This is a genomic window from Acidovorax sp., from assembly GCF_046314175.1.
Classification (GTDB): domain Bacteria; phylum Pseudomonadota; class Gammaproteobacteria; order Burkholderiales; family Burkholderiaceae_C; genus Acidovorax.
In genome coordinates this window covers 1-49,276 of the sequence record NZ_JBKBXG010000038.1, presented here as the reverse complement: position 1 = coordinate 49,276, position 49,276 = coordinate 1, and the positions used below count along the sequence as shown (strand labels likewise).

43 protein-coding genes and 1 pseudogene are annotated in these 49,276 nt (G+C 63.4%); 28 read left to right on the top strand and 16 right to left on the bottom strand.

Features of this window, described 5'->3' with window-relative positions:
- Window positions 1-74 (bottom strand): annotated as a pseudogene (locus ACK4OE_RS12765) (RNA pyrophosphohydrolase); the annotation flags it as partial.
- 89 nt (window positions 75-163) lie between these two features.
- Between ACK4OE_RS12765 and ACK4OE_RS12760 the strand changes: the two are divergent.
- Both ACK4OE_RS12760 and ACK4OE_RS12755 read left to right on the top strand, forming a co-directional pair.
- The gene (locus ACK4OE_RS12760; protein ID WP_409885185.1) at window positions 164-1,906 is read left to right on the top strand and encodes a proline--tRNA ligase; all 1,743 of its coding nucleotides are present in this window, start codon (window positions 164-166) and stop codon (window positions 1,904-1,906) included.
- Complete coding sequence (locus ACK4OE_RS12755; protein WP_409885184.1) at window positions 1,903-2,646, top strand: lytic transglycosylase domain-containing protein; 744 nt, start codon at window positions 1,903-1,905, stop codon at window positions 2,644-2,646. The genes ACK4OE_RS12760 and ACK4OE_RS12755 overlap by 4 nt, the downstream gene beginning before the upstream one ends.
- Here the strand turns inward: ACK4OE_RS12755 and ACK4OE_RS12750 are convergent.
- The 6 genes from ACK4OE_RS12750 to hemA form a co-directional block, all read right to left on the bottom strand.
- Window positions 2,643-3,995 (bottom strand): hemolysin family protein, encoded by a 1,353-nt coding sequence (locus ACK4OE_RS12750; RefSeq protein WP_409885183.1) that lies wholly within the window; start codon window positions 3,993-3,995, stop codon window positions 2,643-2,645. The genes ACK4OE_RS12755 and ACK4OE_RS12750 overlap by 4 nt on opposite strands.
- Window positions 3,996-4,109: 114 nt before the next feature.
- Window positions 4,110-5,117: an AAA family ATPase gene (locus tag ACK4OE_RS12745; RefSeq protein ID WP_409885182.1), complete on the bottom strand. Its 1,008-nt coding sequence runs from the start codon at window positions 5,115-5,117 to the stop codon at window positions 4,110-4,112.
- 181 nt (window positions 5,118-5,298) lie between these two features.
- Entirely contained in the window at window positions 5,299-5,622 is a 324-nt protein-coding gene (grxD, locus tag ACK4OE_RS12740) for a Grx4 family monothiol glutaredoxin (protein WP_409885181.1), read from the bottom strand.
- A gap of 61 nt (window positions 5,623-5,683) precedes the next feature.
- The gene (gene prmC, locus ACK4OE_RS12735) at window positions 5,684-6,535 is read right to left on the bottom strand and encodes a peptide chain release factor N(5)-glutamine methyltransferase (RefSeq protein WP_409885180.1); all 852 of its coding nucleotides are present in this window, start codon (window positions 6,533-6,535) and stop codon (window positions 5,684-5,686) included.
- A 73-nt stretch (window positions 6,536-6,608) separates the two neighbouring features.
- Window positions 6,609-7,697, bottom strand: coding sequence for a peptide chain release factor 1 (gene prfA, locus ACK4OE_RS12730; RefSeq protein ID WP_409885179.1), 1,089 nt, complete (start codon window positions 7,695-7,697; stop codon window positions 6,609-6,611).
- A gap of 112 nt (window positions 7,698-7,809) precedes the next feature.
- Window positions 7,810-9,129 (bottom strand): glutamyl-tRNA reductase, encoded by a 1,320-nt coding sequence (gene hemA / locus ACK4OE_RS12725; protein WP_409885178.1) that lies wholly within the window; start codon window positions 9,127-9,129, stop codon window positions 7,810-7,812.
- Between the two features lie 72 nt (window positions 9,130-9,201).
- On the opposite strand from hemA, the gene ACK4OE_RS12720 reads away from it, so the two are divergent.
- Complete coding sequence (locus ACK4OE_RS12720; protein WP_409885177.1) at window positions 9,202-9,480, top strand: hypothetical protein; 279 nt, start codon at window positions 9,202-9,204, stop codon at window positions 9,478-9,480.
- Window positions 9,481-9,557: 77 nt separating this feature from the next.
- Here ACK4OE_RS12720 and ACK4OE_RS12715 read toward each other — a convergent pair whose 3' ends face one another.
- From ACK4OE_RS12715 to ugpB, 7 genes are all read right to left on the bottom strand, one after another.
- A complete protein-coding gene (locus ACK4OE_RS12715) occupies window positions 9,558-12,104 on the bottom strand; it encodes a DUF3772 domain-containing protein (protein ID WP_409885187.1) in 2,547 nt (848 codons plus the stop codon).
- A gap of 276 nt (window positions 12,105-12,380) precedes the next feature.
- The gene (gene ugpQ / locus ACK4OE_RS12710) at window positions 12,381-13,145 is read right to left on the bottom strand and encodes a glycerophosphodiester phosphodiesterase (protein WP_409885176.1); all 765 of its coding nucleotides are present in this window, start codon (window positions 13,143-13,145) and stop codon (window positions 12,381-12,383) included.
- Entirely contained in the window at window positions 13,142-13,510 is a 369-nt protein-coding gene (locus ACK4OE_RS12705; protein ID WP_409885175.1) for a bleomycin resistance protein, read from the bottom strand. The genes ugpQ and ACK4OE_RS12705 overlap by 4 nt, the downstream gene beginning before the upstream one ends.
- A gap of 4 nt (window positions 13,511-13,514) precedes the next feature.
- The gene (locus ACK4OE_RS12700; protein ID WP_409885174.1) at window positions 13,515-14,525 is read right to left on the bottom strand and encodes a sn-glycerol-3-phosphate import ATP-binding protein UgpC; all 1,011 of its coding nucleotides are present in this window, start codon (window positions 14,523-14,525) and stop codon (window positions 13,515-13,517) included.
- A 61-nt stretch (window positions 14,526-14,586) separates the two neighbouring features.
- Entirely contained in the window at window positions 14,587-15,438 is an 852-nt protein-coding gene (gene ugpE, locus ACK4OE_RS12695; RefSeq protein WP_409885173.1) for a sn-glycerol-3-phosphate ABC transporter permease UgpE, read from the bottom strand.
- 1 nt (window position 15,439) lies between these two features.
- On the bottom strand, window positions 15,440-16,321 hold the full coding sequence (gene ugpA, locus ACK4OE_RS12690) for a sn-glycerol-3-phosphate ABC transporter permease UgpA (protein ID WP_409885172.1): 882 nt from the start codon (window positions 16,319-16,321) through the stop codon (window positions 15,440-15,442).
- A gap of 177 nt (window positions 16,322-16,498) precedes the next feature.
- On the bottom strand, window positions 16,499-17,809 hold the full coding sequence (gene ugpB / locus ACK4OE_RS12685) for a sn-glycerol-3-phosphate ABC transporter substrate-binding protein UgpB (protein ID WP_409885171.1): 1,311 nt from the start codon (window positions 17,807-17,809) through the stop codon (window positions 16,499-16,501).
- Window positions 17,810-18,098: 289 nt separating this feature from the next.
- Between ugpB and serA the strand changes: the two genes are divergently transcribed.
- From serA to nudB, 14 genes are all read left to right on the top strand, one after another.
- Window positions 18,099-19,328, top strand: coding sequence for a phosphoglycerate dehydrogenase (gene serA, locus ACK4OE_RS12680; RefSeq protein ID WP_409885170.1), 1,230 nt, complete (start codon window positions 18,099-18,101; stop codon window positions 19,326-19,328).
- A 189-nt stretch (window positions 19,329-19,517) separates the two neighbouring features.
- Complete coding sequence (locus ACK4OE_RS12675) at window positions 19,518-23,444, top strand: DUF3683 domain-containing protein (RefSeq protein WP_409885169.1); 3,927 nt, start codon at window positions 19,518-19,520, stop codon at window positions 23,442-23,444.
- On the top strand, window positions 23,444-23,887 hold the full coding sequence (locus tag ACK4OE_RS12670) for an HIT family protein (protein ID WP_409885168.1): 444 nt from the start codon (window positions 23,444-23,446) through the stop codon (window positions 23,885-23,887). The genes ACK4OE_RS12675 and ACK4OE_RS12670 overlap by 1 nt, the downstream gene beginning before the upstream one ends.
- 87 nt (window positions 23,888-23,974) lie before the next feature.
- Window positions 23,975-24,397 carry a gamma-butyrobetaine hydroxylase-like domain-containing protein gene (locus ACK4OE_RS12665; protein ID WP_409885167.1) on the top strand — a complete coding sequence of 141 codons (423 nt, stop codon included), beginning with the start codon at window positions 23,975-23,977 and terminating at the stop codon, window positions 24,395-24,397.
- A gap of 205 nt (window positions 24,398-24,602) precedes the next feature.
- Window positions 24,603-25,334, top strand: a complete 732-nt coding sequence (gene ubiE / locus ACK4OE_RS12660; protein WP_409885166.1) for a bifunctional demethylmenaquinone methyltransferase/2-methoxy-6-polyprenyl-1,4-benzoquinol methylase UbiE — start codon at window positions 24,603-24,605, stop codon at window positions 25,332-25,334.
- A gap of 76 nt (window positions 25,335-25,410) precedes the next feature.
- The gene (locus ACK4OE_RS12655) at window positions 25,411-26,427 is read left to right on the top strand and encodes a Tim44 domain-containing protein (RefSeq protein WP_409885165.1); all 1,017 of its coding nucleotides are present in this window, start codon (window positions 25,411-25,413) and stop codon (window positions 26,425-26,427) included.
- 52 nt (window positions 26,428-26,479) lie between these two features.
- Window positions 26,480-27,142, top strand: a complete 663-nt coding sequence (locus ACK4OE_RS12650) for a hypothetical protein (RefSeq protein WP_409885164.1) — start codon at window positions 26,480-26,482, stop codon at window positions 27,140-27,142.
- The gene (ubiB, locus tag ACK4OE_RS12645) at window positions 27,139-28,704 is read left to right on the top strand and encodes a ubiquinone biosynthesis regulatory protein kinase UbiB (protein ID WP_409885163.1); all 1,566 of its coding nucleotides are present in this window, start codon (window positions 27,139-27,141) and stop codon (window positions 28,702-28,704) included. The genes ACK4OE_RS12650 and ubiB overlap by 4 nt, the downstream gene beginning before the upstream one ends.
- Window positions 28,705-28,883: 179 nt before the next feature.
- On the top strand, window positions 28,884-30,335 hold the full coding sequence (locus tag ACK4OE_RS12640) for a sodium:solute symporter family protein (RefSeq protein WP_409885162.1): 1,452 nt from the start codon (window positions 28,884-28,886) through the stop codon (window positions 30,333-30,335).
- A 110-nt stretch (window positions 30,336-30,445) separates the two neighbouring features.
- Window positions 30,446-30,796, top strand: coding sequence for an FmdB family zinc ribbon protein (locus tag ACK4OE_RS12635; protein ID WP_409885161.1), 351 nt, complete (start codon window positions 30,446-30,448; stop codon window positions 30,794-30,796).
- Between the two features lie 7 nt (window positions 30,797-30,803).
- Entirely contained in the window at window positions 30,804-31,427 is a 624-nt protein-coding gene (locus tag ACK4OE_RS12630) for a DUF502 domain-containing protein (RefSeq protein WP_409885160.1), read from the top strand.
- A gap of 40 nt (window positions 31,428-31,467) precedes the next feature.
- Entirely contained in the window at window positions 31,468-33,282 is a 1,815-nt protein-coding gene (aspS, locus tag ACK4OE_RS12625; RefSeq protein WP_409885159.1) for an aspartate--tRNA ligase, read from the top strand.
- A gap of 146 nt (window positions 33,283-33,428) precedes the next feature.
- Entirely contained in the window at window positions 33,429-34,247 is an 819-nt protein-coding gene (locus ACK4OE_RS12620) for a CsgG/HfaB family protein (protein WP_409885186.1), read from the top strand.
- A 12-nt stretch (window positions 34,248-34,259) separates the two neighbouring features.
- On the top strand, window positions 34,260-34,727 hold the full coding sequence (gene nudB, locus ACK4OE_RS12615) for a dihydroneopterin triphosphate diphosphatase (RefSeq protein WP_409885158.1): 468 nt from the start codon (window positions 34,260-34,262) through the stop codon (window positions 34,725-34,727).
- Window positions 34,728-34,774: 47 nt separating this feature from the next.
- On the opposite strand, the gene ACK4OE_RS12610 is transcribed toward nudB, so the two are convergent.
- Entirely contained in the window at window positions 34,775-35,680 is a 906-nt protein-coding gene (locus tag ACK4OE_RS12610) for a LysR family transcriptional regulator (protein ID WP_409885157.1), read from the bottom strand.
- A gap of 187 nt (window positions 35,681-35,867) precedes the next feature.
- On the opposite strand from ACK4OE_RS12610, the gene ACK4OE_RS12605 reads away from it, so the two are divergent.
- The 7 genes from ACK4OE_RS12605 (at window position 35,868) to ACK4OE_RS12575 (ending at window position 43,641) form a co-directional block, all read left to right on the top strand.
- Entirely contained in the window at window positions 35,868-37,352 is a 1,485-nt protein-coding gene (locus tag ACK4OE_RS12605; RefSeq protein ID WP_409885156.1) for an FAD-binding oxidoreductase, read from the top strand.
- A 31-nt stretch (window positions 37,353-37,383) separates the two neighbouring features.
- Complete coding sequence (locus ACK4OE_RS12600) at window positions 37,384-38,859, top strand: aldehyde dehydrogenase family protein (protein ID WP_409885155.1); 1,476 nt, start codon at window positions 37,384-37,386, stop codon at window positions 38,857-38,859.
- Window positions 38,860-38,888: 29 nt separating this feature from the next.
- Window positions 38,889-39,770 carry an extradiol ring-cleavage dioxygenase gene (locus tag ACK4OE_RS12595; protein ID WP_409885154.1) on the top strand — a complete coding sequence of 294 codons (882 nt, stop codon included), beginning with the start codon at window positions 38,889-38,891 and terminating at the stop codon, window positions 39,768-39,770.
- Window positions 39,767-40,726, top strand: coding sequence for a fumarylacetoacetate hydrolase family protein (locus ACK4OE_RS12590; protein ID WP_409885153.1), 960 nt, complete (start codon window positions 39,767-39,769; stop codon window positions 40,724-40,726). The genes ACK4OE_RS12595 and ACK4OE_RS12590 overlap by 4 nt, the downstream gene beginning before the upstream one ends.
- A 58-nt stretch (window positions 40,727-40,784) precedes the next feature.
- Entirely contained in the window at window positions 40,785-41,780 is a 996-nt protein-coding gene (locus ACK4OE_RS12585; RefSeq protein ID WP_409885152.1) for a Bug family tripartite tricarboxylate transporter substrate binding protein, read from the top strand.
- A 180-nt stretch (window positions 41,781-41,960) separates the two neighbouring features.
- Window positions 41,961-42,776 (top strand): 2-oxo-hept-4-ene-1,7-dioate hydratase, encoded by an 816-nt coding sequence (gene hpaH / locus ACK4OE_RS12580; protein WP_409885151.1) that lies wholly within the window; start codon window positions 41,961-41,963, stop codon window positions 42,774-42,776.
- Between the two features lie 19 nt (window positions 42,777-42,795).
- The gene (locus ACK4OE_RS12575; RefSeq protein ID WP_409885150.1) at window positions 42,796-43,641 is read left to right on the top strand and encodes an aldolase/citrate lyase family protein; all 846 of its coding nucleotides are present in this window, start codon (window positions 42,796-42,798) and stop codon (window positions 43,639-43,641) included.
- A gap of 192 nt (window positions 43,642-43,833) precedes the next feature.
- Here the strand turns inward: ACK4OE_RS12575 and ACK4OE_RS12570 are convergent, their stop codons facing one another.
- Window positions 43,834-45,585, bottom strand: a complete 1,752-nt coding sequence (locus ACK4OE_RS12570) for a tetratricopeptide repeat protein (protein WP_409885149.1) — start codon at window positions 45,583-45,585, stop codon at window positions 43,834-43,836.
- Between the two features lie 175 nt (window positions 45,586-45,760).
- Between ACK4OE_RS12570 and ACK4OE_RS12565 the strand changes: the two genes are divergently transcribed.
- From ACK4OE_RS12565 to ACK4OE_RS12550, 4 genes are all read left to right on the top strand, one after another.
- Window positions 45,761-46,498 carry an endonuclease/exonuclease/phosphatase family protein gene (locus tag ACK4OE_RS12565; RefSeq protein WP_409885148.1) on the top strand — a complete coding sequence of 246 codons (738 nt, stop codon included), beginning with the start codon at window positions 45,761-45,763 and terminating at the stop codon, window positions 46,496-46,498.
- 145 nt (window positions 46,499-46,643) lie between these two features.
- Window positions 46,644-47,891 (top strand): cardiolipin synthase ClsB, encoded by a 1,248-nt coding sequence (clsB, locus tag ACK4OE_RS12560; protein WP_409885147.1) that lies wholly within the window; start codon window positions 46,644-46,646, stop codon window positions 47,889-47,891.
- Window positions 47,892-48,016: 125 nt separating this feature from the next.
- Complete coding sequence (gene folE, locus ACK4OE_RS12555; protein WP_409885146.1) at window positions 48,017-48,745, top strand: GTP cyclohydrolase I; 729 nt, start codon at window positions 48,017-48,019, stop codon at window positions 48,743-48,745.
- A gap of 3 nt (window positions 48,746-48,748) precedes the next feature.
- A complete protein-coding gene (locus tag ACK4OE_RS12550) occupies window positions 48,749-49,171 on the top strand; it encodes a BLUF domain-containing protein (RefSeq protein ID WP_409885145.1) in 423 nt (140 codons plus the stop codon).
- Window positions 49,172-49,276: the final 105 nt, after the last annotated feature.

Sequence of the window (49,276 nt, the reverse complement as noted above, 5' to 3'; positions counted from 1 at the left end):
CAGAACACCTGGTTTTTCTGGTTGAGCAGGATGATGCCGACGTTCGGCCGAAAGCCGTCCCGGTCAAGCATAATCAAACCCCAAATTTTTAAACTGTGTCCATTATGCACGGCGCCTAGCGTGCGGCAAGTGGGCTGGTCTGTTCTGCCCGAAATCGAGTCCGATGAAAGCCTCCCAATTCTTTATTTCCACCCTCAAGGAAGCTCCGGCCGATGCCGAAGTGGTCAGTCACAAACTCATGACGCGGGCGGGGCTGATCAAGAAGCTGGGCGCAGGCATCTACAACTACATGCCGATGGGCCTGCGGGTGATCCGCAAGGTGGAAGCCATCGTGCGCGAGGAAATGAACCGTGCGGGTGCTGTGGAGTTGACCATGCCCGTGGTGCAGCCGGCTGAGCTATGGCAGGAAACGGGTCGTTTCGACAAGATGGGCCCCGAGCTGCTGCGCATCCAGGACCGCCACGGCCGTGACTTCGTGGTGCAGCCCACCAGCGAAGAAGTGATCACTGACATCGCGCGCCAGGAGCTCAAGAGCTACAAGCAGCTGCCGAAGAACTTTTACCAGATCCAGACCAAGTTCCGCGACGAGCGCCGTCCACGTTTTGGCCTGATGCGTGGCCGTGAGTTCATCATGAAGGACGCTTACAGCTTTGACCGCGACCAGGCGGCCGCCAAGGCCAGCTACCAGGTCATGGCGCAAGCCTACCGCCGTATTTTTGACCGCTTCGGCCTGACTTACCGCGCGGTAGCGGCCGACAGCGGCGCCATTGGTGGTGACCTCTCGGAAGAGTTCCAGGTGATTGCCGCCACGGGCGAAGACGCCATCGTCTACTGCCCAGAGAGCGAATACGCCGCCAACATGGAAAAGGCCGAGGCGCTGGCTCCCGTCGGCGTGCGGGGCGCTGCCACGCAGCCGATGACCAAGACAGCCACCCCTGGCAAGAGCACCTGCGCCGATGTGGCCGAGTTGCTGGGCGTGCCACTCAACACCACGGTCAAGTCTTTGGTGCTGGCCACGGACGAAACCAACGAAGCGGGCGAAATCGTCAAAAGTCAGGTCTGGCTGCTGTTGCTGCGTGGCGACCATGACATGAACGAGATCAAAGCTGGCAAGGTGCCGGGCTTGGCCGGGTTCCGGTTTGCCACGCTCTCTGAAATCGAAGAACACTTTGGTTGCAAGCCCGGCTACCTGGGCCCCATCGGGCTCAAGAAGCCCCTCAAGATCGTTGCCGACCGCGAAGTTGCGCTGATGGCCGACTGGATCTGCGGCGCCAATGAGGTGGACTTCCACATCACCGGCGTGAACTGGGGCCGCGACCTGCCCGAGCCTGACGCGGTGGCCGACCTGCGCAATGTGGTGGCGGGGGATCGCTCGCCCGACGGCAAGGGGGAACTGGCGATTGAGCGCGGCATCGAAGTGGGCCATGTTTTCTACCTCGGCACCAAGTACAGCAAGGACATGAACGCCACGTTTCTCGGCGACGATGGGCGTCCCGCGTTTTTTGAAATGGGCTGCTACGGCATCGGCGTCACCCGCCTGCCTGCTGCTGCCATTGAGCAAAACCATGACGAGCGCGGCATCATCTGGCCCGACGCGATTGCGCCGTTCACCGTGGTCATCTGCCCCGTGGGCATGGACCGCAGCGAGGCCGTCAAGGCCACGGCCGAATCGCTATATGCCGACCTGCTGGCTGCGGGTGTGGACGTGATCCTGGACGACCGCGGCGAGCGGCCTGGCGCCATGTTTGCCGATTGGGAACTGATCGGCGTGCCGCACCGCGTGACGATAGGCGACAAGAGCCTCAAAGAAGGCGTCGTGGAGTACCAGCACCGTCGTGACTCCGCGGCCACCAAGGTGGCCACCACCGATATCTTGGCCCATGTGAAGGGCCGCATGGCTGTATGAGTTTCCGCGCATCCACTATTGCCTCTGCCGACGTGATCACAACCCGTGGCTTGGGTTTGTCGCGGCGCGCTGCCATTGCGTCGCTCTCGTCACTGGCGGCGCCCGCCGCGTGGCTGGCTGCGCCGCCGGTGGCGCATGCAGGAGGTCAGCTGGAGGAACCCTTGATGGACTCCGTGCGCACCGCGCTCAGTTCCGCGGTGGCCAACCAGGCTCCACCCGAGCCAGAGTTTTTCACCACCGAAGCCCGTCTGCACTACCTGCGCTGGCTGGGCACACAAAGCGACCGGTTGCGTCGGCGCAAGCCCGAATGGGAAGTGCGGCGTGATTTTCTGCAGACCGTGTGGTACGAGTCCAAGCGCGCCGGGCTGGATGTGTCTCTGGTGATGGGCCTGATCCAGGTCGAAAGCGCGTTCCGAAAATTCGCGGTGTCCAGCGTGGGTGCCCGGGGCTACATGCAGGTCATGCCGTTCTGGACGCGGGTGATTGGCGATGGCGACCCGGGCAAGCTGTTTCATATGCAGACCAATCTGCGCTTTGGCTGCGTGATCTTGCGTCACTACATTGACCGTGAGCGGGGCGACCTGTTCATGGCGCTGGGCCGGTACAACGGCAGCCGCGGCAAACCGCCGTACCCGAATGCCGTGTTTGCTGCGCAGCGTAACTGGGCCTTCGCCGAGAAGCCCCAGCTTTTGCCAACGCCCGCTGCCCCCGACCCTCTAGTCGCAACCACCGCGTCTTAGTTCGCAGCGGCAGAGCTCTCGACCTTCGTCAGGGGGGCGTTGATTGCGTCACTGCCGGGCACACTCAGGCGCGACACCATGACCTGGTCGATGCGGTAGCTGTCCACATCCAGCACCTCAAACTTGTAGCCCCCCCAGCTCACACTGTCGGTGCGGCGGGGCACGCGCCGCAGCATTACCATCAAGAAGCCCGCCAGGGTTTCGTATTCGTCGGGGTGCGGCAGTTCGTCCAGTGACAGGGCGTGCAGCACGTCCTGCACCGGCGTCACGCCGTCGATCAGCCATGAGTTCTCATCGCGCCGAACGATCTGTTCTTCATCGGCCGGGCCCATGACCAAGTCGCCCATCACCGTGCTCATCACGTCGTTCAGCGTGACCACGCCGACTACCAGGCTGTACTCGTTGACGATCACTGCGAAATCTTCGTGCACTTGCCGAAACTGCTCCAGCACCTCTGACAGAGTCAGCCGGTCGGGCACGATCAACACCTTGCGCACCAGGCTGTCGTCGGCCAGCGAGATGGGCTGGTTGTTCAGCACGCGCTGGAACAGATCCTTGGCATCCACATAGCCCACCACATGGTCGATGTCGCCCTCGCACACCGGGTACGTTGAAAACGGCTCGGCCGCAATGCGCAGCCGGATGACCGAGTCGGGGTCGTCCCGCAAGAAAAACGCCACGCGGTCACGCGGCGACATGGCGCTGGACACCATGCGGGTGTCCAGCTCAAACACATTGGTAATGACCTGCTGCTCTCGCGCGGCCAGCACACCGGCGCGTGCGCCCGCTTCCATCATCGCCAGGATGTCATCCGAAGTGATGCGGTCATCCCGCAAGGACGAGAGCCCTAGCGCCCTGAAGAGCAGGTCTGCCCCGCGGCTATAAAACCACACCACCGGCCGCAGCACAGCCGTGCACCACGCCATGGGCTGCGCCAGCCGCACCACCAAAAGCTCGGGGTTGGCCATGCCCAGCCGCTTGGGGAACAGGTCTGAGAAAAGAATGAACAGCGACGTGATGATCAGGAACGAGGCCAGAAACCCGGCCGTCTGGGCAGATGATTCTGAAAGCCACAACCCGGCCAGCTCGGTGAAATGCGGGCTCAGCGCCCCTTCCCCCACGATACCGCCCAAAATCGCTACCGCGTTTTGCCCCACCTGCACGACGGTGAAGTAATCGCCCGGTTGCTCCTGCATGCGCAGCGCGATGTCGGCGCGCGCATCGCCCTCGTCGGCCATCTGCCGCAAGCGCAGGCGGCGTGCGGCCGCCAGCGAAATCTCCGCCATGGAGAAAAAAGCGCTGGTTGCGATCAGCAGCGCGATGACAAAGAGGCTTTGGGACAGGGTCATGGAAGGTGTAGCAGAGCACGGGCTGTGCCTCGCGGACCCTCCAAGTGTATCTGTGCGCCCTGGATTAGACACCGGGGCCGCGCCCGTTCAGCGGCTCCGCCTGCCTTGGGTTGGCTACTGCACAAAGCCGATGCGGCCGCGCCCTGATGCCGCCCTGGGCAGGTCTGCAATCTCCACCGTGGAGCGCCGGTCCAGCCGAGCATTGCCAAAACCCGTCATCAGCGCACGTCGCATCTCGCGCGGCGGCATGTGGGCCAGGTGATCCAGTACGTCATCGAGTGGCTCAGGGTCCAGCAGCCGTCCCCAGTCGTGCCCTGCCCGAATGCTCTGGTACAGGTTGCGCGCAATAGTGCGCGCCTGCTCCATCGACGGGGCCTCCACCTCAAACACGTTCATGCGGTTGAGGATGGGGTCTGGAATGCCCCGGCTGTCGTTCGCGGTGGTGATCCAGATGACCTGGCTGGCATCGATCGCCACCTCGGCAAACTCGTCGGTAAAGCACTGTGCCGTGTCGTATTCAAGCAGGCTGTACAGCGCACCCAGCGGGTCGTACTGCGCATCGCTGCTGGCCTTGTCAATTTCGTCTACCACGATGACAGGATTGGCGTATTCCCCCTCCACCAACGCTTCGAACACCTTGCCCGGCCGTGCGCCCTTCCATTGCGCCGACGAGCCCGACAGCAGCCAGCCTGCAGTCATCGAACTCATCGGCAGCAGGTTCATGCCCGTGCCCAGCAGCTCGGCCAGATGGCGCGCAAAGTGGGTCTTGCCAATGCCGGGCGGGCCCAGCAGCAGCATGGGCGTGACCTCCAGGCCATCGCTGCTGTCCTGCGCCAGGGCGACGTGGCGCTTGATGTCGTCCAGCACCTCGGTGAAGTTGGGCAACTGCTCGTACAGGCTGGCCATGTCGGGGATGCCCGACGGCTTGACCTGAAAGCGCTCGGGGCCACGCTCCAGCATGCGTTCGTAGACCGTGCGCAGGGTTTCGTATTCGCGCTGGTTGCCAGACTCCTGCAGCCGTGCGAGCTTGCGCTCGACGTCACCGGGCTGGAACACATTGCGCATCTGGGCCACCGGCAGACGCAGGGCGGGTGGCTGGGGAACAAGGCTATGGCTGATCATTGCATGCTCCTTCGTGATGTGAGGTCACGCAATCATTCAAGCACACAACATGCCCGCTGCAGCATCGGATAAGCCCCTGATTGGTGCCTCTGTTGCGGGCACGCAAAACCTGCCCAAAACCACCAGAAAAACAAAAGCCGCCCGAAGGCGGCCTGTGTGCGATGCGAGAGGGCTCTAAGGATCAGCCCTCGGTGCCCAGAACTTGCTTGAGTTCGCCGGACTCGTACATCTCCATCATGATGTCCGAGCCGCCGATGAACTCGCCCTTCACATACAGTTGTGGAATGGTGGGCCAGTTGCTGTATTCCTTGATGCCCTGGCGAATTTCTTCGTCTTCGAGCACGTTGACGGTGACCACCGCTTTGGGGTCCACGCCGCAGGCCTTCAGGATCTGGATGGCGCGGCCCGAAAAACCGCACATGGGGAAGCTGGCGTTGCCCTTCATGAACAGCAGAACGTCGCTGGACTTGACGAGGGCGTCGATGCGTTGTTGGGGGTCGCTCATGGGATGCTCCTGAAAAGGGGTCTGGGCGGGCAATGCCGCCACCGGGGTGGGATGGGGTGGATTATTTCACTGTCTGCGCCGTCTGCCACTGGCCTCCTGTACAACGCGCAATGCTCGCGAGGTCATTGCGGCTTCGTACCGTGGCAAAACCCTGCGCCAGCAACAAGGCCTGGACCGCCTTGGCCTGGTCGTAGCCATGTTCTAGCAGCAGCCAGCCGCCAGGCTTGAGGTGTGCGGTCGCCTGGGTCACGATGGTGCGGATGTCTTCCAGCCCGTCGGCGCCGCTGGCCAGGGCCTGCAGGGGCTCGTGGGTGAGCGCGGCCAGATGGGGGTCGGTGCTGGCGATGTAGGGTGGGTTGGAGACGATGGCGTCGAACAGTCCTGCTACCCCGGTCAGCCAGCTGGTGTGTTGAAACTTCACCGCCAGTCCCAGCCGCTGGGCGTTGGCTTGCGCCACGCCCAAGGCGTCGGCGCTGGCGTCCACCGCCAGCACTTGGGCGGTGGGGCGTTGATGCTGCAACGCCAGCGCAATGGCGCCGCTGCCTGTGCCGAGGTCAACGACCCGGGGGGATGGCAGCGGTGCCAGCACCTCCAGCGCCCAGTCCACCAGCGTTTCCGTGTCAGGGCGCGGATCCAGCACGCGGTCGTCAATGTGCAGCGGCAGTCCGTAGAACTCCTTGCGCCCGGTGAGGTAGGCCACGGGCTCGCCCGCCGCACGGCGCTGGCACAGGGCGATGAACTGGCTGTGCATGGCTGCATCCAGCGCATCGGTGTCATGCGCCAGCAGCCAGGCGCGGCCCGCATCGGGGCGGGCCAGGGCGTGCAGCAGCAGCATTTGCGCGTCGATGCGTTCCAGGCCCAGGGTGCGGGCCTGGTTCAGTGCCTGGGCCAGGGTGGGGGATGTGTTGGTCACTATAAATTTAATAGCTGCTGGCGCTTGATTGATAAGCGCTAGAGGCCAATTTGATTCATATTCTAGTTGGTGATCAGCCCGTGGTGCCCATCTCCAGCTCTTCCAGCTGCTCGGCCTCGCGGGCATGCGCCAGCGCCTGCAGCACGTCACCCAGGTCGCCTTCCATCACGTACAGCAGTTTGTACAGCGTGAGGTTGATGCGGTGGTCCGTCAGGCGCCCCTGCGGGAAGTTGTAGGTGCGGATGCGGTCGCTGCGGTCGCCGCTGCCGATCAGGCCCTTGCGCAGCGCGGCCTCTTTGGCGGCGCGCTCGCTGCGGTCCTTTTCTTGAATGCGCGCCTGCAGCACTTGCAGGGCCTTGGCCTTGTTGGCGTGCTGGCTGCGGCCGTCCTGGCACTCGGCGACGATGCCGGTGGGCAAGTGCACCACGCGCACGGCCGAATCGGTCTTGTTGATGTGCTGGCCGCCCGCACCCGATGCGCGGAAGGTGTCGATGCGCAGGTCGGCCGGGTTGAGCTTGATGGCCTCGTGCTCGTCGGGTTCGGGCATCACCGCCACGGTGCAGGCGCTGGTGTGGATGCGGCCTTGCGTCTCGGTGGTGGGCACGCGCTGCACACGGTGGCCGCCAGATTCGAATTTGAGATGGCCGTAAACGTTGTCACCTTCCACGCGCAGCACGATTTCCTTGTAACCGCCCAGCTCGGCTGCGTTTTCGCTGACGATCTCCACTTTCCAGCCCACGCGGTCGGCGTAGCGCATGTACATGCGGGCCAGGTCGCCTGCAAACAGGGCCGATTCGTCCCCGCCCGTGCCGGCGCGGATTTCCATGAAGGCATTGCGCGCGTCGTCAGGGTCTTTGGGCAGCAGCAGGCGCTGCAGTTCGTCTTCGAGCTGCAGCAACTCGGCCTCGGCGCCGGTGATTTCTTCCTGCGCCATCTCCGCCATGTCGGGGTCGGCCAGCATCTCGCGCGCACCGGCCAGGTCGGCCTCGCGCTGCTGGTAGCGCGTGTAGCGGCCGGCGATTTGCGTGACCTCAGCATGTTCGACGGAGATGCGCCGGTACTGCGCCATGTCGCTCATGATGTCCTCGCGCGAGAGCAGAAAGTCGAGTTCGCCCAAGCGCTGCGCATAGCGCTCCAGCTGGTTTCTGAGAAAGGGTTTCATGCGAAGAGGTTGGGGTTTTGCTACTGAGTTTGTAGCTGTTAGCGCTTGATGGATAAGCGCTAGGGGCCAATTTGGCTCTAAAAGCCGAGAGGCGGGCTGCCAGTGAGCGCCGCTACAGGCTGTTTTTGCTTTGCGAGCGCAGGAACAAGCGTGACACCGTTTGTGCCGTCTGCGCACGCATGTCGGCATCGCCCGCACGCAGCTCGGCCATCGTGCCGTGCAGCATCTTCTGGGTCAGGCCGCGCGATAGGGCTTCGAGCACCGCGTCCAGGTCTTCGCCCTTGGCCAGCAGCTTCTTGGCGCGGGCGATCTCCAGCGCGCGCCATTCGTCGGTCTGGGCGTTTAGCTGCTGAATCAGCGGAACGACCGCGCCAGACTCACCCACGGGGCTGCGCAGGTCCATCCAGTGCATGAAGCTTTGCACGCCTGCGTCGATGATGGCTTCGGCCTGCGCCACAGCGGCCTGGCGGTTGGCCTGCGCGGTCTGCACCACGCCGGCCAGGTCGTCCACGGTGTACAGGTACACGTCGCGCAGGGCCTTCACTTCGGGCTCGATGTCGCGCGGCACGGCCAGGTCGACCATGAACATGGGGCGGTTGCGGCGCTTCTTCAGCGCACGCTCCACAGCGCCCAGGCCGATGATGGGCAAGCTGCTGGCGGTGCAGCTGATGACGGCGTCGAACTCGTGCAGCCGCTCGGGCAGGTCGGCCAGGCGCATCACCTCGCCGCCAAAGCGGGTGGCGAGTTTTTCGCCGCGCTCCAGTGTGCGGTTGGCAATGGCGATGGCTTTGGGGTTCTTGGCGGCAAAGTGCGTGGCGCACAGCTCGATCATTTCGCCCGCGCCCACAAACAGCACCTTGATCTCGCCGAGGTCTTCAAACAACTGGCTGGCCAGGCGCACTGCGGCCGCTGCCATGCTGATGCTGTGGGCGCCGATCTCGGTGCTGCTGCGAACCTCTTTGGCCACGGCAAAACTGCGCTGGAACAGCTGGTTGAGCGTGGTGCCCAGCACGCCCGCCGTTTCGGCTGCGCGCACCGCGTCTTTCATCTGGCCCAGAATCTGCGCCTCGCCCAGCACCATCGAATCGAGCCCGCTGGCCACGCGGAACGCATGGCGGGCCACAAGGCTGTCTTCCAGGGTGTAGGAGTGCGAGCGCAGCAGCGAGGTGCTGACCCCGCCGCTGTGGGCCAGCCAGCCCAGCGTGTGGTCCATGGCAGCCTGCTCGCCAGCGCAGTAAATTTCGGTGCGGTTGCAGGTGGAGATGATGGCGGTCTCTACCCCGGGATGGCGGCTGGCTCCGCTGCCAGAGTCGCCCAGCGACTGGCGCAAACCGTGCAACGTAGGGGCAATCTGGTCGAGCGCGAACGCGAACCGGCCACGCAGATCGAGCGGAGCGGTGGTGTGGTTGATGCCGAGGGCCCAGACTGCCATAGTCCCGGATTATAAAATTGTTGGACCGGACCGGCAGCGTTGCTTGTTCAAGCCTTGATTTGGGTCAATTCCATGGGTCCTTGGGACGCTTTTAACCACCTGCTCAACTTTGTGGCACCCGCCGCTGCCATGGCGTTGCTGCTGGCGTTGTCGGGACGTATTTTTGGATCAAAAACACCCGTAGCGCTTGCCTGGTGGGCGCGAGCAGCTATTGTTTTTGTAGTCGGTGTTGCCGTGCTGGCCGCGGGCCTGGTGGTGTTGGGGCGTGACGGCAAGATGCTGACATACGCTGCACTGGTGCTGGCCTGCGCCACCTGCCAGTGGGTTTTGGTGCGCGGCTGGCGCAGCTGAGGGCTGTTCGCGCCAGCAAAACGCAAGCCGTGTGGCGCTCCACCGGCCCAGTCGTCATCGGCCGGTGAACAGGTTTCTCAGCCTGCCGCCGGGCGGGTGTCGCCCGAGCTTGCCTGGGGTTGGGGCACGCTGACCGTCGGCAACCCGGTGGCCCCATCGGTTGCCAGCGCAGGCGTGAACGGGGCCACGCTGGTCGACGCTGGTGGCGACAGCGCCAGACCCGCGCTGCGCAGCGATTCGAGGATGGCAAAGAGCAGGTCACTCTTGACCCCGCCTGCATTGCGCGGGTTGCTCACGTAGCCGATGGCCAGGAAGGTAAGCGTGCCGCTCACGATGTCTTCCAGCTGCACGACAGGTGCGGGGGTGTCCAGAATGCCTTCGTGCTCGGTGAAGGCCGCCAGGATCAGGTCGCGCATGCGCTTGGCGTCCACGTCCAGCGGCGCGGGCAGGCGCAGCAGCACGCGCCCGGGGGCTCCGGCCAGCGTCATGTTGCGCACGGTCTTGGTGATGAACTCCGAGTTGGGCACGATGACGGTGGAGCGGTCGCCCAGCTGGATCTCGGTGGCGCGCACGTTCACGCGGCGCACGTCGCCTTCGGTGGTGCCCAGCACCACCCAGTCGCCCACCTTCACGGGCCGCTCTGCCAGCAAGATCAGGCCCGAGATGAAGTTCTGCACGATGGCCTGCAACCCAAAGCCGATACCCACCGACAGCGCACTGGCCACCCAGGCAATGCGCTCCACGCTGATGCCCAGGCCCGCCAGCGCTGCGGCCACCACCATGACGCCGCCCACATAGCCCAGCAGCGTGACGATGGAGCTGCGCATGCCTGGCTCCATCGACGTGTTGGGAAGGTAGCTCTCCACCAGCCAGCGTTTGAGCACGCGGATCAGGAGGAGCCCTGCCACCAGCACCGCCAGCGCCGTGAGCAGCGCCTGCGGGGCCAGCGTGAGGTCGCCGATCTTGAGGCTCTGGTCCATGCTGCTGCCGCGGCGAAAGACCTCGTCCGGGCCCGTGCCAAACGGTGCCAGCAGTGCAATCACCATGTAGAAGAACAGCGCCACCCGCAGCACGCCCGAGCCCAGCACCGAGGCTTGGTCCAGCAGCTTGGCGTCGATGCCCAGCCCCTTGTGCAGGCGTTCGCCAAAGCCGCCGCGCGATGAAATCAGCGCCTCGCACAGGTCATCCACCAGCTGGAACAGCAGGTACGTGGTGGCAAACACCACACCGGTCCACAGCATCTGCCGCGTGAGCGTGCCCGCCAGCGCCACAAAACCGAAGGCGACCATGAGCACGGTGGCCACGATGGCAATGCCCGCGCAGGCCACGAGCAGGCCGACCCAGACGGGGCGTTCGGACAAGCCTGCGGCGTCTGAAGCGGTGCCAGCGTCGTTTTTGCTGTCGTCCGCTGCGCTGTCGGTGGGCGTTTCTTTGACGGGCGTGTCTTTGGTAGGCGCCGCGACGGGCGTGCGCAGCTGGCGCAGCGCGCACGCGACGAGGGTGGCCATCGCCAGTGCGGTGACGGCATGCACAGACACTTCTGCCGCCAGGCTGGCGCCGACGATGCTGTTCACCTCGGTGATCAGCCCGCTCAGCGACGCCAGGATGGCGACCCACCAGGGGTAGGGGCTCAGGCGCTTGGCCAGGTCGTCCGACAGGCCCGGCAAGCGCCACGAGCTGCGTTTGCGTGACAGCAGGGCATGGCCCAGTCCGATCACAAAGGCCGAGAAAACGGCAAGCCGTACGGTGGCCTGGGCGAGTGCCTGGAGGTTGTCGTTGAGCGGGCCGCCCACTTCCAGCCCGCTCCAGGCCAGCTGCGCAGCCAGGCCGATCAGCAGCACATAGATCAGTACCGATGCCGAGGCCAGCAGCGACCTGCGCAACCGCCCTGTCGGCAGCTTGGCGGGCACCAGGCGCACCAGCAGGCGTCCGGCCAGCCAAGTCCCTGCCACTGCCAGCAACAAGGCCGCCACCAGGCTGGTGATGGCCGCGCCGCGGTGGCCCGGTTGCATGGCGGCGCTGGCGGCCCGCTCCAAGTCACGCCCCAGCGCTTGCAGGCGCGCGGTGTCGCCGGGCAAGGCGTTGCGCAGATTTCGCCAGAAACTGCCGCTCAAGGGCGAGTCGATGCGCGTGGTGAGCGCGGTCTGAAATTGCTCGCGGCGCTGGCGAATCAGGTCGGTACCGCGCTGCTCGGCGTCCACCGCGATCAGGCGCGCCAGCTTGAGTTCTGCATCCACCGCCGCGCGCTGCTTGCCGAGGTTGGAGCGTTGCTCGGCAACGTCAGGGGCATCCGGCGCCGTCCCTTTTTCGGGCGCGGGGCCCAGGCCTGCCAGGCGCAAGTCCAGGTCTGCCAGCTCTTCGGTGCGGCGGGCGGCCAGTTGCTCGGCGGCGCTGCCGATGGCATTGACGTCGTTGAGCAGCTTGCGCCCGTCATCGTCTACGCCCAGTTTTTGCGGGATAGCATCGAGCTGTTTGCGCAGATCGTCCACGCCCGGTGGCGGCGCCTCCGGTTTGGGCAGGTTCGCGGTTGCTGCCGCGGTCGATGCTGGGGCTGTGGCGGGCCTGGCTTGCGCCAGCGCTTGCGTGCCCATTGCACCGAGGCAGAAGGCGAAAGCCAGCCACATCACTGTGCGCAGCAGGAATGCGCGGCTGAGGGCCAAGCGTGCGGGGGAGTGAGGGAAATGGGGGAGATGGCTGCGCCGCAGAACGGGTGCGATGCGCATGGGAAGCTGGCTCATGCGCCTATTGTGCTGTGCGCTGCAGACCCGCTGAAGAGGCGCTGCCTCGGCGAGGTGTCTTTGGGGGCCATGCCACTCGGGCTGTGCGGGACCGCTTGGGGTTGATTTTTTGTGGTTATGCCGCGCAGGACCCGGGGCCTGGCGACCCCGCGTCATGGTCTGTCAGGCCGCAGAGGCTGGGCTGAACAAATCCACCCGGTCGGTAATGATCCCGTCCGTGCCCAGGTCGATGAGCCGCTGCGCGGCCCAGTCGTCGTTGACGGTGTAGCTCAGCGTGCGCAGACCGGCGCCATGCACCATCCCCACGGTGTCTGTCGACCAGAGCGCGTGGTTGCACACGACGGCCACGCAGCCCAGTTGCAAGGCCGTGTCTAGCCAGCCCTCGGTCAGCGTGTCGAGCAGCAGGCCGCGCGGCAAATACGGGGCGCTGTCGCGCGCACCGGCCAGTGCGGCGGGCTGGAACGAGGTGAGCAGCGGTGGCACCGGCTGGCCGTGCCACAGCCGCGCCGCATGGGCGGCCACCACACGGCCTGTCTCGGCTTCGGTGCCCGGTGTCGGTTTGATTTCGATGTTCAGAAAGAACCCGTTGGCAATGCAGTAACGCGCCACGTTAGCCAGCGTGGGCAGTGGCTCGCCTGCATAGCTGCGCGAATGCCAGGCGCCAGCGTCCAGCTGGGCAAGGTCGCTCCAGGGCAGGTCGCCGCCCGTGCCACGGCCGTTGGTGGTGCGCTGCAGGGTTGCGTCGTGCATCAGAAACGGTACGCCGTCGGCACTCAGTTTGGCGTCGCATTCGAACATGCGGTAGCCATGTTGCGCGCCCAGGCGAAAGGCGGCCAGGGTGTTTTCAGGGGCCAGCTTGCCTGCGCCACGGTGGGCGATCCAGCGGGGGTAGGGCCAGGGGGCGAGGGTGGGCGAGGGTGCGCTCATGCGGGTTCACCAAATTTCAGCAGGTTGCCATGGGGGTCGATGACAAACATCTCTTTCATGCCCCAGGGCTGGACTATTGGGGGAGCCAGCTGCAGGCCGCGCGCCGTGAAGTCGGCGTGCAGCGCTGCGGTATCGCCGCGCACATAGCACGAGGTGTTTTCGGCAATGTGGCGATCATTGCAAGGCCAGAAATGCAGTTCGCAGCCGTCGCGCTGCAAGATCAGGTAGTTGTCCATCTCCAGCAGCGCGGCAAAGCCCAGGCGTGCGGTGTAGAACCGCAGGGTTTCTGCGAGGTTCAAAGACGCCAGCACCGGGACGGTGGCCTGAACCCCGATCCCGTTGCTGGTGCCCGGCCTTGGCTGCATGGGGTCAGGCAGCGATGCGTTTGCCCGTGGTGGCGTCGAACGCGTGCAGGCGGTCGGGGCGGGGCACCACGTGGATCACGCTGTCCGGTGCCGGTGCGTGGGTGCCTTCTTCGACGCGCACGATGAGTTGTTCGCCGTTGATGCGGCCGTAGATCAGGCGTTCGGCGCCCAGCAGTTCCACGGTTTCAACCTTGACTTCCCAGCCTTCGCTGCGCACGTCCAGATGCTCCGGGCGAATACCCAGAATGGTGCCGGGTGCGGCGCTTGGCGCGTTCTTGAGCAGGTTCATGGGCGGCGAGCCGATGAAGCTGGCCACAAACGTCGTGGCAGGCGTGTGGTAGACCTCTTCGGGCGTGCCGAACTGTTCCATATTGCCCGCGTTCATCACGATCATGCGTTCGGCCAGGGTCATGGCCTCGACCTGGTCGTGCGTCACAAACAGGCTGGTGATGCCCAGTTCGCGGTGCAGCTTCTGGATTTCGAGGCGGGTCTGGGCGCGCAGCTTGGCGTCCAGGTTGGACAGCGGCTCGTCAAACAAAAACACTTGGGGCTGGCGCACGATGGCGCGGCCCATGGCCACGCGCTGGCGCTGGCCGCCGGACAGTTCGCGCGGCTTGCGCTCCAGCAGGTGGCCCAGTTCCAGAATCTTGGCGGCCTTGTCCACGCGCGCCTTGATTTCTTCCTTCGGGACCTTGGCGATCTTCAGGCCATAGGCCATGTTGTCGAAGTTCGACATGTGCGGGTACAGCGCGTAGTTCTGGAACACCATCGCGATGTCGCGCTGGGCGGGTTCCAGGTCGTTCACCACGCGGTCGCCAATGCGCAGTTCACCGCCCGAGATTTCTTCCAGGCCCGCCACCATGCGCAGCAGGGTGGACTTGCCGCAGCCCGAGGGGCCGACGATGACGACGAACTCACCGTCCTTGACCTCGGCATTGACGCCGTGGATGACCTGGTTGGCCTTGGGACCGACGCCGTAGCGCTTGACGATATTGCGAAGAGAGATGGATGCCATGATGCAATTAATTTGATAGCTGCTAGCGCTTATTGGATAAGCGCTAGAAGGGGTTTTGATCTTATTTCTCGGTGTCTACCAGGCCCTTGACGAACCAGCGCTGCATGAGCACCACGACGAGGGCGGGCGGCAGCATGGCCAAGAGGGCCGTGGCCATCACGATGTTCCATTCGTTGCCCGAATCACCACCGGCAATCATGCGTTTGATGCCGATCACCACGGGGTACATGTCTTCCGAGGTGGTCACCAGCAGCGGCCACAGGTACTGGTTCCAGCCGTAGATGAACTGAATCACGAACAGCGCCGCAATGGACGTGCGCGACAGCGGCACCAGAATGTCTTTGAAAAAGCGCATGGGGCCGGCGCCGTCCACGCGGGCCGCTTCCACCAGTTCATCCGGCACCGTCAGAAAGAACTGGCGGAACAGGAAGGTGGCGGTGGCCGATGCGATCAGCGGCACCGTGAGGCCCGCATAGGTGTTGAGCATGCCCAGGTTGGACACCACTTCATACGTGGGCCCGATGCGCACTTCCACCGGCAGCATCAGCGTGATGAAAATCAGCCAAAAGCAGATGCCCTTGAACGGGAAGCGGAAGTACACGATGGCAAACGCCGACAGCAGCGAGATCGCGATCTTGCCCACGGTGATGACGATGGCGGTGACAAAGCTCACCCACATCATGCGAGAGACCGGCGCGGTAGAGCCCGCACCCGCGCCGCCGCCAAACAGCGTGTCGTGGTAGGTCTGCCAGAAGTTGCTGCCCGGCAGCATGGGCATGGGCGCCTGCACGATGTCCTGCGCGGTGTGCGTGGAGGCTACAAACGCGAGGTACAGCGGGAAGCCGACGATGATTACGCCCAGCACCATGATCAGGTGCGAGAACGCGGTGAGATAGGGACTGCGTTCAACCATTTCAGTACTGCACTTTCTTTTCTACGTAGCGGAACTGGATGACCGTGAGAACAACCACGATCGCCATCAGCACCACCGATTGCGCCGCCGACCCGCCCATGTCCATGGCCTTGAAGCCGTCGTGATAGACCTTGTAAACCAGGATCGCCGTGTCGCGGCCCGGGCCGCCCTGGGTGGTGGCGTCCACGATGGCGAAGGTGTCAAAAAACGCATACACCACGTTGATCACCAGCAGGAAGAACGTGGTGGGCGACAGCAGCGGGAACTGGATGCTCCAGAACCGGCGCCAGGGTCCTGCGCCGTCGATAGCCGCAGCTTCGATGAGCGACTTTGGGATGGACTGCAGGCCCGCCAGGAAAAACAGGAAGTTGTAGGAGATCTGCTTCCACACGGCTGCGATCACGATCAGCGCCATAGCGTGGTCGGAGTTGAGCATGTGGTTCCAGTCAAAACCCGACTGCCGCAGCATGTAAGCCACCACTCCAAGGGAGGGCGAAAACATGAACATCCACAGCACACCGGCCACCGCAGGGGCTACGGCATAGGGCAGCAGCAGAGCGGTTTTGTAAACCAGTGCGCCTTTGATGATGCGGTCGGCAAAAATCGCCAGCATCAGCGACAGGCTGATACCGCTGACGGCCACGAGGATCGAGAAAAAGGCGGTCGTCTTGAACGATGCAAGGTAGCCGGGGTCAGAGAAAAGTGCTTTGAAGTTGTCAAAGCCGACCCATTCCTTTGAGAAGCCGAAGGTGTCCTGCATCTGGAACGACTGCACCAGTGCCTGGCCTGCAGGCCAGAAAAAGAAGACGCTGATGATGACCAGCTGGGGTGCGAGAAGCACCCACGGCAGCCATGCAGAGCGAAAAAGAACGCGTTTTTCCATGTCCAGACTCTTAGAGCGTGTTGTGCACTTACATGTGCCCAGGAAAGCCGGGAAAAGGCCCGGCGGCCAAAAAGACAACCCGCCGCCCCAGCAAACCGAATGGTTTACGGGGGCGGCGGGCTTGAGATACCACCAGGCCCGGAGGCCTGAGCAGTATCAACAGACGCTGGTCAGAACTTACTTGTTGGCGCGTGCGAAGCGGGCCAGTTGCTCGTTACCGCGGGTCACTGCGGTGTCCAGGGCTTCCTTGGCAGTCTTCTTGCCGGCCCAGATTTGTTCGGTTTCTTCGTCAATGATGGAACGCACTTGCACGAAGTTGCCCAGACGGATGCCGCGCGACTTGTCGGTGGCCTTCTTGATCATCTGCGTCACAGCGACGTCGGTACCAGGGTTCTTTTCATAGAAGCCCGACGCTTCGGTCAGCTTGTAGGCGCCCATGGTCACAGGCAGGTAGCCAGTGCGCTGGTGGCTGGCGGCCTGAACCTTGGAATCGTTCAGGAAGTTCAGGAAGTCGGCCACGCCCTTGTACTCTTCGGCCTTCTTGCCGGACATCACCCACAGGCTGGCACCACCAATGGCAGTGTTCTGGGGGGCGCCTTGCACGTCAGCGTAGTAGGGCAGGGTGGAGATGCCGTAAGCGAACTTGGCTTCTTTGGACACGCGGGCGTACAGGCCTGACGAGCCCGTGATCATGGCGCATTCACCCGATGGGAACGATGCGTCTGCAGCGTTGCCGCGACCCTTGTAAACAAAGCTGCCTTCCTTGGAAGCCTTGGCCAGGTTGTCGAAGTGGCGCACGTGCAGCGGCGAGTTAACCTGCAGCTGGGCGTCGTTGCCGTCAAAACCGTTGTTCTTGGTCGCGAACAGCGTGTTGTGCCACAGCGAGAAGCTTTCGAGCTGCGTCCAGCTGATCCAGCTGGTGGTGAACGGGCAGCTGTGGCCGCTGGCCTTGAGCTTGGAGGCAGCAGCAAACACTTCAGGCCAGGTCTTTGGTGGCTTGTCAGCGTCGAGGCCCGCCTTCTTGAAGGCGTCCTTGTTGTAGTAGAAGATCGTGGTGGAGCTGTTGAGCGGGTAGCTCAGCATCTGGCCGTTGGGGGCGGTGTAGTAACCGGCCACGGCCGACACGTATTCCGAAGGGGTGAACTTGAAGCCGCCGTCGTTCAGCACCTTGGCTGCCGGCACGATAGCGCCCTTGCTGGCCATCATGGTGGCTGTGCCCACTTCAAACACTTGCAGGATGTGTGGCGCGTTGCCGGCGCGGAAGGCGGCGATGGCGCCTGTCATCGATTCGTCATACGTGCCCTTGTAAGTAGGCACGACCTTGTACTTGGTCTGGCTGGCGTTGTACTGCTTGGCCAGGTCATTGACCCAATCGCCCAGAGCAGAGCTCATGGAATGCCACCACTGAATCTCGACTTGCTGCGCCTGAACCGGCGCAGTGAATGACAGGGCGATGGCAGCGGAAACTGCCAGATGCTTAACTTGCATGAATGTTCCTCCAAGGATGACGAAATGCACAAAGGCCGGATGCTAGGCAGCCCATGTGACAGTAGTGTGTCGTTGTCGCATGGCACCCCGGCTGTAACAACCGGGGAAACCCCGTGGGGTGCCTGCAAGGGGTGCGATTGTGACTCTTTTGTGACAACTGTGCAGCCATTTGCCGAGTGCAGCAAGGTTTTGTGCGATGCACCATGCTTGCGCATACTGCTACGGAGCCAACGGCCCGTGCTGTGCCAGTTGTAACAGCGTTTCATTTTTTCACCAAACTTCGACTGCCATGACCACCAATTCACTGGACAAGAACAAGATCAAATTTTTGTTGCTGGAGGGCATTCACCCCTCTGCCGTGGATGTGATTCGGGGATCGGGTTACACCCAGATCGAGACAGTCTCTGGCGCACTGCCGGACGAAGAACTCAAGCGCAAGATTGCGGACGTGCACTTCGTCGGTATCCGCTCGCGCACGCAGTTGACCGAAGAGGTGTTTGCCCAGGCGCACAAGCTGGCGGCGGTGGGTTGCTTTTGCATCGGCACCAACCAGGTGGACCTGAACGCGGCGCGAGAGCGTGGCATTGCGGTGTTCAACGCGCCGTACTCCAACACCCGCTCCGTGGCCGAACTGGTGCTGGCCGAAGCCATCTTGCTGCTGCGCGGCATCCCCGAAAAGAACGCGGTGGCGCACCGGGGCGGCTGGCTCAAGTCGGCCGACAACGCCTACGAGATCCGTGGCAAGACCCTCGGCATCGTGGGCTATGGCTCCATCGGCACGCAGCTGTCGGTGCTGGCCGAGGCGCTGGGCATGCACGTGGCGTTTTTTGATGTGGTCAACAAGCTGCCGCTGGGCAATGCACGCCAAGTGCAGCACCTGCACGACCTGTTGGGCCAGAGCGACATCGTGAGCCTGCACGTGCCCGAGTTGCAGTCCACCGAGGGAATGATCGGTGCGGCTGAGATTGCCGCCATGAAACCCGGCGGCATCCTTATCAACGCTGCGCGCGGCACGGTGGTGGATATCGACGCCCTGGCAGATGCGCTCAAAGCCAAAAAGCTGCTGGGCGCGGCCATTGACGTTTTTCCGGTGGAGCCACGCACCAACAAAGACGAGTTCCGGTCGCCCCTGCGCGGGTTGGACAACGTCATTCTGACCCCGCACGTTGGCGGCTCCACCATGGAGGCGCAGGCCAATATTGGCCTCGAAGTGGCCGAAAAACTGGTGAAGTACAGCGACAACGGCACCAGCACTTCGTCGGTCAACTTCCCCGAAGTGGCGTTGCCCGCCCACCCCGGCAAGCACCGCCTGCTGCACATCCACCGCAACGTGCCGGGCGTGCTGTCGGAGATCAACCGCATTTTTTCGGACAATCAGATCAACATCTCGGCGCAGTACCTGCAGACCAACGAGAAGATCGGCTACGTCGTGATTGACATCGACGCCGCATCGTCGGACATGGCGCTGGACAAGCTGGCCAAGGTCACTGGCACGCTGCGCAGCCGCGTGCTGTTCTGAGGTTGCTCCTATAAGGATAGCTGGTAGCGCTTTCTGGACAAGCGCTGCGGGCTGTTTTTTCTTAAAATTCTGTGTTTATCGCTGTCCGGGCAGCCGCCTCGCACAGGGCTGGGCGGCGTGCCCGGAGGCGGTGGCATAAAATTCTGACCCCAAGGCACAAGGGCGCCCCCGCCCACCCAGGTTGATCCCATGAATGTTCCGATTGCGTTGGCTGCCCTGCAGACGCAGGCTGCCGAGCCTGTCCGTCTGCGCGAGATTCCCTATAACTACACCTCGTTCTCCGACCGGGAGATCGTGATCCGTCTGCTGGGCTCTGAATCCTGGGACGTGCTGGACCAGTTGCGCAAAGAGCGCCGCACCGGCCGATCTGCCCGCATGTTGTATGAGGTGTTGGGCGACATCTGGGTGGTGCAGCGCAACCCCTACCTGCAGGACGACCTGCTGGACAACCCCAACCGCCGCAAGCTGCTCGTCGATGCCCTGCAGCACCGCCTGGGCGAGATCGAAAAACGCCGCACCCCTGCCGACGACGCCGAGCGCGACCGCCTGGTGGGTGAGCTGGTGGTGGCCGCGCGCCGCGCCGTGGCCGAGTTCAACGCCACCTTCGAGCAGGCCGCGCAGCTGCGCCGCCAGATCCAGAAGACGCTGGGCCGCCTGACGGCCAAGGACAACATCAAGTTCGACGGCCTCTCGCGCGTGAGCCACGTGACCGATGCGACCGACTGGCGCGTCGAGTACCCATTTGTGGTGCTCACGCCCGACACCGAAGTCGAGATGGCAGGCCTGGTCAAAGGCTGTATCGAGCTGGGCCTGACCATCATCCCGCGGGGGGGCGGCACCGGCTACACCGGCGGCGCCATTCCGCTGACATGGAAGAGCGTGGTCATCAACACCGAAAAGCTCGAAGCCATGACCGAGGTGGAAATGCGCCGTCTGCCGGGCATGGACCACGAAGTGGGCACCGTGTGGACCGAAGCCGGTGTGGTAACCCAGCGCGTGGCCGATGCGGCCGAGCGCGCCGGTTTTGTGTTTGCGGTGGACCCGACCAGCGCCGAAGCCAGCTGCATTGGCGGCAACATCGCCATGAATGCGGGGGGAAAAAAGGCCGTGCTGTGGGGCACGGCGCTCGACAACCTGGCCAGCTGGCGCATGGTCACGCCCGACGCCCAGTGGCTGGAAGTGACCCGCCTAGACCACAACATGGGCAAGATCCATGACGTGGAGGTCGCCACTTTCGAGCTGCAGTATTTCGAAGCCGACGGCAAGACGCCCGTGCGCACGGAGCGCCTGGCGATTCCCGGCAAAACCTTCCGCAAGGAAGGCCTGGGCAAGGACGTGACCGATAAGTTCCTGGCGGGTCTGCCGGGCATTCAAAAGGAAGGCTGTGACGGCCTCATCACCAGCTCGCGCTGGGTGGTGCACCGCATGCCCGAGCACACGCGCACGGTGTGCATGGAGTTCTTCGGCAACGCCAAGGACGCCGTGCCTTCCATCGTGGAAATCAAGGACTTCATGTTCGCCGAGCAAAAGCGCAGTGGCGTGTTGCTGGCGGGGCTGGAGCACCTGGACGACCGCTACCTGAAGGCCGTGGGCTACGCCACCAAAAGCAAGAAGGGCAACGGTGGCCTGCCCAAGATGGTGCTGATTGGTGACATTGCGGGCGACAACGCCGACGACGTGGCCCGCGTGACCAGTGAGGTCGTGCGCCTGGCCAACACCCGCAGCGGCGAAGGCTTCATTGCCATCACGGCCGAGGCACGCAAGAAGTTCTGGGCCGACCGCAAGAAGACTGCGGCCATCAGCCGCCACACCAACGCCTTCAAGATCAACGAAGACGTGGTGATCCCGCTGCCGCGCATGGCCGAGTACACCGACGGGATCGAGCGCATCAACATCGAGCTGAGCCTTCGCAACAAGATCAAGCTGTGCGATGCACTGACCGAGTTCTTTGAGCGTGGAAACCTGCCTCTGGGCAAACACGACGCCGATGACGAGGTGCCCTCGCCCGAACTGCTGCAAGAGCGTGTGGATCGCGCCATTGCCCTGGTGGAAGAGGTGCGTGCCCTGTGGCAGGGCTGGCTGCACGATGTGGACACGCTGTTCCCCCAGTTGCAAGACCACACACTGCGTGCCAGCTGGAAGACCCAGTTGCGTGCGCCGCTGCAGGGCATCTTCACCGGCGCGGCGTTCAAGCCCATTCTGGACGAGGCGGTAGCCATCCACAAACGCGTGCTCAAGGGCCGCGTGTGGGTGGCGCTGCACATGCATGCCGGCGACGGCAACGTGCATACCAACCTGCCCGTCAACAGCGACGACTACGAAATGCTGCAGACCGCACACGAGGCGGTGGCGCGGATCATGGTGCTGGCGCGCAGCCTGGACGGCGTGATCTCTGGCGAACACGGCATTGGCATCACCAAGCTGGAGTTTTTGACCGACGAAGAGCTGCGCCCGTTTGCAGAATACAAGCGCAGGGTTGACCCGGAAGGGCGCTTCAACAAGGGCAAGTTGCTCCGAAATCAGGAGCTTCCGGCGCTTGATGGACAAGCGCTAGAGGCCAATTTGGCTTCAAATCTGTCGTCCAAACCCACCTTGCATGCCGACCTTACCAATGCGTACACCCCCAGCTTCGGCCTGATGGGGCATGAGTCGCTCATCATGCAGCAGAGCGACATCGGCGCCATTGCCGATTCGGTCAAGGACTGCCTGCGCTGCGGCAAGTGCAAGCCCGTGTGTGCCACCCATGTGCCGCGCGCCAACCTGCTGTACAGCCCGCGCAACAAGATCCTGGCCACCTCACTGCTGGTCGAGGCATTTTTGTACGAAGAGCAGACCCGCCGGGGCGTGAGCATCAAGCATTGGCAAGAGTTTGAAGACGTTGCCGACCACTGCACGGTGTGCCACAAGTGCGAGAGCCCCTGCCCGGTGAAGATCGACTTCGGCGACGTCACCATGAACATGCGCAACCTGTTGCGCAAGATGGGTAAGAAGACCTTCCGCCCCGGCAACGCGCTGGCCATGACCATGCTCAACGCCACCAACCCGGACACCATCAAGTTCATGCGTTCGGCCATGGTGGACGTGGGCTTCAAGGCCCAGCGCCTCGCCGTGGACCTGTTGCGCAAGGTGGGCCGCAAGCAGACGACCAAGCCGCCAGCCACGGTGGGCACGGCGCCCATCAAGGAGCAGGTGATCCACTTCATCAACAAGAAGCTTCCCGGTGGCCTGCCCAAGAAGACGGCGCGTGCGCTGCTCGACATCGAGGACAAGGACTACGTCCCGATCATCCGCAACCCCAAGGCCACCACGGCCGAGACGGAGGCGGTGTTTTACTTCCCCGGTTGTGGGTCGGAGCGCCTGTTCAGCCAGGTCGGCCTGGCCACTCAGGCCATGTTGTGGCACACGGGTGTGCAAACCGTGTTGCCACCGGGGTACCTGTGCTGCGGCTACCCGCAGCGCGGCAGCGGCCAGTTCGACAAGGCCGAGAAGATGATCACCGACAACCGGGTGCTCTTCCACCGCGTGGCCAACACGCTCAACTACCTGGATATCAAGACCGTGGTGGTGAGCTGTGGCACCTGCTACGACCAGCTGCAGGGCTACGAATTCGATAAGATTTTCCCGGGCAGCCGCATCATCGACATCCACGAGTACCTGCTGGAGAAGGGCGTGAGCCTGCAGGGCAAGGGCGCGTACCTGTACCACGAGCCCTGCCACAACCCCATGAAGCTGCAGGACTCGATGAAGACCGTGAAGGCGCTGGTGGGCGAGCAGGTCTTGAAGAGCGAGCGCTGCTGCGGGGAGTCCGGAACGCTGGGGGTCACGCGGCCCGATATCTCGACCCAGGTGCGTTTTCGCAAGGAAGAAGAGATCCGAAAGGGTGAGGCTCAGTTGCGCGCCAGCGGCGCTGTGGATGCGCAGGCCAACGTCAAGATCCTCACCAGCTGCCCCAGCTGTTTGCAGGGCCTGAACCGCTACGAAGGCGATCTGAACAATGGTTTGCTCGAAGCCGACTACATCGTGGTCGAGATGGCGCGCGAGATTCTGGGCGAGAACTGGATGCCCGAATACGTGCAGCAGGCCAATAACGGCGGCATCGAGCGGGTACTGGTTTGATGAGCTGCCCTTTGTGCGCTGAAGACGGTGGCGTGCTGGTCTGGCGCGGAGAGCGCTTGCGCGTCATTCGCGCGCAGGAGGCCGGGTTTCCAGCCTTTTACCGCGTGGTGTGGAACGCGCATGTGGCCGAGTTCTCCGACCTCGCGCGCGAGGACCGCGTGTACTGCATGGAGGCGGTGACCCTGGTGGAGCAGGCGCTGCGCCAGCACCTGTCGCCCACCAAAATCAACCTTGCGGCGCTGGGCAACATGGTGCCGCACCTGCACTGGCATGTGATTGCGCGGTTTGACCGGGACAGTCATTTTCCCTCGCCCGTCTGGGCGGCGGCGCAGCGGCCCAGTCCTGCCGCGCAAGAAGCGGCCATCCTGGCCAGGCTGCCAGTGCTGGAGGTTGCGTTGCAGGGGCAACTGTCCAAGCTCGCATCCGCTCGCCCCGCCCGGTAACCCTGCCCTGGGCATGCCCACCTGTGGGTGGGACAATGGCTGCGGTCTTTTTTGTCTTCTGACAACAGTTTTCTCACAGGTGAATCCATGGCAGGTTTGAAGTTGGGCGCGCCCACACCGCAGGCAATTACGGTGCACGAGGCATCGCGGGTGCTGGAGGTGGGGTTCTCTGACGGCGCCACGTTCCGTATTCCGTTTGAGCTGATGCGTGTGTATTCGCCCTCTGCCGAAGTGCAAGGCCATGGCCCGGGGCAAGAAGTCCTGCAGACCGGCAAGCGCGAAGTGACGCTGGTCAACCTGGAGCCCGTGGGCAACTATGCCGTCAAGCCCACGTTTTCTGACGGGCACGAAAGCGGCATCTTCAGCTGGGACTACCTCTACGAACTGGGCCAGCAGCAAGATGCGTTGTGGACCCAGTACACCGAGCGCCTGGCGGCAGCGGGCGCTAACCGTGACGAGCCCATGGCGCCCAAGGGTGGTGCGGGTGGCCACGCTTGTGGCAGCCACTGATGCAGGTTGGGCGGGGCGGCGCTATGTAAGCGGGTGTTCCCCCTGTCGATTGAGTTGCTATTTAAAGGATAGCTGTCAGCGCTTATTAGATGAGCGTTAGCGGCCATTTTATTTCAAATGGCGTTGTCGTAATTGCGACAGATGCCCCATTCCAGTGCGGGGTTGTCGCTGTACCTCTGGCGCTCACGCGCCTAGCATGATTTTTATGAGCACCACTCACTTCGGATTTCAGTCGGTCGACGAGCAGGAAAAGGCGCGCCATGTGCGCGGCGTGTTCGATTCGGTGGCCTCCAAGTACGACGTGATGAACGACCTCATGTCGGCGGGCATGCACCGCGCCTGGAAGGCCTACACCGTGATGGTGGCTAACTTGCGCGAAGGCAGTCAGGTGCTGGACATTGCGGGCGGCACGGGTGACCTGGCGATGGCGTTTGCCAAAAAGGTGGGCGCATCAGGCCGTGTGGTGCACACCGACATCAACGAAGCCATGCTGCGCGTGGGGCGTGATCGCCTGATTGATGCCGGAGTGGTGTTACCCACGCTGGTCTGCGATGCTGAAAAACTGCCGTTCCCCGATGCCCACTTTGATGTGGTGAGCGTGGCCTTTGGCCTGCGCAACATGACACACAAGGACCAGGCAATTGCCGAGATGTGCCGTGTGCTCAAGCCCGGCGGCAAACTGCTGGTGCTCGAATTTTCGAAAGTGGCCAAGCCGCTGGAGAAGGTGTACGACTGGTATTCGTTCAAGGTGCTGCCCCAGTTGGGCAAGCTGGTGGCAGGCGACGACGCGAGCTACCGCTATCTGGCCGAGTCCATTCGCATGCACCCGGGGCAGGAAGAACTCAAAAGCCTCATGCAAAAAAATGGCTTTGGGCATGTGGACTATCACAACATGACGGGTGGCATTGTCGCCTTGCATGTTGGAATCAAGTGTTGAGCAGGCACTGAGCAAGAGCGCTGAGCAAGGGCTCAGGGCGCCGGGCTCGGAATGAATTAACGGAGACGGAGAAGTCATGATGAAACTGTGGTCTGTGGTGTTGGTGGCGATGCTGGCGTTTGCACACGCCGACGCGGATGCAAAGCGTATGGGTGGCGGCAAGTCAATGGGCAAGCAGTCGGGCAATGTCACGCAGCGTGATTCCGCCACGCCGCCCGCAACGCCGGGCGCACCCGCGCAGAACGTGAACAACGCTGCGGCGGCCAAGCCCGGCGCTGCAGCGGCACCTGCGGCAGCGGCAGCCAAGAAGCCCTGGGGCGCCATGCTGGGCGGCCTGGCCGCTGGTCTGGGTCTGGCGTGGTTGGCCAGCTCGCTGGGCCTGGGCGCAGGGTTCGCCAACATTTTGATGATTGCTCTGCTGGCCTTTGCCGCATTCGCCATCTTCAAGATGGTGATGCGGTCGCGCAACGGCGGCAATGCCTCGGGCGGCGGGGCTCCGTTTGCCTTCCAGGGCGCGGGTGCCGCAACGCCAGCAGCGGCACAAGTGCCGCCGCAGTACAGCCCCAACAACGTGGGCAATGACGCATCTGCACGCCCTTGGGAGCGCAGCAGCATGGCTTTTGACGCATCGCGCCAGGGCCAGGGTGCTCAAGCGGGCACCGGTGTGGTGATTGGCTCGGGCCTGTCGGGTTCGCAGAACTGGGGTGTCCCGGAAGGCTTTGATACCGAAGGCTTCCTGACCGCCGCCAAGCGCAACTTCGTGACGCTGCAGGCTGCCTGGGACCGTTCGGACATCAACACGCTGCGTTCGATGATGACCGACAGCATGCTCGATGAAATCCGCACCCAGCTGACCGAGCGTGAAGCCCACCGCGGCGCGCAGCCCAACCACACCGATGTGGTCATGATCGAAGCCCAGTTGCTGGGCATTGAAGACCTGGGCGACGGCTACATGGCCAGCGTCGAGTTCTCCGGCATGATCCGCGAAGAGCTGTCGGCTGGCCCCAGCCCGTTCCGCGAAGTGTGGAACATGACCAAATCCAAGGCCGGCAACAGCGGCTGGCTGGTAGCAGGCGTGCAAGCGCTGCAATAAAGCAAAAGCCCCACTTTTGGGGGCTTCCCAGTTCAGGGAATAATCGGGGACTATGGCAACACCACAGTCCCCTTTTTCTTTTCTGGACGGCCTCTTTGAGCGTGTGGCCGCCGGCCCGCAACCACCGCAATGGCTGGTGCATGAGGTGCAGCAGCGCATGGTGCTGTTCCTCAACCATGTCCTGATGCAAGAAAGGGAGGCCACCGACCGCTTGGTGCGCCAGAAAGGCCGCGTTGCCCGCGTGCAATGGCGTGCGTATTCGATGGCCCTGGTCATCACTCCTGCGGGCCTGTTCAATCTGGCCGCAGACGGCGCAACGCCCGACCTGCAGCTTCACGTCACAGAGGCTTCACCACTTGCGCTGGCCCAGGTGGCGCTGCGCGGCGACAAGCCCTCGATCCGCATCGAAGGCGATGTGCAGCTGGCTGCTGAAATCAACTGGCTGGTGGACCATGTCCGCTGGGACGTAGAAGAAGACCTGGCCCGGGTGATTGGCGATGCACCTGCGCACACCGTGGCCCAGATTGCAGGCCGCGCGGCCCAGGCGCTGCGCCAGTTTGTGGGCTCGCGGGTAGCACCTGCTGCAAATACCAATACCTATGCAAATGCGAACGCTGATGCCGCCGCACCCGCGCCCAGTGCATCGCCTTCCACCACCACCGTATCTTCGGCCCCCGCTGCGCCGCACGGCGGACCTGGCCGGGCTGACGCATGAAACGCTTGCTGCGGGGGGCGGCCATCCTGTGGGTGGTGTTCCGGTATGGCCTGGACGGCCTGCTGCTCGATAGTTTCCAAAAGCCCTGGTTGCGTTTGCTGTCGCGTGTGCTCTCGGTGGGGCGAAATCTCGACGCCCCGCGCGGCCAGCGGCTGCGTGAGGCACTGGAGCGGCTCGGCCCCATCTTTGTCAAGTTCGGCCAGGTGCTGTCAACTCGCCGCGACCTGTTGCCCGCCGATGTTGCCGACGAGTTGGCACGTCTGCAGGACCGGGTGCCGCCGTTTCATCACGACATCGCTGTTGCCACCATCGAGCGCGCGTTCCGCCGCCCGGTAGACGAAGTTTTTACCTCGTTTGACCGCACGCCGGTGGCGAGTGCCTCCATCGCCCAAGTGCACTTTGCCACCCTGCGTGACCGCAACGGCATTGCGCGCGAGGTGGCTGTGAAGGTGCTGCGGCCGGGCATGCTGCCAGTGATCGAGAAGGACCTGAGCCTCATGCGCATGATGGCGGGCTGGGTGGAAAGCCTGTCTGCTGACGGCAAGCGCCTCAAGCCCCGCGAGGTAGTTGCCGAGTTCGACAACTATTTGCACGACGAACTGGACCTGGTGCGCGAGGCCGCCAATGCTGCGCAACTGCGTCGCAACATGCAGGGGCTCGATCTGGTGTTGATTCCCGAGATTTTCTGGGACTTCTGCCACCCCGAAGTCATGGTGATGCAGCGCATGAATGGCGTGCCCATCAGCCAGATGGAGCGCCTGCGCGATGCGGGCGTGGACATTCCCAAGTTGGCGCGTGACGGCGTCACGATCTTTTTCACGCAGGTGTTTCGCGACGGGTTCTTTCATGCCGACATGCACCCCGGAAACATCCAGGTCAGTCTGGACCCGGCGACGTTTGGGCGCTACATTTCGCTGGACTTCGGTATCGTCGGCACGCTCACCGAGTCGGACAAGGAATACCTGGCGCAGAATTTTGTGGCGTTCTTCCGGCGTGACTACAAGCGCGTGGCCGAGTTGCACATCGAAAGCGGCTGGGTGCCGCCCGAGACGCGCGTCAACGACCTCGAATCGGCTATCCGCGCTGTGTGTGAGCCGTATTTCGACCGGCCGCTCAAGGAGATTTCGCTCGGCATGGTGCTGATGCGCCTGTTCCAGACGTCGCGCCGCTTCCATGTCGAAATTCAGCCCCAGCTGGTGTTGCTGCAAAAGACTCTGCTCAACATCGAAGGCCTGGGCCGCGAGCTGGACCCGGAGCTGGATCTGTGGAGCACCGCCAAGCCTTTCCTCGAAAAGTGGATGCTGGAGCAGATGGGTCCCCAGCGCCTGTGGCGCGAGCTGCGGGCCGAGGCGCCACATTACGCCAAACTGATCCCCGAGTTGCCTCGTCTGCTGTACGACGCGCTGCGCCAGCGCCCCGCCGACCAGCAGCATGCGCTGCGTGAATTGCTGGAGGCCCAAAACCGCACCAACCGGCTGCTTCAGTCGCTCATCTATGGAGGGGCGGGCTTTATGCTCGGCTTGCTGGCCATGCAGCTGTTCATGCGGATCCGGATTTTCTAGCAGCGGGTAAGAACCGGGTCGGAGGCACGGAAGTTGCCTCCATAATCCGCAACAACTTTTGTTACGACTTTCGCAAGACAGTCGTCCCCTTGGTCTGCAGGGTAGCCACATGTCGATGTGGCATGTGTGGAACGTGCCCTGCGGTTTTGCAACCCCCCTTGGAGTTTCGGAGCGGCGCCATGCTGATCACGTTCATCGTTGTGTACCTGCTGGTTTCAATTGGCATCGGGCTGTATGCCGCCACCCGCGTGCACAACACGGCTGACTATGCGGTGGCCGGGCGCAGTCTGCCCCTGGCGGTGGTGATTGCCACCACCTTTGCCACCTGGTTTGGATCGGAGACCGTGCTGGGCGTGTCGGCACGGTTTGTGGACACCGGCCTCGGTTCGGTGGTCGAAGACCCCTTTGGCGCGTCGATGTGCCTCATCCTTGTGGGGCTGTTCTTTGCGTACAAGCTGTACAAGAAGAACCTCATCACCCTGGGCGACTATTACCGCCAGCGCTATGGCCGGGTGATCGAAGTGGCCTGCTCGGCCATCATCATGTTCAGCTACCTGGGCTGGGTGGCTGCACAGATCACCGCACTGGGCCTGGTGTTCAACCTTCTCACCCAGGGCGCCGTCTCCGTCACGCTGGGTATGGTGATCGGCACCCTTGTCGTGTTGGTCTACACGCTGTACGGCGGCATGTGGTCGGTGGCCATGACCGACTTTGTGCAGATGATTGTGATCGCCTTGGGTCTGCTGGCCATCGCGTGGTACGCAGCTGATCTGGCTGGCGGCGCGGGCAAGGTGATCGAGTTTGCCGCGCGCGAGGGCAAGTTCCAGTTCTTCCCCACGGGGGGTGTCAAGGAGTGGACGTTCTTCATCGCTGCAGCCATCACCATGATGCTGGGCTCGATTCCGCAGCAGGACGTGTTCCAGCGCGTGATGTCGTCCGACAGTGCAGAGACCGCGCGCAAGGGCCCCGTGATCGGCGGCGTGCTGTACCTGCTGTTTGCGTTCATCCCCATGTTTGTGGTGATGTCCGCCGTACTGATCATGCCCGAGGCTTCGCAGGAACTCCTCAAGGACGACCCGCAAAAGGTGCTGCCCACCTTGGTGATGGAGCGCATGCCATTGGTGCTGCAGGTGGCCTTCTTTGGTGCATTGCTGTCCGCCATCATGTCCACCGCCTCCGCCACCTTGCTGGCACCATCCACCACGTTTGTCGAGAACATCCTGCACAACCTGCGCCCGGGCATGACGGACGCGCAAACGCTCAAGGCCATGCGTATTTCAGTGTTCGTGTTCACTGCCTGCGTTCTGACCTACGCCATCACCATGCAGGGCACATCGATCTATGAAATGGTGTCTGGCGCTTACCAGGTGCCGCTGGTTGGGGCGTTTGTGCCCCTGGTGTTTGGCCTTTACTGGAAGCGTGCCACTACCCAGGGCGCGCTGCTGGCGGTGACCATGGGCTTGGGCGTGTGGCTGCTGTTTGTGGCCAGCCCCATGCTGTCCGAGGCGTTCCCGCAGCAACTGGCGGGCGTGCTGGCGGCGCTGCTGGGCATGCTGGGAGGCTCGCTGGCCCCCCAGTGGATCGAAGATCACAAGGGCCAGGTTACCCACTACGAAGGCACTGCTGCCTGACTCCGCCCGCCACAAGGGTTGGCAGTCCCAAGCCCCGCGCTCGCTGCGGGGCTTGGGACAGGCATGCCGCCTATAATTGAGGGTTTTGCACTTTCCCTCAACACACTGACATGCCTATTTACGCCTACAAATGCGGCTCCTGCGGCCATGCCAAGGATGTGCTGCAAAAAATCTCGGATCCACAGCTCACGGTGTGCCCTGCCTGCGGGGCTGAAGCGTTCACCAAGCAGGTGACCGCCGCTGGTTTTCAGCTCAAGGGTTCGGGTTGGTACGTGACGGATTTCCGGGGAGGCAACAGCGGCGCCCCCGCTGCACCGGCCGCCGACGCAAAGCCGGGAGCAGCCTCCGAGGCTGCCTCCTCCGCCGCGCCAGCTCCTGCTGGCGATGCTCCTAAAAGTGAAGCTGCCAGCGCAAGCGTACCAAGCGCTAGCGGCACTTCTTCCTCTATCTCGTCTACCTGAGTCCTTCATGGCTGCCTTGCGCAAATGGCTGTTGTCCGGCCTTCTGGTGATCGTGCCAGGGGTGATTACTGCGTGGGTGCTCAACTGGATCGTGAGTACGCTCGACCAGACCCTGCAGATCCTTCCCATGGCTTGGCACCCCGACCGGCTGATCGGCTTTCACGTACCGGGCTTCGGGGTGGTGCTCACCCTGGTGATCTTGCTGGTGGTGGGGGCAGTAGCCAGCAACTTTGCCGGGCGCAAGCTGGTGCAGTGGGGCGATGCGGTGGTGCACCGCATCCCGGTGGTGCGGTCCATCTACTCCAGTGTCAAGCAGGTGTCAGACACGCTGTTTTCCGAAAGCGGCAACGCGTTTCGCAAAGCCGTGCTGGTGCAGTGGCCGCGCGAAGGCGTCTGGACGGTCGCGTTTGTGACGGGCTCGCCCAACGGAGAAGTGGCCGCCTACCTGCGCGATGAGTTTGTCAGTGTGTATGTGCCCACCACGCCCAACCCCACGGGGGGCTATTTTGTGATGCTGCGCAAGAGCGACTGCGTCGAGCTCGACATGAGCGTGGACGCCGCCCTCAAATACATTGTTTCGATGGGCGTGGTCGCTCCTCCCGACCCCACGCTCGTGCCTCCCAGTAAGTGAATCTTTTTAATGCGCCACAGCGGCGCCGGAAGTTATTGCCATGGCCATGCGTTCCCACTATTGCGGTCTTGTGACCGAAGCCCTGCTGGGCCAAACCGTCACCCTGTCGGGTTGGGTGAACCGCCGCCGCGACCACGGTGGTGTGATCTTCATCGACCTGCGCGACCGTGAAGGCTACGTGCAGGTGGTGTGCGACCCCGACCGCGCCGAGATGTTCAAGGTTGCTGAGGACGTGCGCAATGAGTTCTGCGTGCAGGTCAAGGGCGTGGTGCGCGCGCGCCCTGCGGGCACCACTAACGACAAGCTCAAGACAGGCCAGATCGAAGTGTTGTGCCATGAGCTGAATGTGCTCAACCCCTCGGTCACGCCCCCGTTCCAGATCGACGAAGAAAACCTGTCTGAAACCACGCGCCTCACGCACCGCGTGTTGGACCTGCGCCGTCCGTACATGCAGAACAACCTCATGCTGCGCTACAAGGTGGCCATGGAGGTGCGCAAGTTCCTGGATGCCAACGGTTTCATCGACATCGAAACCCCCATGCTCACCAAGAGCACGCCCGAAGGCGCGCGCGACTACCTCGTGCCCAGCCGCGTGCACGATGGCCATTTCTTTGCGCTGCCGCAGTCGCCCCAGCTGTTCAAGCAGCTCCTGATGGTGGCGGGCTTTGACCGCTACTACCAGATCACCAAGTGCTTCCGCGACGAAGACCTGCGCGCCGACCGCCAGCCTGAATTCACCCAGATCGATATCGAAACATCGTTCATGGAAGAGCAGGACATCCGCGACATGTTCCAGGGCATGATCAAGACGGTGTTCCAGAACACGCTGGGCGTGGACCTGGGCGAGTTCCCCGTCATGACCTACCAGGACGCCGCACGCCTGTATGGCTCCGATAAGCCCGACCTGCGCGTAAAGCTCGAATTCACCGAGCTGACCGACGTGATGAAGGACGTGGACTTCAAGGTGTTCTCGGGTGCCGCCAACATGAAGAATGGCCGCGTGGTGGGCCTGCGTATTCCTGGTGGTTCGGTCGAAGGCGGTGGTATCAGCCGTGGCGAGATCGACGCCTACACCGAGTTCGTCAAGATCTACGGTGCCAAGGGCCTGGCGTACATCCGTGTCAACGAGCTGGCAAAGGGCCGTGACGGCCTGCAAAGCCCCATCGTGAAGAACATCCACGACGCAGCCCTTGCCGCTGTGCTGGAGCGCACCGGCGCACAAGACGGCGACCTGATCTTCTTTGGCGCCGACAAGGAAAAGATCGTTAACGACGCGATTGGTGCTCTGCGCATCAAGATCGGCCACAGCGAGTTCGGCAAGAAGACGGGCCTCTTTGAAAGCCGCTGGGCACCGCTGTGGGTGGTGGACTTCCCGATGTTCGAATTCGATGAGGACAACCAGCGCTGGAACTCGGTGCACCACCCCTTCACCAGCCCCAAGGATGGGCATGAGGACTGGATGGTTACCGCGCCCGAGAAGTGCATCTCCAAGGGCTACGACATGGTGCTCAACGGCTGGGAAATGGGTGGCGGCTCGGTCCGTATCCACCGCGCCGATGTGCAGCAGAAAGTGTTCGATGCCCTCAAGATCTCGCCCGAAGAAGCGCAGATCAAGTTTGGCTTCCTGCTGGACGCGTTGCAGTATGGTGCGCCCCCGCACGGTGGCCTGGCCTTTGGCCTCGACCGCATCGTGACGCTGATGACCGGCGCCGAATCCATCCGCGATGTGATTGCCTTCCCCAAGACGCAGCGTGCCCAGTGTTTGCTCACGCAGGCCCCCTCGGTGGTGGACGAGAAGCAGTTGCGCGAACTGCACATTCGCCTGCGCAATCCCGACGCCGTCAAGGCGGACTGAGCCGGGGCCGTCCCCGAACCCAGCGGATGCACTCTCGTGACATCGCACTCCAAAGCGGCAAGGGCCTGGCGGCCCGCGCCGCTTTTTTCTTGGCCAGCGCGCGCTGATGTGGCGCTGGGACTGAAAGGACACTTTCCATGCGTTCAATGACGACCCGGGCTTTGTGGATGGGCGCCGTGCTGCTAGCCCTGGCAGGTTGCGGCGAAAAGAAGACCGAACTGGGCCAGGGCGGTTCCGTGGTCACTGGCTCGGCAGGGCCGGTGGGGGCAAGCAATGCAGCGCGCGAACTGGCGCGCTGCGAGGCACCTGTGGCCACGCTGGCGCTGGCAGAAAATCCCAATGGCTACACCATCGGTTCGGGCTACAGCCTCCCGCCGTCCCCCGTGCCCCTGGTCAAGCTTCTGGCTCAGCAAAGTGGCTGCTTTCGCGTGGTGGACCGGTCCGCAGGGTTGCGGGGAACCATCCAGGAGCAGGACCTCAAGGATTCCGGAGTGCTGCGCAAGAACAACTCCACCGTGGCAAAGGGCAAGGGTTACGAAGCGCAGTACACGCTCACGCCCAGTCTCACGTTCAGCGAGCAGGACGCGGGACGGGGCCTGGCGGGCGTGATTGCCATGATTCCCGTGCTGCGCGACATCGCGGGCCTGGCCGGCATGGTGGAGCAGGTCAAGTTCAAGGAGGCGCAGACGGCGTTGCTGCTGTCCGACAACGAAACCACAGAACAGGTTGCCGCCGCCACTGGGTCCGCGCGCACCACGGACCTGGGCGTGGGCGGGCTCGTGTTCGGCAAACTCGGGGGAGCGGCGGGTGCTGGTTGGAGCAACACCAATGAGGGCAAGGTCATTGCCGCGGCCTTCCTTGATGCACACAATCAGTTGGTAGTCCAGGTCAGGGCGTTGCAGTCCAAGGAGCTGCCGCCGCCTGTTCCCACGACCACTGCAGCCCCGCGCTCCAAGGGCGGATAGCAGATAGGCGTCATGGTGCCGATAGTGCAGCACAGGCCCTACAAGCTTCCAGAGTCGGTGCTGGTGGTCATCCATACGCCCGCCCTGGAGGTTCTGCTGATCCGTCGCACAGGAGGTGAAGGGCACTGGCAGTCGGTTACCGGGAGCAAAGACCGTCTTGATGAGGCTTTTGACGAGACCGCTCGCCGTGAAGTGGCTGAAGAAACCGGTATTGACGTGCGGGCTCCCGGCTGCGCCCTGACCGACTGGGCGCTGGAGAACGTCTACGACATCTGGCCTCAATGGCTGCACCGATACGCCCCAGGTATCACGCGCAATCGCGAGCGGGTGTTTGGCTTGTGTGTACCAGCAGCTACGCCCGTGGTGCTGAGCCCCCGTGAACACGATGCTTTCGAATGGTTGCCTTGGCAGCGTGCCGCCGAGCGTTGCTTTTCGGCCTCCAATGCCGAGGCCTGCCTGCTGCTTCCTCGTTTCGTGTGAGCAGACGCTGGAATAGGCGCCGAAGTGTGCGCACCGAAGCGTGCCGCTCACTTGCGTTTGGCGAGGATGCGGACCAGGTGGTCTGAGAAGCCTTCTGCTGCAGGTGAGGTGGCCCGCCGTGCAGGGCTGTACAGGCACACATAGCGCATGACTTCGGGCGACAAAATGCGGCGACGCACCAGCCCCAGTGGTTTGGCCAGCGCACCCACATAGTCGGGCGCCAGCGTAGCAGCCACATCGGCGGCGGCCAGTCCCATTGCGGTGGAGATGTTGTCCACGATCTCAACCGGGGTCACGCGCTGCTCGCTGGGGAGTCCGGTGTGCATCTGTGCCACGCTGCGTTCATGGTCCCTGCCTGCAGCCACCAGAGGGTAGCTGTGTAACTGTTCCCAGGTCACGCTGCGTTTTCGGGCCAGGGGATGGGTGGGTGCGCACCACAGCACCCAGGGGCTTTCGAAAAGCTGGGTGCGCACGACGTCTTCGCCGCAAGCGCGATCCGGCCCCAACGCCAGGTCGGCGTCCCCGCCTGCGACCGCATCGACGAGTTTTTCCACCGGCACGTCGCGAATGTGAATGCGCACCTTGGGCCTGGTTTGTGTATAGGCCTTGATGGCCTTGGGCAGGATCACGCTGGCGACGACCAATGGCGCAGCAATTCGCACGATGCCCGCCGCGCGGTTGCGTACATCACTAGCGGCCGCCTGCGCCATGCGCAGGTGCTTGAGCACGGACTCTGCCGATGCCAGGAACTCCCGCCCCGCGCTGGTGATATCCACCCTGCGCGTGCTGCGCTCGAACAGCTTGAAACCAAGCGCTTCTTCCAACTCGCTCACAAGCTGGCTGACTGCAGACGGCGTAAGGGCCAAACGCTCGGCGGTGGCTGCAAAGCTGCGTAGCTCTGTCACGGTGACAAAGGCTTCGAGCTGGCGTGGTGTGAAGTGGGGCAAGGACATGGGGTGATGGTGTCACGCTCGAACAAAAGTCCATTCATTAGATCGTCTTAACAATCCATCAGAAAGCATTGATTGTCAAGCGCTACGGCTCTATCGATACTCACATCGGACGCGGGAAGTCCTTCTGGGCTAGCGAAAGCTTCCCGCGAAATCACAACAACGATACGAGACAACCTGAAGCACCAAGATGACAAACAACGAAGGCTCCGCAACCCTGGTATCGCTGCGCAGCGCGTACGCGGGACGGGTGTGGACCGAGCCTGGAGAGATGGCACCGTTTCTGTCGGACTGGCGCGGGAAGTGGAAGGGGCCTGCGCTTGCCGTGGCTCAGCCTGCAAACACCGATGAAGTAGCGCAACTGTTGGCCTGGTGCCATGCGCACGGCGTGGCCGTGGTGCCCCAAGGTGGCAACACCGGACTTTCGGGTGGTTCCGTGCCCGAGGCTGGATCGGTCGGCCGTAGACTGCCACTGCTGCTGTCCCTCACTCGGCTTAACCGAGTGCGCCATCTTGACCCCTTGAATAACACTCTGGTGGTGGAGGCTGGCGCGACGCTACAGCAGGTGCAGGATGTCGCCCGCGAGGCTGGACTTCTCTTTCCGTTGAGTCTGGCCGCAGAGGGCTCATGCACTATCGGCGGAAATTTGGCCACCAATGCGGGTGGCGTGCAGGTGCTGCGCTACGGCAATGCACGAGAGCTGTGCCTGGGGTTGGAGGTCGTCACGCCCGAGGGTGAAGTGTGGAACGGCTTGCGTACCCTGCGCAAGGACAACACCGGCTACGACCTGCGCGACCTCTACATTGGTTCGGAAGGCACGCTGGGTGTGATCACCGCTGCAGTGCTCAAGCTGTTCCCGCTGCCTGCCGCCCAAGTCGTCGCGCTGGTCGCGGTGCAAGGTCCAGACGCTGCTTTGCAGTTGCTGACGCTGGCCCAACAGCGCACCGGGGCATCGCTGACCGCTTTTGAACTGCTGTCGGATACCTGCATGTCCTTGGTACTGCACCATGTGCCGGGCACACGGCGCCCGCTGGCCGAGGCCTCGCCCTGGTATGTACTGCTCGAAGTATCAGTCCACGGCGACAAGGAAGATGCCCAGATCCGTGCGGCGCAAACAATGGAGGATTTGCTCGAAGCGGCGATGGAGCAGGGCGTTGTCACAGATGCCGCCCTGTCCACCACGCTCGCGCAGTTCGAGGCCTTGTGGGCGCTGCGCGAGAACATCTCCGAGGCGCAGGGCGCCGAGGGCCCGACCATCAAGCACGACATCGCGCTGCCCATTTCGCGTGTGCCCGAGTTCATCGCTCGCACCGATGCCATGGTGGGCGCTGCCTTCCCACAGGTTCGCCAGGTCACCTTCGGCCATCTGGGCGATGGCAACCTGCACTACAACGCTTCGCCCGCTGCCACCGGCCCGCTGGACGCTGCCGCCAAGGCCGCCTTTCTGGCGCTCGAAGGCCCGCTGAACCGGCTGGTGCACGACGCCGTCCACGCCCTGGGTGGCTCCATCAGCGCCGAGCACGGCTTGGGCGTGCTGCGACGCGACGAATCCGCACGCTACAAGGCGCCGGTTGAGCTGCGCCTGATGCAGCGCATCAAGGCTGCGCTCGACCCCGCCGGCCTGATGAACCCGGCCAAGCTGCTGCCCGAAACCCCTTTGGCCCATCGCCCCTGATGGCCTTGTCATCCCCCTGGAGAAACGCCCTGTGAGCACCGACACGCTGAACGTCGCCGGCATCGCCGTATCGCCCCACCATTACATCGACGGCCAGCGTGTGGCCTCGGACACTCGCTTTGACCTGCACTCGCCCATCGACCAGTCCCTGCTGGGGTGCATCAGCGAGGGTTCACCCGCGCATGTGGATGCCGCCGTCACCGCCGCAGCACGCGCCTTCCCGGCGTGGAGCGCGCTCACGGCCGCCGAGCGCAAGCCCTATCTGGACCGCTTTGCGGCCGAGATCGGCCAGCGCGCCGAGGCCTTCTGCACGCTCGAATCCAACGATGCGGGGGTGCTGCTCTCGCGCATGAAGCACGGCGTGGTGCCGCGCGCCATGCTCAACATCACCTGGTTCGCCGAGCATGCGCTCAGCCTGCAGGATCGTCCCATCGAGACCGAGCAGGCCACCCACCTTGTGCGCCATGACCCGGCTGGTGTGGTGGCCATCATCACGCCCTGGAATGCGCCGCTCATGCTGGCCACCTGGAAGCTCGGCCCGGCGCTTGCTGCGGGGAACTGCGTCATCGTGAAGCCGCCGGAATGGGCTCCGCTCACCAGCAGCCTGCTGGCCGACTGCGCCCATGCCGCCGGTCTGCCGCCGGGGGTTTTCAACATCGTGCAGGGCAGCGGTGCGAACACCGGCGCACGCTTGGTCAGCGACCCGCGCCTGGCACGTATTTCGTTCACTGGATCGGTGCCCACAGCCAAGTGGATCGCGCAGTCTGCAGGTGCCAACCTGGTGCCTTGCAGCCTGGAGCTGGGTGGCAAGTCGGCCTTTATCGTGCTGGAGGATGCAGACATCGACAACGCGGCCGCTACGGGTGCGTTGATGTACCGCAACGCGGGCCAGGTATGCCTGGCGGGCACACGCTTTCTGGTGCACCGCAAGGTGTATGACGCCTTCGTGGCCGCGCTGCGCAGCTATGTGGAAAAGCTCACGGTAGGCGACCCACGCGACGAAGCCACCGAGGTCGGCCCCATCATCCATCCGCGCCAGATCGAGTTTGTGCACGGCTTCGTGCAGCGCGCCGTGGCCGATGGCGCCACGCTGCTCTGGGGCGGTGCGCACCACCCCGTCGGCGCGCAGTATTACCAGCCCACGCTGCTCATCGATCTGCGCCAGGACAGCGAGATCGTGCAGAACGAGGTCTTCGGCCCGGTGCTTACCTTGCAGGCCTTTGACAGCGACGAGGAGGCCATCGCCCTGGCCAACGGTACCGACTACGGCCTGGGCGGCGTCTGCTACGGCGAAACCGAGCATGCCAGCGCGGTGGCGCAGCGGGTGCGCACTGGCTTCATCTGGGTCAACAGCTTCGGCATCCGCGATCTGGCCGCGCCGTTCGGCGGCATCAAGCGCAGCGGTGTGGGCCGCGAGGGTGGCGACTGGAGCTTCGAGTTCTTCTGCGACGTCAAGGACGTCGTCGTCCCGAAAAAGCCTTTCCGCGCCAGTTTCAGCCATCGTTGAGCATTACCTACACAAAGGAGACACACCCCATGGGAAGCATCGTTGGCGCCGCCATCGTCTCTCACCACCCCGGCCTGATGCAGTGCGAAGAGTTTCGCGTGCTGCAGGGCGCGGGGGCCGACTCGGACCTGATCCCGGGATATGCGCGGCTTCGCGCCAAGCTCGCAGAAGCCCGGCCTGACGTGGTCATCATTTTCGACTCGCACTGGTTCACCACGGGCTACCACTTGGTGGATGGCGCTCCGCGGTACCAGGGCAACTACATATCGGACGAGATGCCCTGGTACCTGCATGGCGTGCCTTACGACTACCGGGGGTACCCTGAATTGGCTTTGGAGATTGAGGCCGTGTCGCGCGAGCGAGGGGGCTACAACCGCGCCATCAACCACCCCGAACTGGGCCGTCACTACGCCACCATCAATCTGGTCAAGCAACTTCGGCTTGAGCACAGTGACACGCCTGTGGTTACCGTGAGTTCATGCCAGAACTGCGACTGGACGCATTTTGTGAAATCGGGTGAGTCCATAGGTGAGGCGGTCCGCCGCAGCAACCTTCGTGTGGCGCTGCTCGCCTCCGGTGCGCTCAGCCACAAGTTCAACCCTATCGACTGGAAGCCCAACCACCCGCGTATCTTTCACGAGAGCAATGTTTCGCGCCCCGAGAACATCGCCAGCGACAAGGGCGCGATCGAGCTGATGCAGCAGGGCCGACACGACACGGTGCTGGACCGCTGGCAGGACGAATACCGAAAGCTCCCTTGGGAAGCCTTTGGCGCCCACTACCTGCAAATGTTGGGAGCCATGGGGGGCGCGGCCTGTCGTGCGCGGGGCGAGACGCTGTCAGCCTATGAGAACGCGCGCGGCACCGGCAATGTGCACATGTGGTTCGAACCGCAAGAGGTGGCGGCATGAATTTCGAATTCCCCCTGAAAGAGCTGCCCGCAGTGATGCGTGGCCCCCGCGTGGAGCGCCGCCGCGTGCTGGTGGGCGGCAGCGCCTGTTGGGGCACCCTGGTGGAAGATGGTGCACAGCAAGGCCTCCTGCGCCTGGACGATGGCCGTGTGGTGGACGTCGCTACCGTGCAGCACCTGCCGCCCGTGTCGCCCAGCAAGATCATCGCTGTGCACATCTCGTACAGCTCCCGCAGCTATGAGACGCGCAACCAGCCCAAGCCGACCGAGACGCCCACCTACTTCACCAAGCCGCCGACCTCGATCAATGGGCACGGTTGCGAGATTCACAAGCCCGCTGACAGCCTGTACCTCAACTACGAGGGCGAGTACGCCGTGGTCATCGGCAAGACCTGCCGCAACGTGCTGCCCGATGAGGCATGGGATTACATCGAAGGTTTTTGCCCCGCACTCGACATGGGCCTGCAGAACTACCGCGATACCGACCAGGGCAGCATGCTGCGCGTGAAGGGTGCGGACACCTTGCTGCCCATCGGCCCTGGCATCGTGCGCGGCGTGAACCTGTTCGAGCAGACGCTGCGCACCTATCGCAATGGCTTGGTCGTGCAGGAGGCGCACATCGGTGACGAAACCATCTGGGGTCCGCATTACGTGGTGGCCGATATCGCGCGCCATATCACGCTAGTGCCTGGCGATGTGATCCTGATGGGCACGCCGTGCCACTCGCGCTCGGTGGACCCCGGTGACCTTGTGGAATGCGAGATCACCGGGTTGGGGCGCCTTGCGGGTACAGTGGTCGCCATCCCTGCGCCGCGCGCGTCAGCTCTGGGTGTGGGGCACCAACCCACCGATAGCCCAGAGGTGCGGCGCGTTGCCTTCGGATTTGATGAGCGCGTGCCCGACCGCTTGAAGGCCAACTACCGGCAGGCCGCCAGAAGCCAGTCGTCATCGCCGTAGTGCCACGTCTTTGTTCTTGCTTCCCCTTGACCGTCCTATAACAACCCGGAGACAAATCATGACCCTTCTCTTTTCAAGTTCGCGCCGTAACGTTTTGCACATGGCACTGGCAGGTACTGCTGGTTCGTTGCCGTTGATGGCCCGAGCGCAGTCCATCGATACAGTCAAGATACTGGCGGGCTTTGCCGCTGGTGGCACCGTCGACACACTGGCGCGCCGCGTGGCGACCCAGTTGGCCCCCGCCTACGCCAAATCGGCCGTGGTGGAGAACAAAACCGGCGCAGGGGGGCAGATCGCCATTGCCACCCTGAAGGCGGCTCCTGCAGATGGCGCCACGCTGCTGGTCACCCCCATGTCCATGCTGGGCATCTACCCCCACACCTACAAAAAGCTGCCCTACGACCCGGCAGCCGATGTCACCCCAGTCTCGTTGGGCGTGGTGTTTGACATGGGCTTTGCGGTGGGGCCTCAGGTGCCAGCCTCTGTAAAAACCGTGCCTGAATTTTTGGAGTGGTGCAAAGCTAACCCGACGGGAGCGAACTTCGGATCGCCAGCGCCTGGGTCCGTGCCGCATTTCGTGGGCGAACTCATCAGTCGCGCAGGCAACGTAGACATGCGGCACGTGGGTTTTCGGGGGTCGCAGCCCGCCATCTTGGACCTGCTGGGCGGGCAGATTGCGGCCGTCTCTGCGCCGGTGGGCGAGTTTTTGCCACACCTTGCCGGTGGCAAGCTCAGGGTGCTGGCCACCTCGGGTGCCACCCGCAATAGATTCGTGCCCGGTGTCAGCACGCTGGTGGAGCAGGGCTTCAAGGACATGGTCTACGGTGAGTGGTTTGGTTTCTTCCTACCGGGCAAGGCATCTGCTGAGCTGGTGCAAAGGGCCAATGCCGCCATTCGCACCGCGCTGGCCGACAAGGAGGTGATCGGTGGGCTGGCAGCGATGGGACTGGAGGCCCGCTCCTCCACGCCCGCTGAGCTGGCAGCCTTGCTCAAAGCAGATGCGGAAAAATGGGCTCCCATCGTGAAGGCCATTGGCTTTACCGCCGAGTCTTGAATACGCCTACCTAATTCGTTTCGCGTCTATCCCTCAAAGGGGGGGCGCTACGACCAGCCTTCACAGGCCAAGGGTTGCATGCGTGCCTGGGAGGTTCTTGCGCGGCGCGCACAGGCCTGGTGCTCGCCAGTCCCGCCGCGCGGTTTCCAGGGCGCACAAAATGAGAAGAAGGAATGACCGATGTTTGATGACGCATTGATCCATCAGCTTGCCGGGGAGCTGCACCAGGCCGAGAAGAGCCGCGTGCAGGTGGAGCACTTTTCCAAGCGCTACCCTGGTATGACGGTGCAAGATGGATATGCCATCTCGCGCGCCTGGGTGGCGATGAAGATCGCCGAGGGCCGCACGGTGCGCGGTCACAAGATCGGCCTGACCTCGCGCGCCATGCAGATTGCCAGCCAGATCACCGAGCCCGACTTTGGCACCCTGCTGGACGACATGTTCTTTGCCGAAGGCGGGGACATTCCCATGCAGCGCTTCATCCTGCCGCGCGTCGAGGTGGAGCTGGCGTTCGTGCTCAACAAGCCGCTGCGGGGCGAGCCTGGGCGCCCGCCGGTGAACATCTTCGACGTGCTGGCTGCCACCGAATACGTGGTGCCCGCCATCGAGATCATTGACGCGCGCATTGAACAGCACGACCGCCATACCGGCGTGATGCGCAAGGTTTTCGACACCATCTCCGACAACGCGGCCAACGCCGGCATCATCACGGGAGGGCGTCCTGTGCGCCCCGATGCAGTGGACCTGCGCTGGTGCGGCGCGCTGCTCTACAAGAATGGCGTCATCGAGGAATCGGGGCTGGCAGCCGCTGTTTTGAACCACCCCGCCACCGGCGTAGCCTGGTTGGCCAACAAGCTCGCGCCGTACGGTGAAGGCCTGGCGGCGGGTGAGGTGGTACTGGGCGGCTCGTTCACACGCCCTGTGGCAGCCACAGCGGGCGATACCTTTCATGCCGACTATGGACCCCTGGGCAATATTGCCTTTCGATTTTGCTGAATTGTCTGAGGGCTTGACTGTGCACACCCCTGTAAATACGTTCAAGGCGGCTCTGGCTGCACGCACGCCGCAGATTGGCCTGTGGTTTGGCCTGGCCAATGGCTATGCGGCGGAACTGGTGGCGGGCGCCGGTTTTGACTGGTTGCTGCTCGATGGCGAGCATGCCCCCAATGACGTGCCGCTCATGCTCGCGCAACTGCAAGGGATCGCCAGCGCACGTGCCATGTTGGGCATGGGGCCCCACCCGGTGGCGCGCGTGCCCGTGGGCGACACGGCGCTGATCAAACAGTACCTTGACATTGGTGCGCAAACACTGCTGGTGCCGATGGTGGACACGGCCGAGCAGGCCGCACAGTTGGTGCGCGCCACGCGCTACCCGCAGGACGACGGACACGGCGGTATCCGTGGCATGGGTGCAGGCCTGGCGCGTGCCTCGCAGTGGATGCGCTACCCCGGCTACCTCAAGGAGGCCAATGCCCAGGTTTGCCTGCTGGTGCAGGCCGAGAGTACGCTGGCCATCCAGAACCTGGATGCGATTGCCAACACGCCTGGCGTCGATGGTGTCTTCTTTGGCCCCGCTGACCTGTCGGCCAGCATGGGTCACGTAGGCAACCCCGGACACCCCGACGTGCAGGCCGTGATCGAAGACGGAATACGCCGCGTACTGGCGGCGGGCAAGGCCCCCGGCATCTTGATGGCCGACGAAAAGCTGGCACGCCGCTATCTCGAACTGGGCGCAGTCTTTGTCGCTGTCGGGGTGGATACCAGCGTTCTGGTGGCCGCCACGCGGGACTTGGCGGCACGCTATGGCAGACCTATGAGCATGGCTTCAGCAGTTAGCGCGCCGTCTCCCACGGTGTATTGAAAGTTGCAAGGGGCATACCCCTTGGGGAACGCTCGGCCAGGGCCATTTGGCTGAGCGTTTTTAAGAGCAGCTAACAAAACTCTTCTGGCGTCGTTGCCGCGTCTTGTCGTACTGCCCGTACTGCCTGCGACGCAGCGCCTAGCCAGAACCGCTTCGCTGAGTTTTGTTAGCCGCTCTTAGTCACTCCGGCTCCTATCCGGCAGGTCTTAGCCTGAATTGATCCGCGGGATCCACAGACTCCGCGTTGCTGGAGTCGCCTATTTCGTCATTGCTTGGTGTCCGTGGTGCAGGGCTGGGCTCGGCGGCGCTGCGTGAGCGGATGACCACTCCCCCGGGCCGCCGTTCGCTGTCCTGCCCCAGGATGGCGCGTGCCGGAGCGCTGCCCACACGGGTGCGCAACGCGTCAATGGCCTCCTGCAGTGGCTCGGGCGAGGCTATGCGTGCTTGGTTGCGCAGCAGCACCTGCTGGGACATGTCCACAAGCTTGGAGTTGAGCGTCCGCTCGGCCTCTGTCAGAAGATTCTGGACGGCACCGGTCGGGTCCCCGTGCAGGCTTCGCGCCATGGCGGTCTCTGCGGTCTTGTTGATCTGGACCAGGCATTCGCGTATCAGGTCCCCATACGGGGCATGCAGGTTGCAGGCATTGGCCAGCAGCTCGGTCAGGCCGCGCGTGTTGGCATAGCGCATGCCGAGCGCGCGCACCCAGCTTTCGCCGTCGGCCAGATCGATCGACGTGACCGCAAGCACTGCCAGCAGGCTGCCCAGATTGCATGCGGCCTCGAAATCGAAGCTGCTGGACGTGATCTCGCGGGCCATGTTGCGCACCGACTCCACCGCTTGTGAGAACTGCCGCTGCTGGATGAGCTGCAGCGTGCGCGCCACATCGGTAAAGCGCTGAATGCGCGGGCTGGCGTGGTGCCGCTCCATGATGCGGGCGAAATCAGCCATGCAGCGTTCGATCCCTTTGCGGTCGTTTTCGGCAAAGTATGAAAACGTCAGCAACACCAGCGACTGAAAATCAAACAGCTTGGAGTCGATGCCTAGTATGGCGGCGCGCGCCAGGATCTTGGTGGCGGTCTCGCGGTCGCCCATGTAGTACGACATCATCCCCAGCTTCTGCAGCCGCACCACCGAGTCCGGTGTGAGGCCGCTGGCGGTGCGGTAGGTCTCGATGGCCTGCGAGAAGTTGCCCAGCTCCACCTGGGCGCGGCCCAGCACGTCGTACGCATCGGCAAACGACGGGTCTTCGCCGATCAGCTCCTGCAGCGTGGTGATGGCGCGTGCCGCCTGGCCCGACTCGATCTGCGCGCGTGCCACGCCCAGTTTGGCCCAGGGCAGGGCGCGTGCGGCAATCACGGCCTCGAACAGCGTGCGGGCTTGGTCGTGGCGGCCCAGGCGCAGCAGCAATTCAGACCCAATGCGGGCGGCATACAGCCAATAGGGTTGGCGAGACTCGAACCGTTCCACGCACAGCTGCGCCGCACGCTCAAAGTCTTCGGCCTCGATGGCGTCAAAAATAGGCCGCAGATGGATCTTGCGCAGGCGCGCCAGGCTCAGCCGCTCAAACAGTGCGCTGGGCGTGAAGGGCTTGAGCAGATAACCGTCCAGCGCCGACTCGGCCGCCTCGGCCACGGCGGCATACGACGCCTCGGACGTGACCATGAAGAACACGGTGGAGAACGGCAGCAGCTGCGCCCGCCGCAAGTCGTCCAGCAGGGTCTGGCCCGAATAGCCGCCCTCGCCAAAGTACTGCTCGCACAGCACATAGTCAAAAACAGTGTGTTCCAGCCGGTTGCGCGCGTCCTGCACGCGGGTGCATTGCACGATGCGGGTCACCCCGTACTCACGCAGCTGCCCCACCAGAATGCTGCGTGATGTGGCATTGCTGTCAACAATCAGTGCCAGCACCGGGGGTGGGGCGGATTGTTCTTTCTCGGTTGCCATCGGTGGTGTGTACCGGCCCTGCTGCTGGGGTGGATAGTGAAAGTCCCCAGTGTAAGGGCGCCCGCACGGCGCAAATGCCGGGCAAACCCGCTGCCGGCGCGGCTTGCGACACAATCCTCCCTCGCAGACCGGGCTTCGGTACTGGCAAACGCGCTCAACTACTCCGATGAGGCTCATGGAACACGACGACATTCTGCGGGTGGCGACCTACAACATCCACAAAGGCGTGCAAGGCATCGGGCCCGTGCGCCGGTTGGAGATTCACAACCTCGGCCTGGCCGTGGAGCAGCTCGACGCCGATATCGTCTGTCTGCAGGAGGTGCGCAAGCTCAACCGCGGCGAGCAGGCGTTTTTCCGCCGGTGGCCCGAGCTTCCGCAGGCCGAGTTTCTGGCGCCCGAGGGCTACGAGGCGATCTACCGCACCAACGCCATCACCAAACACGGCGAACACGGCAACGCGTTGCTGTCGCGCTGGCCGGTGATCGGACACCAGCACGAGGACATTTCGGACCACCGCTTCGAGCAGCGCGGCTTGCTGCATGTCGAGGTGGACGCCCACGGCCGCCGGGTGCACGTGATCGTGGTGCACCTGGGGCTGATCCCGGGCAGCCGCGTGCGCCAGATCGAGCGGCTGCAGCGCTTCATCGAACGGGAGGTGCCCACCGGTGCCCCGCTGGTGGTGGCCGGGGACTTCAACGACTGGGGCCAGCAGATCAAGCGCATGCTTGCCAGCTTTTTTCTGTACGAGTTTGAGGCGCCGCGCATGTTCACCTACCCGGCGCGTCTGCCGCTGGCGCAGCTGGACCATGTCTACGTGCGGGGCCTCACGCCCCTGTCGCTGCATGTGCCCAAGGGCCGCATCTGGTGGCGCATGTCCGACCACCTGCCGCTCATCGCTGAATTCAGGTTGTGAAGCCCCCCCTGAGTCGCTTCGCGCCTTCCCCCCAGAGGGGGGACGCCACCCGTGGCCTGGCAAAGCCAGTTCCACGGTGGCACTGGTATCGGGGCGTGCCAGTGCCGCGGGCTGCCGGTGCAGCGGCGTACTGTGGATCGCCGACATGACAAGAAAACCTTCTGCCACGCTGCGCGGGTCCGATTTTGCCGACGACCACCAGGTGCGGCTGCTGCAAGGGGCCGAGGAGCTTTTTCCTGCGTTGATTGAGGCCATGGATGCCGCCCTGTCGGACATCCAGTTTGAGACCTATATTTTTGACTTCACCGGCACGGGTGCTACGGTGGCCGAAGCATTGATGCGCGCTGCCCAGCGCGGCGTGCGTACCCAGCTGGTAGTAGATGGCGTGGGCACCGGCGCCTTGCCGCCCGACTGGGCGGGGCGCCTTCAGGCGGCAGGCGTGCAATACAGCGTGTACTCGCCCCTGGGCCCGCTGGGCTTGCTGTTGCCCCACCGGTGGCGCAGGCTACACCGCAAGCTGTGCGTGGTGGACGGCTGCACGCTGTTTTGCGGCGGCATCAACGTGCTGGATGATTTTCATGACCCCAACCACGGCACGCTAGACGCCCCACGGTTTGACTTTGCCGTGCAGGCCACGGGCACGCTGGTGGAGATGGCCAGCGACACCATGGACCAGCTGTGGTGGCGCATGCAGGCCGTGCGCGACGCGCGCCAGCGCCGCCTGCCCGAGGCGCTGCAGGCCCTGCGCGCCGCCAGCGCAGCCAAACACGCGGCCCGCCTGGCCGAGGCGGCAGATGGCGCGCCGCCCATGCGCGCCGCACTGGTGCTGCGCGACAACGTGCGCAACCGCAGCCGCATCGAAAAGGCCTACCGCCGCGCCATCGGTGCGGCGCGGCACGAGGTCATCATTGCCAACGCCTACTTCATGCCCGGGGGCAAGCTGCGCAGAGCGCTGGTGATGGCGGCGCGCCGTGGCGTGCGCGTGCGCCTGCTGCTGCAGGGGCGTTATGAGTACTTCATGCAGTACCACGCGGCGCGGCCGGTGTATGGCGCGCTGCTGGATGCGGGGGTGGAGATCCACGAGTACGCGCCCAGCTTTTTGCACGCCAAGGTCGCCGTCATCGACGCGCAGGGCGACAAGCCATGGGCGACGGTGGGCTCGTCCAACCTCGACCCTTTGAGCCTGTTGCTGGCGCGCGAGGCCAATGTGGTGGTCGAAGACGCTGCCTTTGCCATCGACCTGCGCCAGCGGCTGGTGCACGCCATGCAGCACGCAGGCCGGCGCATGGACCCGGCGCGCTACGCAGGCCGCCCGCTGCGCCAGCGTGTGCTCGACCGTGTGGCGTTCGGGTTGATGCGTCTGGCACTGTGGGTCACCGGCAACAGGTACTGAGCCTGGCGGGAGCCGTCGCCCATGTTTGCTATATAAATAATAGCTGCTAGCGCTTGTGCAATAAGCGGTAGAGGCCAAAAACCCTATAAATCAGCTGAGTGGCGTTCGCTGGTAGGATGCCGCTCATGTCCAGTCAACCCGCTGCTGCTATGACGCCCACCTCGCCGGATGAAGAAGGTACCCCCGTTTCCGTCAAGATCCGCGAGCGGATCAACGCCTCTCGCAAACGCTTCAATGCCAACGACAACATCTCCGAGTTCATTGAACCCGGCGAGTTGGAGAAACTGCTCGACGAAGTGGAAGTCAAGATGCAGGGCGTGCTCGACAGCATGGTGATCGACACGGTGGGCGACCACAACACCAACAACACCGCGCGCCGCGTGGCCAAGATGTACCTCAACGAGGTGTTCCGGGGCCGCTACGTAGAACAACCCCCCATCACCGAGTTTCCCAACGCCGAGCACCTGAACGAGCTCATGATCGTGGGCCCCCTCACTGTGCGCAGCGCCTGCAGCCACCATTTCTGCCCCGTCATCGGCAAGATCTGGATCGGCGTCATGCCCAACGAGCACACCAACGTGATCGGTCTGTCCAAATACGCGCGCCTGGTGGACTGGATCATGGGCCGCCCCCAGATCCAGGAAGAAGCCGTGGTGCAACTGGCCGACCTCATCATGGAAAAGACCCAGCCCGATGGCCTGGCCATCGTCATGGAAGCCAGCCACTTTTGCATGTCCTGGCGCGGTGTGCGCGACATGGACAGCAAGATGATCAACTCGGTGATGCGCGGCGTGTTCCTCAAAGACCCGTCGTTGCGTCGCGAATTTTTGTCCCTCATTCCAGGAAAGAACTAACCCATGTTGGTACGCCTGCTTTACGCCAGCCGCGCGGTAGACACCACGCCCGCCGCCATCGAAGCCATCTTGACCCAGTCCCGCCAGCATAACCCCGGCTCCGGCATTACCGGCGTGTTGTGTTACGGCGGTGGTGTGTTTCTGCAAGCCATTGAAGGCGGCCGCTCGGCCGTCAATGAGCTGTACGGCCACATTCAGCGCGACAGCCGCCACCAGAACGTGGAGCTGCTGCACTACGAAGAAATCGCCGAACGCCGCTTTGGCGGCTGGACGATGGGGCAGGTCAACATGTCCAAGATCAATCATTCCATCTTGCTCAAATACTCCGAGCGGCCCGAGCTGGACCCTTATTCGGTGTCGGGCAAGGTGTCGTTTGCGTTGCTTGAAGAGTTGATGGCCACGGCCTCCATCATCGGCAGGGCCTGAAAAGCGGGGCGCTTTGCTACTGCGCGGCCTGATCCCGGGTCTGCGGTACTCGCCGCACGGGAGTGCGGCTGCGTTCCTCAACCCAGGCTGAGGCCGCTCGCTACG

Bases quoted from the DNA above. Each gene is read 5' to 3' on its own strand.
- ACK4OE_RS12760 (WP_409885185.1), top strand. From the start codon at position 164: ATGAAAGCCTCCCAATTCTTTATTTCCACCCTCAAGGAAGCTCCGGCC.
- ACK4OE_RS12755 (WP_409885184.1), top strand. From the start codon at position 1,903: ATGAGTTTCCGCGCATCCACTATTGCCTCTGCCGACGTGATCACAACC.
- ACK4OE_RS12750 (WP_409885183.1), bottom strand. From the start codon at position 3,995: ATGACCCTGTCCCAAAGCCTCTTTGTCATCGCGCTGCTGATCGCAACC.
- ACK4OE_RS12745 (WP_409885182.1), bottom strand. From the start codon at position 5,117: ATGATCAGCCATAGCCTTGTTCCCCAGCCACCCGCCCTGCGTCTGCCG.
- grxD (WP_409885181.1), bottom strand. From the start codon at position 5,622: ATGAGCGACCCCCAACAACGCATCGACGCCCTCGTCAAGTCCAGCGAC.
- prfA (WP_409885179.1), bottom strand. From the start codon at position 7,697: ATGAAACCCTTTCTCAGAAACCAGCTGGAGCGCTATGCGCAGCGCTTG.
- hemA (WP_409885178.1), bottom strand. From the start codon at position 9,129: ATGGCAGTCTGGGCCCTCGGCATCAACCACACCACCGCTCCGCTCGAT.
- ACK4OE_RS12720 (WP_409885177.1), top strand. From the start codon at position 9,202: ATGGGTCCTTGGGACGCTTTTAACCACCTGCTCAACTTTGTGGCACCC.
- ACK4OE_RS12715 (WP_409885187.1), bottom strand. From the start codon at position 12,104: ATGTGGCTGGCTTTCGCCTTCTGCCTCGGTGCAATGGGCACGCAAGCG.
- ugpQ (WP_409885176.1), bottom strand. From the start codon at position 13,145: ATGAGCGCACCCTCGCCCACCCTCGCCCCCTGGCCCTACCCCCGCTGG.
- ACK4OE_RS12705 (WP_409885175.1), bottom strand. From the start codon at position 13,510: ATGCAGCCAAGGCCGGGCACCAGCAACGGGATCGGGGTTCAGGCCACC.
- ACK4OE_RS12700 (WP_409885174.1), bottom strand. From the start codon at position 14,525: ATGGCATCCATCTCTCTTCGCAATATCGTCAAGCGCTACGGCGTCGGT.
- ugpE (WP_409885173.1), bottom strand. From the start codon at position 15,438: ATGGTTGAACGCAGTCCCTATCTCACCGCGTTCTCGCACCTGATCATG.
- ugpA (WP_409885172.1), bottom strand. From the start codon at position 16,321: ATGGAAAAACGCGTTCTTTTTCGCTCTGCATGGCTGCCGTGGGTGCTT.
- ugpB (WP_409885171.1), bottom strand. From the start codon at position 17,809: ATGCAAGTTAAGCATCTGGCAGTTTCCGCTGCCATCGCCCTGTCATTC.
- serA (WP_409885170.1), top strand. From the start codon at position 18,099: ATGACCACCAATTCACTGGACAAGAACAAGATCAAATTTTTGTTGCTG.
- ACK4OE_RS12675 (WP_409885169.1), top strand. From the start codon at position 19,518: ATGAATGTTCCGATTGCGTTGGCTGCCCTGCAGACGCAGGCTGCCGAG.
- ACK4OE_RS12670 (WP_409885168.1), top strand. From the start codon at position 23,444: ATGAGCTGCCCTTTGTGCGCTGAAGACGGTGGCGTGCTGGTCTGGCGC.
- ACK4OE_RS12665 (WP_409885167.1), top strand. From the start codon at position 23,975: ATGGCAGGTTTGAAGTTGGGCGCGCCCACACCGCAGGCAATTACGGTG.
- ubiE (WP_409885166.1), top strand. From the start codon at position 24,603: ATGAGCACCACTCACTTCGGATTTCAGTCGGTCGACGAGCAGGAAAAG.
- ACK4OE_RS12655 (WP_409885165.1), top strand. From the start codon at position 25,411: ATGATGAAACTGTGGTCTGTGGTGTTGGTGGCGATGCTGGCGTTTGCA.
- ACK4OE_RS12650 (WP_409885164.1), top strand. From the start codon at position 26,480: ATGGCAACACCACAGTCCCCTTTTTCTTTTCTGGACGGCCTCTTTGAG.
- ubiB (WP_409885163.1), top strand. From the start codon at position 27,139: ATGAAACGCTTGCTGCGGGGGGCGGCCATCCTGTGGGTGGTGTTCCGG.
- ACK4OE_RS12640 (WP_409885162.1), top strand. From the start codon at position 28,884: ATGCTGATCACGTTCATCGTTGTGTACCTGCTGGTTTCAATTGGCATC.
- ACK4OE_RS12635 (WP_409885161.1), top strand. From the start codon at position 30,446: ATGCCTATTTACGCCTACAAATGCGGCTCCTGCGGCCATGCCAAGGAT.
- ACK4OE_RS12630 (WP_409885160.1), top strand. From the start codon at position 30,804: ATGGCTGCCTTGCGCAAATGGCTGTTGTCCGGCCTTCTGGTGATCGTG.
- aspS (WP_409885159.1), top strand. From the start codon at position 31,468: ATGGCCATGCGTTCCCACTATTGCGGTCTTGTGACCGAAGCCCTGCTG.
- ACK4OE_RS12620 (WP_409885186.1), top strand. From the start codon at position 33,429: ATGACGACCCGGGCTTTGTGGATGGGCGCCGTGCTGCTAGCCCTGGCA.
- nudB (WP_409885158.1), top strand. From the start codon at position 34,260: ATGGTGCCGATAGTGCAGCACAGGCCCTACAAGCTTCCAGAGTCGGTG.
- ACK4OE_RS12610 (WP_409885157.1), bottom strand. From the start codon at position 35,680: ATGTCCTTGCCCCACTTCACACCACGCCAGCTCGAAGCCTTTGTCACC.
- ACK4OE_RS12605 (WP_409885156.1), top strand. From the start codon at position 35,868: ATGACAAACAACGAAGGCTCCGCAACCCTGGTATCGCTGCGCAGCGCG.
- ACK4OE_RS12595 (WP_409885154.1), top strand. From the start codon at position 38,889: ATGGGAAGCATCGTTGGCGCCGCCATCGTCTCTCACCACCCCGGCCTG.
- ACK4OE_RS12590 (WP_409885153.1), top strand. From the start codon at position 39,767: ATGAATTTCGAATTCCCCCTGAAAGAGCTGCCCGCAGTGATGCGTGGC.
- ACK4OE_RS12585 (WP_409885152.1), top strand. From the start codon at position 40,785: ATGACCCTTCTCTTTTCAAGTTCGCGCCGTAACGTTTTGCACATGGCA.
- hpaH (WP_409885151.1), top strand. From the start codon at position 41,961: ATGTTTGATGACGCATTGATCCATCAGCTTGCCGGGGAGCTGCACCAG.
- ACK4OE_RS12570 (WP_409885149.1), bottom strand. From the start codon at position 45,585: ATGGCAACCGAGAAAGAACAATCCGCCCCACCCCCGGTGCTGGCACTG.
- ACK4OE_RS12565 (WP_409885148.1), top strand. From the start codon at position 45,761: ATGGAACACGACGACATTCTGCGGGTGGCGACCTACAACATCCACAAA.
- clsB (WP_409885147.1), top strand. From the start codon at position 46,644: ATGACAAGAAAACCTTCTGCCACGCTGCGCGGGTCCGATTTTGCCGAC.
- folE (WP_409885146.1), top strand. From the start codon at position 48,017: ATGTCCAGTCAACCCGCTGCTGCTATGACGCCCACCTCGCCGGATGAA.
- ACK4OE_RS12550 (WP_409885145.1), top strand. From the start codon at position 48,749: ATGTTGGTACGCCTGCTTTACGCCAGCCGCGCGGTAGACACCACGCCC.